Below are 49808 nucleotides of genomic sequence, written 5' to 3'. Positions count from 1 at the left end.
ATGGTGAGTGAGTCGATATCGATCTACAACAGCGAGCGTCCGCACCAGTCTTTGAAATACAAAACGCCCGATGCAATGCATCGGGCGTTGGGGTGAAACAGGTGTAAACCTATTTCAGGACTAGACATCTACAGACTTGCGTGCAACTCTGTAGATCTTTATTTGGAGCGGGAAACGAGACTCGAACTCGCGACCCCGACCTTGGCAAGGTCGTGCTCTACCAACTGAGCTATTCCCGCGTCTTGGTGGTGCGCATTCTATAGAACTGAAAGTTTGCGTCAACCCTTTGATTCAAAAAGTTTTATTTATTTCGTCGAGGTCGTCTTCAAGTGAGGCCATGCCGCGCGCAAATACTGAAGCATCGACCACAAGGTCAGCCCCGCAGCCACAAGTAGCAATGCATACCCCACCAACACCCAAAAGCTGAAGTCAGAAGGATTGGCCAGCAAAATCACCAGCGCCAGCATTTGCGCGGCGGTTTTCCATTTACCCATGTTCGACACTGCGACCTGGGCACGAGCACCCAGCTCAGCCATCCATTCGCGCAAGGCTGAAATGACAATCTCCCGGCCTATGATCACTGCGGCTGGCAGGGTAAGCCATACGTTGTGATGCTCTTGCACCAGCAAAACCAGCGCGACAGCCACCATCAGTTTGTCGGCGACCGGGTCCAGAAAGGCACCGAACGGTGTGCTTTGCTCAAGCCGACGCGCAAGGTAACCATCAAGCCAGTCGGTCGCCGCCGCAAAGGCAAAGACTGAACTGGAGGCCACATAACTCCAGCTGTAAGGGAGATAGAACAGCAATATGAAAAAAGGAATCAGTAGAACGCGTAGTACGGTGATCAAATTAGGGATATTCATCGGCACAACTGGCTACGAGGTGAGAGGGGCATTCTACTCGCTGTGCAGATTTGCATAAATCAACTCTGCGAGCTTTTTACTGATCCCCGGTGCTTTGGCGATCTCTTCGATGCTTGCACGAGTCAGCTCTTGTAATCCACCAAAATGTTTCAAAAGATCACGCCGACGAGTGGGGCCTACGCCCGCAATGCCTTCCAGGGTTGAAGTACGTCGAGTTTTACCCCGTCGCGCCCGGTGCCCGGTAATAGCAAAACGGTGAGCCTCATCGCGAATCTGCTGAATCAGGTGCAAAGCCGGGGAATCGCCTTTCAATGTGAATTCGTGGGCTGCGTCATTCAAGTAAAGGGTTTCAAAACCCGCCTTGCGGGTCGCGCCCTTGGCCACGCCCAACAAAATGAGATCTGGAACAGCCAATTCATTGAGCACATCACGCGCCATCGAGAGCTGACCTTTGCCACCGTCTACCAGCAGGATGTCAGGCAGCTTGCCCTCCCCCTCTTTGAGCCGGCTAAAACGCCGCATCAAAGCCTGGTGCATGGCCGCGTAATCATCGCCCGGGGTCACGCCTTCGATATTAAACCGCCTGTAATCGGACTTGATCGGGCCTTCCGGGCCAAATACGACACAAGACGCGACCGTGGCTTCACCACTGGAATGACTGATGTCATAACACTCAAGACGCTGCGGGATCTCGTCGAGCTTCAGTACCTGAGCCAATGCCTCGAAGCGCGCAGCGACATGCAAGCGATTGGCCAGGCGCGCAGCCAGGGCCTGCTCCGCATTGGTGACGGCCAACTGCTGCCAGCGCGCTCGAGTGCCCCGTACACGGTAACTGATGGCCATTTCTCGCCCGCGCAAGGCTTCAAGCGCATCGATAATGGCGCCGAAGCTTTCATGCTCCACGTTGACGATCAATTCACTCGGCAGATCGCGCTCGGGGCTGCTGATGTAGTACTGCCCCAGGAAGGCGGCCATGACTTCGCCCACCTCCTCCTCGATCCCGACCTGCGGGAAGAAATTCTTGCTGCCCAGAACCCGTCCGCCCCGCACATTGATCAAATGCACACATGCGCCGCCCGGGTTCACAAAGGCCGCGATAACGTCGACATCGCCGGTTCCACCCTCCATGCTTTGCTGATCCTGAACCCGACGCAGCAAGGAAATCTGATCACGTATTTCAGCGGCACGTTCAAAATCAAGGGTGCTGGCTGCTTGCTCCATTGCGCTGTTCAATTCGTCGGTCAGAGCACTGCTGCGCCCCTCCAGAAACATTACCGAGTGACGCACGTCCTCGGCATAGACCTGAGGGTCAACCAGCCCGACGCAAGGTGCTTTGCAACGCTTGATCTGGTATTGCAAACAGGGACGCGTACGGTTCTTGAAGTAACTGTCCTCGCACTGACGCACCATAAAGGTCTTTTGCAAGATACTCAGGCTTTCGCGAATGGCTCCCGCACTTGGATAAGGTCCGAAATACCTGCCTTTGGCTTTTTTGGCGCCACGGTGAATGCTTAAGCGCGGGTATTCACCGTCCGAAAGGAACACATAGGGATAGGATTTATCGTCGCGCAGAAGAATATTGTAGGGCGGGCGCCACTCTTTGATCAGCGTCTGTTCAAGCAGCAGCGCTTCAGTTTCATTGGCCGTGATGGTGGTTTCGATGTACGCGATTCGCCCCACCAGCGCCGCCGTTTTCGGGGCCAGGCCGGTTTTACGAAAGTAGCTGGCCAAACGCTTTTTGAGGTTCTTGGCCTTGCCGACGTAAAGCAGGCGCGCATCGCTATCAAACATGCGATACACACCGGGGCGCCCGCTACAGGTCGAAAGAAAAGCACTTGCATCGAACACGTCAGTCATTTTCAACCAGCGTCTACCATGCCGTGACGCACAGCCAGTAATGCCAGCTCAACATCACTCTTGACCGAAAGTTTCTCAAAGATGCGATAGCGGTAGGTATTGACCGTTTTGGGTGACAAGCACAGCTTGTCAGAAATCACCTGAACCTTCTGACAGCCCACAATCATCAGTGCAATCTGGATTTCTCGCTCCGACAGTGCATCAAAAGGTGAGTCACTGGCAGGCTGGAATGACTTGAGAGCCAATTGCTGTGCGACTTGCGGGCTGATATAGCGCTGCCCGGAAAAAACAAGACGAATGGCCTGAACCATCTCAGCCAGACCCGCGCCTTTGGTCATGTAACCGGCAGCGCCCGCCTGCAATAAGCGTGTCGGGAAAGGGTCTTCTTCACACACAGTCACGGCGACCACCTTGATGTCAGGATGGCTGCGCATCATTTTGCGGGTAGCTTCCAGCCCACCAATGCCGGGCATTTTGACATCCATCAAGACCACATCAGGTTTCAGCTCGCGGGCCTTGATAAGGGACTCCTCACCGGACTCAGCCTGCCCAACCACTTGCAGGCCATCTATATCAGCCAGCATTCGTGTGATGCCTGTACGCACAAGATCGTGGTCATCGACCACTAGAACCCGAATCAAGCCGGCACCTCACCAATTGGACTAAGTAGATTGACGACACCTTAGCAAAAAACACGCGCTTCAACCTACCCATGATCAATCGACGATCCATAGCAAAACGTTAAAAATGCAGGCGGGGCCTGAACAAGGCTCAAGTATCGTTCGGATCCTGACGCCCTTTAGCCTGTATAGGCAGGTACAACTCCGCCAGGGAGACCGTAAGCCGACGAATGGCATCCTGGTCTTCTTTATGCAAAATGCGGTAACTAACCAATACTTTTTCTTCAACCTGACTAAGATTATCGAGCAGCGTGGGTGTTGGAGTGCCAGTCAAGATATAAAGCACATCCGCTCCTCGCTCTGCTACACGCGACAAATAATCCGCTTTAGGCGCTCGCTCACCACTTTCATATTTGCCTTGAGCATTAGGTTCCACCCCACCAATTTCACCAAAAGCTTTTTGCGACAAGCCAAGCCTTTCTCTTTCTTGCCGTAGCCTTGAACCGATTCCACTCATTTGGATGTAGGATCCCATTTTTAACACCCACAAGGATGGTATAATCAATGAATATTAAACAACTTTGAACGGTTTTGAACTATGACCGGAATCCGTACCGCTGCACAAGCCAAGGCTTGGCTGGATCACCAGGGGAAATCCGTGCAAGAGTTCGCTCGGGAAAATGGTGTTGACCCGGCGACTACTTATCAGGTGCTCGCCGGGCGCAAGAAAGGGAAAAGGGGCGAAGCCCATAAAGTGGCGGTACTTTTGGGCATGAAAGACGGCATCATTCCTTCACACATGCCTATTCTTGAAGAAAGTGAAGATGTGCTGGATTGAGTATGCGCCTAATCGGGCTTCATTCCAGAACTAGAACAGTTGGGCGGCTCACAAGGCTTATGTCCCCACTGAGCCGAAAAGGCCTGAACGATTCACAGCAGGTTATTTTCTGATTGAACCTGTGGTCATGCCTCAGGTAAGCTTTGGCTCATTCATCGGAGACCTTACATGTTGCATCGCACCCTCACAGTCACTTGTCAGCCACCTTGCGAATCTCGCACGGTCGGTTCTGTGTGTGCGAACAACAAGCCATCCGTTGCACGATTTTATTTTGGGTATTGGTTTAGCCACTGGCGCGCCTGATACCCAAAAGGCGCCCACTACTTAGGGGTCGCCTACCAGAGAATTCTCACCCCCGGTCGGCTCCCCGATCGGGGGTTTTGTTTTTTTAGCCCCTGAAAAATTACTTATTTAAGGAATCACACCATGAACTACGCCACTTATTACCGCTTCGACCTTTGCACTGCATGGCGATTTACCAACCGTCGTTCGGGACAGCCTGCCGCCTCCGAACGAAATCACATCGGTGGCACGCATGCACTCACAGCCAGTCAGGCTAATTGTCGAACACCCCAATAGGGCTGCGCGCGGGAAAACCCGCCGCTTGCCCAGGAATCACATCATGACCGCATCGATTACTGCTCTGCCTGCAAACAGCACCGCCTCTTCTGCAAGCTCCCAGCGCTTGCCCACCGCCGCGCAACTCAAGCACCAACTGCCGCTCAGCGATTCGCTTCGCCAACTGGTCAGTCGTCAGCGCCAGGCCATTCGTGCCATTTTGAACGGTGAAGACTCCCGTTTACTCGTCGTAGTCGGCCCCTGCTCCATCCACGACCCTGTTGCAGCCCTTGAATACGCCAGCCACCTCGCGACCCTTTCTCACGAACTGCGTGATGACATGTTGCTGGTAATGCGTGCCTACATCGAAAAACCGCGCACCACAGTGGGATGGAAAGGCCTGGCCTATGACCCGCACCTCGATGGCAGCGATGACATGGCCCACGGCCTAACGCTCTCGCGCGAGCTGATGCTGGAAATGCTGGGCATGGGCCTGCCAATCGCTACGGAGTTGTTGCAACCAATGGCCGCTGGTTACTTTGATGACCTGCTGGGCTGGGTCGCCATTGGTGCACGTACGACCGAATCGCAAATTCACCGCGAGATGGCCAGCGGCCTGGGTGTACCTGTCGGCTTCAAAAACGGCACTGATGGTGGCGTGGCCATCGCCTGCGATGCCATGCGCTCAGCCGCCCACTCTCATCGCCACTTCGGCGTCGACGCTGAAGGCCACCCGGCAATCATCCAGACGTCGGGCAATCCGGATACCCATCTGGTACTGCGCGGCGGCCACAGCGGGCCTAATTACGACCTCAGCAGCGTTGCCAAAGCACGCGCCGGACTTGAAAAAAATGCCATACCGGCTCGCTTGATGGTGGATTGCAGCCACGCCAACAGCGGTAAGGACCCGTTGCGCCAGCCTGAGGTGTTTAACGACGTATTGGCACAGCGCCTGCAGGGCGATCGTTCATTGATCGGCATGATGCTCGAAAGCCATATCTTTGAGGGCTGCCAACCCTTGAGCAGCAACCTGCGCTACGGCGTCTCCGTCACCGATGGTTGCCTGGGCTGGGATGCCACCGAGCAGTTGTTACGACGCGCCGCCGCCCTGATGCAAGCACAGCGACAAGCCGCGCAGGTAGTCGCTTGATTACCAAAGGAACTTTTGCCGGGAAAAAACTGACTGAATCCGGTAGGCTCACCACTTTCTTGAAAGGAGTACTCCCTCATGGCTAAAGCCACTGCCCGTCACATCCTCGTTGCCAGCGAAGACAAGTGCAACGAACTGAAAGCCCAAATTGAAGGCGGCGCTGATTTCGCCGAAGTCGCAAAAGCCAACTCTTCTTGCCCATCCAGCCGTCAAGGCGGTGATCTGGGTTCGTTCGGTCCAGGCCAAATGGTTAAAGAGTTCGACACGGTCGTCTTCAGCGCTCCGATCAACGTGGTTCAAGGCCCGGTGAAAACCCAGTTCGGCTACCACTTGCTGGAAGTCACCAGCCGTCAGGACTAATCCCCCGGCTTGAGTGAGAACGGCCCACCTTTTGGTGGGCCGTTTCGTATCCGCAAACACAAACCTCGTGCTACGTTTCTCATTCACGCCCCCCACGTGTCACTTGAGGAATAAGTCATGAGCCTTACAGGTAAAACTGCCCTGGTTACCGGTTCCACCAGTGGTATTGGTCTGGGTATTGCGCAAAGTCTGTCCAAAGCGGGTGCCAACCTGATACTTAACGGTTTTGGCGATGCGGGCAAAGTCATTGCCGACCTGGAACAGTTCGGTGGCAAGGTCGGTCATCACCCGGCGGACGTGAGCGACCCCGCACAAATAGCTGACATGATCGAATACGCCGAGCGTGAATTTGGCGGTGTCGACATCCTGGTCAACAATGCAGGCATTCAGCATGTCGCCAACGTTGAAGAGTTCCCGGTAGAACGCTGGGACGCCATCATCGCAATCAACCTCTCATCTGTATTCCACAGCACTCGCCTCACCCTGCCCGGCATGCGCAAACGCGGCTGGGGGCGCATCGTCAATATCGCCTCGGTCCACGGTCAGGTGGGTTCGGTCGGCAAGGCAGCTTATGTCGCGGCCAAACATGGCGTGATTGGATTGACCAAAGTGGTCGGCCTTGAGACCGCCACCAGCAATATCACCTGCAACGCCATCTGCCCTGGCTGGGTGCTGACTCCACTGGTACAAAAACAGATTGATCAGCGAATCAGTCAGGGGATTGACCCTTATCAGGCGCAGCATGATCTGCTCGCCGAGAAACAGCCCTCGCTGGAGTTTGTCCCCCCACCTCAACTCGGTGAGTTGGTGCTCTTCCTGTGCAGCGATGCCGGCAGCCAAGTTCGCGGGGCGGCCTGGAATGTCGACGGTGGCTGGTTGGCGCAGTAAAGATCAGCGCACACCCCTCAGGCAAAAATGCACACCAACCCTGCACTTATCAGGGTTGTACAAGGCAATTTTGCACTGTTAGCATCGGCCATCGTTCGCCCGCGAACACCCCTTAAAAATAATAGAAAGCAGGGAGTTAGCGATGACTGCTCAGGCTTCATCCTCAGTGACACTCGATGGCGACATCGCGCCAGACACCGTTCTCGCGCAGGTGCGCAATCAAATAGGCCATCTGACCCTTAACCGCCCGAGCGGCCTCAACGCCCTCAATCTTGAGATGGTACGCCGCCTCCAACAGCAGCTCGATACATGGGCCAAAGACCCGCATGTTGTGGCTGTGGTATTGCGCGGTGCAGGCGAAAAAGCCTTCTGTGCCGGGGGTGATATTCGTTCTTTGTATGACAGCTACAAAAACAACGACACCCTGCACACTGCGTTTTTTGAGGAGGAATACGCCCTCGACCTGACCCTGCATCACTACGCCAAACCCGTGCTTGCCGTGATGGACGGCTATGTTCTGGGCGGCGGCATGGGGTTGGCACAAGGGGCTGATTTTCGACTGGTCACAGAACGCAGCCGGTTGGCGATGCCAGAGGTCGCCATCGGCTATTTCCCGGACGTGGGCGCCAGCCATTTCCTGAGCAGAGTACCCGGCCAAGTGGGCACTTATCTGGGCGTGAGTGGCGTGCAAATCGGCGCCAGCGATGCCCTGTATTGCGGGCTGGCAAACTGGTACACCGACAGCACACGCCTGAGCGAACTTGATACGCAGCTCGACTCACTGACCTGGCAACAGTCACCGCGCGAAGACCTCCAGGCACTGCTGGCATCAATGGCTGTAAACACCTTGCCCGACGCCCCCCTCGCCACGCTTCGCCCGTTGATTGACGACGTCTTTGCCCATGACAACATGGAGGCCATCGTTGCCCGGTTGCATGAAGTGGACAACAGCGAGCATCGGCAATGGGCCACCGATACCGCCAACCTGCTGCAAACCCGGTCGCCACTGGGCATGGCCGTTACGCTTGAGATGCTGCGCCGCAGCCGTGCCCTTAACCTCAACCTTGAGCAGTGCTTTGCGCTGGAGCTGCACCTGGACCGTCAGTGGTTTGACCGTGGTGACTTGATCGAAGGGGTGCGCGCGTTGATTATCGACAAGGACAAAAATCCGCGTTGGAATCCGCCCACACTCAATGAACTGGATCCAGCCCGGGTTGCCAGCTTCTTCACCGACTTCAAGCCGAGCGGAGTCTGAACCATGCAAGACATCGAACTGACTGAAGAACAAGTGATGATCCGCGACATGGCTCGCGACTTTGCACGTCGTGAAATTGCACCTCATGCCCAGACGTGGGAAAAGGCTGGCTGGATCGACGATGCGCTGGTCGCCAAAATGGGCGAACTCGGCCTGCTTGGTATGGTGGTACCTGAGGAATGGGGCGGTTCTTACCTCGACTACGTAGCCTATGCCTTGGCTGTCGAAGAGATCTCGGCCGGGGATGGTGCGACCGGGGCGCTGATGAGCGTTCATAACTCCGTGGGCTGCGGCCCGATCCTTAACTATGGCAGCCAGGCGCAAAAAGAAGAGTGGCTGGCCGGGCTGGCCAGCGGCACCACCATCGGCTGTTTTTGCCTGACCGAACCTCAAGCAGGCTCTGAAGCGCACAACCTGCGCACACGGGCAGAGTTGCAGGACGGGAAATGGGTAATCAACGGCGCCAAACAATTTGTCACCAATGGCAAACGCGCCGGGCTGGCCATTGTGTTTGCCGTAACCGACCCGCAACTGGGCAAAAAAGGCATTTCGGCCTTTCTGGTGCCCACTGACACACCGGGATTTATTGTCGATCGCACCGAACACAAGTTGGGCATACGCGCCTCGGACACCTGCGCGGTGACCCTGAGCAATTGCACCGTACCGCAAGCGAATTTGCTGGGTGAACGGGGCAAAGGGCTGACGATCGCCCTGTCCAACCTCGAAGGTGGGCGTATTGGCATTGCTGCACAAGCGCTGGGTATTGCCCGTGCCGCCTTTGAAGCAGCGCTGGCCTATGCGCGTGATCGGGTACAGTTTGACAAAGCCATTATTGAGCATCAAAGCGTGGCTAACATGCTGGCTGACATGCAAACCCGCCTCAACGCGTCGCGCCTGCTGATTCTGCACGCCGCCCGCCTGCGTGGTGCGGGCAAACCGTGTTTATCAGAAGCCTCGCAAGCCAAGTTGTTCGCGTCGGAAATGGCTGAGTTTGTGTGTTCCAAAGCCATTCAGATTCACGGTGGCTATGGCTACCTTGAGGATTACCCGGTTGAGCGTTATTACCGGGACGCGCGAATCACCCAGATCTACGAAGGGTCGAGTGAAATTCAACGGATGGTGATTGCGCGAGAGCTGAAGAATTATCTGATTTAGCGGTGCCGGTAATACCCTCACCCTAACCCTCTCCCAGAGGGAGAGGGGACTAAAGGCAAAAGCCGTTATGCGCAACGCCACCTATCAGCACCCTCTCCCTCTGGGAGAGGGTTGGGGTGAGGGGCTTTTGCTCCAGCCTTAAAACCCGACACTCGCCTGCACGAAGAAGGTACGCGGCTCTCCCAAATAGAGACCGGAGTTGTTGTCACTGGAACGGGTGTAGTACTCCTGATTGAACAGGTTCTTGATCCCCGCACCCACCTTCAAGTTCGACGCCTCAGGCCCGAAGTCATACCCCACACGCGTACTCCAGGTCGCATACCCCGGAATATCACCGTACTGGCCGTCCGGTGTCGGATCAGTGATATACACACCACCGGTTCCCGGCGCGCGCTGCTGCGATTGGGCAAACATATCCAGGTTATAGGTCCAGCGATTCACGGCATATCGCGCGCCAAGGTTAAGCACCTGACGCGAATACAGTGGCAAGTCTCGCCCTTTGAAGTTGGCAATATCACCCTCTGACGTCGCCTTGGTATAGGTGAACGCAGCGTTCACTGACAAACCGTCAAGACGCGCATTCAGGCTCGATAAATCGTAGTGAACCGAAGTCTCAATCCCCTGATGCTTGGTGGCCCCCAAATTGGTCCAGCCCACATCATTGCTGACGTATTGCAGCTCATCGGCAAAGTCGATGTAGAACAGCGTCACTTCACCGCCCCACACACCGTTGTCATAACGCGTGCCCAGCTCATAGGTCTTGGCTTTTTCAGGCCTCAAACCCGCGGCCGTCTGGTCGCCAATGCCGCCTTGCCCCAGTTGAAAGTACTGCAAGCTGCCAAATGAAGTTTCATAGTTGGCAAACAGCTTCCACTCGTCCGAGAGGTGATACATCACGCTCAAGGCCGGCAGCGCCTCATTGCTGTCGATGCTGCGTTTTTTCTCGGTAACCGGCACACCGCTATTGCCCAGCACCGGTCGATCGTGCCAATTGGTGCTAATGCGCTCAAAGCGAATGCCCGGCGTCACGGTCCAGTTACCCACATCAATCTTGTCATCGATATAGAACGCGTTGGCTTCAGTCCCGCCGGTGCGATCCTGGTACACGTGACCGTCAGCACCCGGCATGGGCACCGGCACGTTGTTGACCAGTTGCAGCTGACTGGCCTCTTCGTGCATTCCCTCCTTGAGGTAGCGATAACCCAAACCGACTTCCTGGGTCACCGGCCCCAGAGTAAACACATGGGACACCCGCGGTTCCACACCAAAGGTGTAATAAGAACGCGGATAAATGCCCAGCGTTTGCAGGTTGCGTGAAGCGATATTGCTGCCCCGGAAACTGTCGGTGTAATAGGTCAGCACTTCAAACTGGGTCTGGTCGTCAATCTGACGCAGGTACTTGAAGGACACATCCTTGCGCCGCCCGGTGAAGTTGTCCCAGTCACGCACAGACTGATACGGATTGGCATCGAACTGTTTCTGCGTCAAACCGCCAGGCATGTCGGCGGTGGCATCGTAATAATGAAAATTGAGGCTGAAATCATCCTCGTCGGTCGGCGCCCAATGGGTCTTGAGCAACACATCATTGATGTCGTTGTTATTGTTGCTGGTGCGATAACCATTGCCCTTGACCCCGGAATACAACAGCGCAGCACCGATACCGTTGTCCGCCGTGCCGCCAACAAAGGCCGACTCCATGTGCTTCCAGCCGCCGTGCTCGGAGGTTTCCAGCGTGGTGCCGACCTCCCCCTGAAAGGTTTCGGGAATCGCTCGCGTCACAAAGTTGATGACACCCCCAACGTTTTGCGGCCCATAGCGTACCGAACCCGCGCCGCGTACCACGTCGATGCTGTCCAGATTCCCGGCCGAGATGGGTGCCATCGACAACTGCGGCTGGCCATAGGGGGCGAACGCTGCCGGAATGCCGTCAATCAATACGGTCGAACGTGGCGACAGGCGCGAGGTCAAGCCACGCACACCCACGTTCAGGGAAATATCGCTGCCGCCGGTGCCATTGGACTCTTGCACCTGAACCCCGGGAATACGCTTGAGCACGTCACTGACGTTCATCGCGCCCTGCTCCACCATCGCTTCGCGACGCACCACAGTGCGCGCACCGGGATGGTTCTGCACAACCGCTTCATTGGCGTCGCCCAGCCAGTCGCCGACCACTTTGACATCCACCGGTCCTAGCTCCAGTGGCCCTGAAGCCGTTGAAGCGCTGACCACCGGCGCGGCAAGCAGCGTCACCGCGTCACCGTTCAATTCATAGCTCAGGCCACTGCCTTGCAGCAATTGGCGCAATGCCTGCTCGGGCGACAAGCTGCCATCAACGGCCGGCGCCTGTTTACCGGCCACCAGCTGAGGGCTGAAAAACACTTGCAAGGAAGTCTGTTGAGCCAACTGGCTCAAGGCCGCACCCAAAGGCTGGGCCTGGATATGGAGGGTGCTCGGTGCCAGCTCGCCAGCCACCGCACCCGGCATCGCTGCACTCACTGCCAGCGCCAGGGCCAAAGGCATCCAGCACGTACGCGGTGCAGAAAAAAGCGTGCTCGAAGGCGGGTTAAGCACTGAAACCGGCCCACAAGAATTATTGTTTTTCACGTCGAGTCTTGCCCTATTGATCACACTTGAGTGCGACTGTTAATGCAAACCAGTTGCAGTTGATCAAGAAGACGAAGAACTCGAAAAAAACCTGAATTTATCGTGAAATTATTTCCTGACTGCCATCGGCACGGGTCTTTACCGACACCGGCAAAATACGCGGCAAGGCGTTGATCAGCGCATCGGTGTCATCGGTTTTGAACACACTCGACAGCCGCAGTTGCGCCAATGCAACCGTGCTGACATGCAGCGGCCGCTCACGGTAGCGCGACACTTCGGCAGCCACCTCGCCCAGGCTGGCGTCGTTGAATATCAACTGCCCCTTGCGCCAGGCCGTCAACGCTTGAGTGTTCACCGGTTGTGGCGCAGCCACGAGCCCCTGCTCATCGACCCGCGTGCCCAACCCGGCCGTCAGGTTGACCGCCTCTTCACGATTACGACCCTGTACCCGCACGTGGCCCGACTCGACCACCACCCGTGCTTGCTCGCCATCTCGACGCACATCAAAACGTGTCCCCGTGACCGTTACCTGCCCGAGCCCGGCTTGCACCACAAAGGGACGATCAGTGTCATGGGCGACACTGAACATCACCTCGCCCTCGAGTAAATCAACCCTGCGCTGATGGTCGGCAAAGTCAACGCGGATCCGGCTGCGGCTGTCCAGTTCAAGGGTTGAACCATCGGGCAAATTAACCGTACGGCGCTCACCCGCCAGGGTAGCGAATTGCTCGTGATAACCGACAGAGGCCTTCAACTGCGTCCAAACCCCAGCCCCTACCGCAACCGCCAGCACACTCGCAGCCATCGCCATGCCAAGCGCCGAGCGACGCTTGACCCTGGGTGCAGGTGCTTCGCATAACGCTTGCAGGCGGGCCTTGGGCAATAGCTCGACAGCACCGTACAACGTGGCGAGCCAACGGTATTCCGCTTCATGGCTGGGGTGGCCGCTGTACCAGGCGTCAAAATCGGCCTGCTCATCGGCACTCAGGCCCCGGCCTTGCACACGTGCAAACCAGGTTGCAGCCGCCTCGCGCACGTTCGCAGGGGCATGCGTGCAATCAGGCATCTCCATCAGGCAATCCTTAACTGATCTCATCACGGCGCGTCCACACGCTCGCGCAGATGCCGCAACGTGCGGATCATGTATTTCTCCACCATGTTTCTGGACAGTCCCAGGCGCTCGGCAATCTCGGCCTGGGTCAGCCCCTCTATTTTTTGCCAGACAAAAACCTTGCGGCAATTCAACGGTAACTCAAGCAAGGCCCTTTCGACCGATTCAGCCAACTGAAAAGCGCGCATATACACTTCCGGATCGGCTGATTGCGACGAACAAGGGGCCACGGCTGCCTGTTCTTTGGAATCACGCAGTTCTTCTCGACGAAAACCATCCACGGCGATATTGCGGGCCGTTTGATGCAGGTACGCACGCGGCTGTTCAACGGCATCCGAGCCGGATTCGAGCACGCGTACAAAGGTGTCATGGGCCAGATCCTGCGCCTGCTGGCGATTGCGCAGGCGCCGAGTCCAAGTGCCGACCAACTCATCGTAGTAGTCTAAAAAGCCCGTTCTGCGGGGTGCTTTATGAGTCATCGCACTGGACTGAGAAAGAGAGGTCGCGAATAGTAATCCGTCCTATTCGCACAAGCAAACCTTCCTACACTTCGACATTGGCCAGCAGTCGTCTCTGCACTTCGCGCCCCCGATCAAACCCATACGCGCGCGCCGTCAGCACCCCGACCACCCCCATCACGGCGCAAAACACCACGCACACCCACGGGCTCCACGGCATCAAGGCAATCAGCATCAGCGGTGTGGTACTTGCCCACAATGCGTAGGCGATGTTGTAGGTGAACGAAATTCCCGAGACGCGGATCGGTGCCGGGAACAAACCCACCATGACCGAAGGCACTACACCCACTATTCCGCAGGTCAGGCCGGCGAATGCGTACGCCAGCCCCGGCAAGCCCCACTGCCCGACCAGACTGGCGTACAGCAGGCCAATGCCCAATGGCAATAACAGGCTGTAGAGCACAATGCTGCGCCAGACGCCGATACGGTCAACGATCAACCCGGCCAGCACGCAGCCAATATTCAAAAACACAATACCGACGCTGCTTAGAGCAAAGGTATGGCTGGCGGTCATGCCAAAGCGTTGCTGCATCACCGTCGGGGTGATGACCACAAACACCACCACGGCACTGGTCAATACACAGGTCAGCAGCGCGGCCGGCAATAACGAGCGGCGGTGCTCGCGTAATACCGTGCGCAAAGGGAACTCGGCGCGACCCTCACGGCGCTCGCGCAACGCCAGAAACACCGGTGTCTCGCTGAGCCAGCGGCGCAACCACACACCTATCACGCCAAACACGCCGCCCAGCAAGAATGGGTAACGCCAGGCGTAATCGAGGATTTCTGCAGGGGTGAACAGCTGTGCGAGCAACGTCGCGGTCAAGGCGCCTATCAGATAACCGAATGTCAGCCCGGCCTGCAAAAAGCCCAATGCATAGCCACGGCGCCCGGCGGGCGCGTGCTCGGCGACAAACACCCAGGCACTGGGCACCTCGCCCCCGACCGCAGCACCTTGCAGGATACGCAGCGCCAGCAGGATCAACGGGGCGAAATAACCAATGTCGGCGTAAGTGGGCATGATCCCGATCAGCAGACAGGGCAGCGCCATCATCAGGATGCTCAGGCTGAAGACCCGTTTGCGACCCAGATGGTCGGCAAAGTGCGCCATCAGAATCCCGCCCAAAGGACGTGCCAGATAACCCGTCACAAAAATCCCGAAGCTCTGCAGCAGACGCAACCACTCGGGCATATCGGGTGGGAAAAACAGTTGACTGAGGGTCAGGGCAAAGAACACGAAAATGATGAAATCGTAGATTTCCAGTGCCCCGCCCAGCGCTGCCAGACCAAGGGTCCGGTAATCGGAACGAGAAAAGCGCACGGCAGTGGCTTGAGTATCAGCAGGCATAAATAGGCTCAAATGGACGAGGCACGCCTATATTGGCGCTTGAAGTCGAGGCACCGAGCATATCAAGCACAAGCCCTGAATCGCACCCTTTAATCCGTAGCATCTGCCGAAGGCTGCCTGCGGCAGATGCCACGAAGAGACAAAACACTAGCCCTGCCACCCGCCGCCCACTGCGCCAAACACCTGCACCAGCGACAGCGACACCTGCGCCGTGCTCTCAACCAGCGCCGCCTGGTTGTTCAGCAACGTGTTTTGCACGGTCAGCACGTTCAAGAAGTCCACCGTGCCTTGTGCATATTGTTGATGAACACTGTCCAGCGCATGCTGGCTGTGCATCACCGCCTGCTGCAAGCTGTCGCGGCGGCGCTGGTTGGCCTGATACGCCACCAGTGCATCATCCACCTCATGCCAGGCACTGAGCACGGTCTTTTGGTAGGTAATGCCCGCTTCTTGCTGACGGCCTTCTTGCAGCTGCAATGCGCCTTGCAAACGACCGCCCTCGAATATCGGCACGCTCAAGCCGGGGCCAAAGGCAAAACTGCGCGATCCCCAACTGCCCAAATCCGACAATTGCAGGGCCTGAAAGCCGAGGTTGCCCGACAAGGTAATGCGCGGGTAAAAATCCGCCTCCGCCATGCCCACTGATGCCGTTGCCGCATGCAATTGCGCTTCGGCGCGGCGGATGTCCGGGCGCCGTTGCGCCAGCTCGCTGGGCAAGCCGATCGGCACATCGGCGCGATAGGCTGGCACATCGGCCAATACGTTCAATTGTTGCTGCAATGCCCGAGGCTCACGCGCCAATAACAGACTCAAGGCGTTGATCAATTGTGCAATGCGCTGCTGCAAGGGTGCCGTGCGGGCCTCGATCTCGGACACCTGTGCGGCGGCCTCCGACACTTCCAAGTCAGTGGCGACGCCCTCTTTGACCTGCAAACGGGTCAATTCAAGACTGCGCCGGGCGATCTCCAGGTTTTGCTGCACCACCGCCAGCGCTTGCTGGGTGCCGCGCAACTGAATGTAATCCTGTGCGGTCTGCACGATGACCAGCAATTGCACGCCATGACGGTCTTCTTGCGCCATTTGCACGGAAGCATCTGCGGCCTCCACCGAGCGTTTGACCCGCCCCCACAAGTCGGCCTCCCAACTGATCGCCAGACCGCCATGCCACAGGTTAAATGCCTGTTTACCGCCGTTGCCCGAGGGGTCAGTCAAGCCACGCTGACTGTTACGACTTCGGCTGTAGCCCGCATCGCCCTCTACCGAAGGCACTGTATCGGCCGCAATTTGACGGCGCAGCGCCCTGCTTTGCTCCAGTCGGCTGGCCGCCAGTTGAACGTCAAAACTGCTGTCCAGCGCCTCGCGCACCAAGGCCGACAGTTGCGTATCGGCAAAACGGTCCCACCAGCGCGGGTCGACCGCAGACTCAACCGAAGCACTATGCCCCGCTTCACTGGCCACCGACGCCCAGCGCTCGGGTAGGTGTGGCTTGGGTGAGGTAAACTCCGGACCCAGCACACACCCACTCAAATTCAGCGCACTGCAACAGGCCACAGCACAGGCCAAAAGAGATCGTTTCATCGTGTGCTGACCTGCTCGCCATTCGCCGATTCGGTATCGATGGAGGCATCCACCGACATGCCCAAGCGCAATTGACGGGCCAAAGGCTGGCCCTGATCCAGAGTGATTTTGACCGGAATACGCTGCACGACTTTGGTGAAGTTACCCGTCGCATTATCCGGCGCAATCGACGCAAACGTCACGCCGGTGGCAGGTGCAATGCTGTCGACCGTGCCTTGCAAGGTCTCGCCGGGAAAGGTGTCAACCTTGATCGAAACCCGTTGCCCGGCACGCATATGGGTCAATTGATGTTCCAGAAAGTTGGCCACAACAAAAGCCTTGGCCAGCGGCACCACCGCCAGCACCGGATCACCCGGTTTGACATAAGCACCCTGACGCACACTGCGCCGCCCCACCACGCCGTCAAAAGGTGCGACCAGTTGCGTGTACGACAAGTCCAGTTCTGCACGCGCCTGCAACGCCTGAGCGTGCTGCACTGACGCTTGAGCCGCGTTGGTCTGGGCCGCCAGCACCCTTGTTTGCTGACGCGCGGCCTCAAGCGCGGCCTTGTGCTGAACCAGCTCGGCGCGGGCAATCTGCGAACGGTTTTTCGCCTGCTGGGAGTTCTGCAAGGTACCAGCACCCTGCCCGGCCAAATGTTGATAACGGGTCAACTCGTGCTCGGCGAACTCGACCTGCGCCAAGTCGGCATCCACCGTGGCCTGGGCCTGAGCGATCACCGAACGCTGTCGCTCCAGCATCGCCTGAGCATTGGCCAACTGCGCCTGCGCTGTGGCCACGCTGGCCTCGGCCGCCTGCACATTGGTTTTAAAGTCCTGCGGATCGATGCGCGCCACGACTTGCCCGGCCTTGACCGGCTGGTTGTCTTGCACCAGCACCTCATCAATAAAACCCGCCACCTTTGGCGCAATCAAGGTGAAATCGGCGCTGACAAAGGCGTCATTGGTGCTTTGTACCGCACTGGTGGCGAACACCAGTCGCCACAGGGCGTAGACCACAACCACCGCCAGCACACCCGCACCCAGTTTAATCAAGGGCTTACGCCCGCTTGTCGTACTCATTTCACTGCTCCAACCACGGAGCCCGGCGGGTATATCCGCGTCGGGCCAAAAGGAATTAACACCACCAAAAAAAGCGCCAGGCCGGCCATGTACAGATAGAGGTCAGAAGACGCCAACACCATCGCCTGCTCGTGGATGCGCTGCGCCAGGTCAGGCGCTGTGGCCATCCACGGCGTGTTACCCACACGATCCACCAGCATCATTGAGTGAAAGTGCTCGCGATTGAGCGTCAGCACCTGCAAAACACTGCCAGCGGCAACCGACGAAAAACCTTTGACCGTATTGAACCAGGCCGAGGCAAATGGCCCGTCCGCAGGGTTCAAGCTGCCAGTGGCGAGCATCAACAGAGGAATCACCGCCATCGGCTGGGCGATGATCTGAATGGCTTGCAAGCCGTAGAAATTCTCCCGACTCCACACCGAAGTCACCTGCGAACCGATACCGCACGCCAGCGCCAGCAAGCCCAGGCCGATGGCCAGCACCCAACGACAATCGACCCAACGCAGGTTGCACAGTGCAACCACCAGCGGCAGCGCGAGCAACTGCGGCAATGCCACCAACAGCATCAGCGGCGCGGTTTCCTGCGGGCGATAGCCCTGAATCTGAGCCAGATAGGCGGACGGAATCTTGATCACCGCCATCAGCACAAACAACACGCCGCCCAAGGTCAGCAAGGCGTGCGTCAGGTTGCGGATTTTCAACAACTGGAGTTTGAAAAACGGCAGCGGGTGCGACCACTCATTGATGAAAAACAGCACCAGTAACCCCAGCCCGCCGACGATAAAAACGCGAATCATCGGCGACGCAAACCAGTTCTGCCATTGACCGAGTTCCAGCCCCAGCACCAGCAGGATCAAACCGGGCAAACCCAACAGCAACCCGCGCCAGTCGAATTGTTTGAAACGTTCCAAGCGCAGCGGGTCTTGCGGCAACCCCCACGCCACGCAGGCAATGGCTAAAAGACTAAACGGGATAATCTGCCAGAACGCCCACTGCCAACCGGCGTAGTCCACCCACCAGGCCGCCAGGGGCGTGCCGAAACTGGGGCCAAAGGTCGCGGTTAGCGCGTAACTGCCCAACCCGTACAAACGAATGCCGGGCGGCAGAAAACGTAACGCCACCGACATCAACATGGGCGGTAACGCACCGGCTGCAAAGCCTTGAAGGGTGCGCAGCAGCATCAGCACGTTGACGTTCGGGGCCAAGGGACAAAGGATCCCCAGCAACAGAAAGGCTGCGATGGCGCATAAAGTGAAACGCCGAATTGAGAACGTCGCTGCGAACCAGGGTGAAAAGGCCATTGCGCTGATCGACGTAGCGGAATAGACCGCCAGCAGCCAGGTACCCTGATCCACACTGAGGCCCATTGCCCCTCGAATATCGGGCATTGCCACTTTGGTCACGTTCTCGTTGAACCCCGAGACCAGAACGGCCAGCAGCACCCCCACCAGCCCGGTAAAAATACGCAGGCCAAAGGCCGTACTGATGGGCGGCACAGGCACAGAACCCCCCGCCCCCTTAAACAGCCAATACATGGCCAACTCCGTCTTCACTCTTGATGACAGAAAGTGTAATCACACGGCATTGTTATAAAAATTGATAAATAGCTAACTGTGGATTGCGCTAAACGCAATCCGCTTTTGTAGCCGCTGCCGCAGGCTGCGATGGGCTGCGCAGCTGCCCCATTTAAAAAGCGAAGGTCATGCGCCCCTTATCGCAGCCTTCGGCAGCGGCTACGAAGAGATGCCGCAGGGTTTCAGAGCGGCGGTATCGCAGAACGTTTTGAGGGTACGGCGCAACCAGCGATGGGCAGGGTCGTTATCCAGTCGCGGATGCCAGGCTTGAATAATGTCCACCGCCTGCAACGCTATCGGCAACTCAAACGCGCGCAGCCTCAGGCCCATAGGCTCCAGGGTTTTGAGCAGCAATTGAGGCATCAACGGCAGAATCAGATCGGCATCGGCCAAGGCAAAAATCGCTGAGTAAAACGTCGGGGTGGTGAATGACACCCGACGCTCAAGCCCCAACTCAGCCAGCTTCGCATCAATCGGCCCACGGGCATGGCCCCGGCGTGACACGCTGATGTGGTCATAATCGATAAAGCGTTGCACCGTTATCGATTGATCGAAAATCGGGTGGCCTTCACGGGCCAGCCCCACAAAGGGACAGGTAAACAACCGCTGGACCTTGATGTCCGAACTGAAGGTGTTGTTGGCACTGATCGCCAGATCGATTCGCCCCTCGCTCAAGGCTTCGTCATCGGTAAAGCCTTCAGGCACCACGCGCAAGGTGGCTTTAGGCATTTCCCGCGCTATCTGAGAGCGCAATGCGCTGCCGTACACCCCAAAAAACACGTCATTGGCGCGAATACTGAACGTACGCTCCAGCTGGCCAAGATCACTGTGCTGACTTTGGGTGAACACGCCGTGAGCCAGTTCGACCACGCCGCGCACTTGCTCGCGCAACTCCAGTGCACGCGGTGTAGGCACCAGGCCACGCCCGGAACGCACCAGAATGGGATCATTCAAGGCCTCACGAATGCGCGTCAACGTGCGGCTCATGGCCGGTGCACTGAGGTTCATGCGTCGGGCAGCGCCCACCACTGACCCCTCTTCCAGCAGGACATTCAAGGCAACCAGTAGGTTCAAGTCAGGTATTTGCATGGCCCGAAGGGTAGCGTTTAACGCGATAAGAGGCCAGACGCCCGGCATGCACCATTATTGCGCATCATGTAAAACTGTATCGCTTCTGCTTAGGTAGCTAGCTAAGTTAAAGGTTGATACATTGTTGCCCGTCAGGTTGATGCCTGACGCTCTCTTTGGTTGAGATTTTTAGCCATTACCGGATCCCCATGAAGGTAATGGCTTTTTTTATTCTCCACGCTACGCCCCCTTCGCATTTTCTGGCTCTGCACCTGGTTCATCACCTTGCACCCGACCATTGATCACAATCGTTCAACTTTGTTTAACTGACGACGGTCAGGCCGGTAAAAAGTCCTACACTCGATATTAACTCTACGACATGTCGCAGGTTATCGGATGTAGTCATGACCAAATGTTCCGAACACACCCGTGACTCGACTGAATCATCTGACAGGCCAGTTACCAGCCCGCCATTGCTCATCGAACCCTGCCGCCCTGAAACCGATAACGGCCCCTCAGCAGGGGCGATTCCCCTCTATCATCTGTTCAATCTGACTAGCCCCCACCTGCCCTCACAGCAACACGATAGCGAAGCTTTGCTCGTTAGCCCCATGCCGCAAAACGTTGTGCCAGCCAGCGACCTACCGACTGTTGCAAACGCCGTCGATTCAGCAAATCAGAATCTGATCGGCAAAAAGGTACTGCTCACAACCGTTCAACGCATCAGCACCCAGGTGTATCAACGCTTCCTTGCTCAGGCGGTAGGCAAAATGCTGCGTGGCACCGTCTACGAAGGGTTCACGCCGGAGCATCTGCCGACCCTGCTACAGGCCAGTAAGGACTTTTATGAGTCCGAGGCAGATTTACCCCTGCGTCTGGCACGATTACTTAACGCAGTAAGTGAGCTGCCAGATGAGTCCTTCTTTGAAGCTGGCCACCATTTAAAAGATGCTCTGCAACTGTGCGTGGCAATAACCCAATCGCTGGGGGCCCTTGCCAGCAGCGATTCTGTACTGGAAAAAGCCGTTTCAGGGCATCGGCATCTCAGGAATCTGCTGGAAACCCTGCTCGATAATTCGCTGCTCAAGACCTGGAGCACCCTTAGCGGAGGGCGCGACATTATTGAAAAATCGCTCCAGTTGCTCACTGAAACAGCGCCACTCATGACCCCGGATATATCGTTTGAACAGGTCATGAACTGGGCAAGCCAAAGCCCATTGCTCAAACATTTGCTTACCGAGCATTACCAAGGCATTGCCGGGATTTTTTATGAGCTGGGGATTCTGGCCAATCTGCTGCGTTTGCGTCAGGCCGCGCAGCCCGAAGCCTCGACGCTAAGCCATGGCGCATGGCTACTCGAAACACTCGACAGTAACCAGTTAGGCCCGCTGATTACCGAGCATTTAAGCAGTTACCTGGCCCCTTTCTTTACTTCGCTGCACAACATGGCAAAAGCGTTCGCAAGCCCCAGCCGTTTCCCCGCAGACACGTCAGGCCTTGCCCCCTTCAAATGGCTGAGCGATTCAAATGTTCTTGAAGTGTTGCCTGCCCCGCTCAAAGCCCTGGTGTACCGGTTTATAGAAGCTTTGGGCAACACCGACAGCTTGCGCACCGCGGTGGGGGATGTACCCGCAAACGGAAAAATATCCGATCTGTGCCGCTGGTTGGCACGCGCATTGGAGCAGCCCAAATTCGAGTTAATCGCCAAGGCGGTAATGGACGTTGAGTTGTTTGACACGCTCAGCCGCTGGAGCAATGAAGCCGTGCTCTTGCACCAGCAGTGCGCCGCGTTTTCAGGTGTTGAAGGGGGGCCTGCTGCACTCAAGTGGTCGCTAACGCTGCTTGAACGTGTGGATCTGAGCCTGCTCGAACACATGCTGCCCGCTGTGCTGCATGAACGCTTGGCAAACTGGCTAATGCCCCTGCTGCATGGGTTGAAATTGGCGCCGCTGTTGGAGCAATACCCGCACAATGAATCGCAAATGGCGCAACTGATCTGGGGCGCACACTTAGTGGTCTCGGAGCAGGCGACACCGTTTCTAAACAGTTTTTTACCCCAATCACTGGCCCAACAGTTGGTCAAACCGTTTGACTTCATTCGTCAGACCACAACGTTTCCCAGTGATGACTCCTATACCGCACAACTGCAATGGTCCATAAACCTTCTGGCCAGCCCCGCAGGCCAAGCCACGCTGCAGCAGTTTGCCCCCGAGGGGTATGACTACGTCTTCACGCATCTACACAGCGTGAACACGATGATGCGCAACACCGATGAATTGCGCGCAATACTGATGGACAACGCTCCCTGGCAAAGCAAAGCCCAGCAGTTATATGCCGTGCTCAGTCCGCCGCTGATTGAGGCCCTGAAAAGCCATCCCGAACTGCTGATCAACGCGGCCAGCTGGGCGTCAGGTGGCAACAAAACGGCCATTGGCCTGTCGCTGACGACATTGCGTTTTTACATGACGATGCCTTCGCAACTCAGCACCAGAGAGCGGCTTATATGGATTCTGAAAAACTCCGCGTATGAGGCCATAAACGAATACAGCACAGTGCTGGCCTGGCTGGTCACCCACGACAGTACGGCGTCGACTGTGTTGAGCCATGCCCAGCAAGCGCAGCGTATCTACAGCACCTGGTCACAACCGGAAAAGCTGGAAGCTGAGCTCGACGAATTGGTCAAGATGCTCAATCGCGACATGCCGCTGCCGCACTACCTGCAGCCGTTGCTCAATACGCTACCCGCGTTGCCAGCCCTGATACGGGCGCATCAACACTACACAACCTTGCCAGACGGCATGCCTGTAGAAGAGCAAACACTGCACATGGCAGCGTACCTGTCGCAAACCGACAGCGCCGCACTGGCACGCCTATATGACTCTATAGAGGCCTATGCAGTAGGAGGCATTAGCCATGCGCTGCATACGATCGCAGAAGGTGTGCAGGACCCTTTAAAATTCCCGACGGCCAGCGCGGCCCCCGTCGACCACCCGATAAAAAGAGTGCCCAGAGGGAAGATCGATGAGTGGAGCACACAGACAAAAATGGAATTGGTCGGCGGGGCCGCGGGTCTGGCGATCTCAGTCCTAGCTGGGGCCTGGGCCTGGAAGCATTGGGGGAAATCAGATACTCAAGCCTACTCGCTGGCTAATAGCATACCGATGCAGAACCGAAGCCAAAGTCTGCTGGACTCAGATGCAGAAGAGGAGGACGGACAGCCCTTCAACACCGTTTATAAAGGGACGACTGCTCAACGTCCTTCAAAACATGACCCGGCTAAAGCTGCCTTGGCACTTTCAGTGCTCGGATTTGTTGTGTCGTCGGGGCTAGTTATTAAAGGCGTGTACAACGCCGTGACCCCCTCAGCGATAGACATTACCACCCTGATTACCACACTCCAGGCGCTCGAAGAACAAACCCAAGACGATTTGGAAACAGGTCATCAGGAAAGACTGATGGACGATATTGACCATTACGTCGAAGAACTTTCGGGCTGGCTTGATCAGCAAATTTATGAGGATCAGGGCGAGACGCAAGCGTCTGCCGTAAACCTGACCGATGATGTTGAAGAGCAAGGGGTTTTCGAAGATAGCTTAATGAGCGGGGACGAAACCGGATCGGTGCGGGTGCGCAGAAGTATTCGTAGAGTTTCCGTCTCAGATTTACAAAGCGTCTTTGATGGATTAAAAATCGGCGTCACGCCTAAACCTGTATCCAGCAAGACGGAGGACTTCCAGTCACGCTCAGACGAAATACTCACTCTGATGCGCTGGGGTGTTAGAAGTCTCAATATTGAGCTAGTGATTAGCCAAGACAACAAGAGCGAAATTAATCATAAGGTACTTACAAGACGGCTCGCCCAGATCAAATCTAAACTGGTGGCACTTAGACAAAACCTTGCAACAGTCAACATGGACATTCCCGGCCGGGACTTTCTGTCAAGAGAAATCAAAGCCTATTCTTTACTGAATGAAATGCGAGCCTTCTACGCACACTCAAATGAATTGCGCCTATGGAACAACTTCGATCCCGACACTGTATATAGCTATGAATACACACTCCACCAGGAAAGTACTTTTGGTATAGCACATTTGATCGCTTTAGTGTCTGGCGCCGTGACTGAGCACATTAAGGAGGCCGGCGCTACGGGCTCATTCAATCTCGATGAACGTTACAATGACTCAGAAGTCACCCCTCTGATTAAAACGGGCATAAGCCTTTATATACCGGGTCAATGGACCAAAGAAAGAGCTTTAATTAAAGCGGGTATCGAGGCAAGTCAAGGGGGTAGAGAGGTCATACCGAAAATGACTGACGCCGTGAGAGTGGGACTAACGGATAGCCAAGGACGCTTTAGATTTATTACCCTTCAAAGCCTTGACCAATACTTGATCGAGAAAAGAGACAACGTTTATCATCTGCCCTATAGCTCATCTTATACGTATCAGTGGCTTCCACAGTATTCAGCCGCCCTGATAGAAACGCTAACCTCTGAGCCTTTTTTAACGACCTATTTTTCAGGTGACACACTCATTGCACAGAGTGAAGATCGGCAGCAACACATTCGCACCATTCTTCCTTACACAATCGATGATGCTCTTTTTCATACCCACCTGATCATTCAGAACAGTTTTAAGGCTTTGGTATCACCGACCCGTGGCACGCCAATAGGCTTTACGGAAGAGTCAGTGCTTGCTCATGCCATACGCTACACCAAAGACCAATTAGACTTAAACAACAACACCATCAACACGCCTGCAACCTCTGAAACCATGATCAATATAACAAACAACTCCCTTGCTAACTTGCACAGCGTCTTGAGAGTTCTTTATCGACTTCCGAGCGAACACTTACGACTGCAAAAATCTCAAACTTCAACAGATTTAATTATGCTGGCCTTCGTTGAAACTTTGTGGACAGATCCGGAGCTCGCCTTACCGATCAAATACCACCCCCAACTGAAGAATCTCAAGCCCCAATCACCATTGATAGTGAGGCAGTTGAAAGACAAGAACCCTGACACCCGATTCACGATGACGTTTGCGCAATTACTCTGCCGACAGAATGAAGATATGGCTCCACCCGCCACCGTTATCTGGCCTAGCGGGCTCTCGCAAAATGATCCACTTTTGCACACCTTAATCGACAAATGCACAGTCTATAGAGCGCTGATACCTAGCCTCCAGAGAGATGCAAATGCTCGTGAATCACTGATCATTCCCAGTACCATGGCCTATCTCCAGGAAGGTCTAGACCGCGTTATCCGTGAAAAGGCTCCAGCCGGGGCTAAGCACTTACGCCAGCGACTCAACGATACCTTAGAGGTCAAATTTCAGCCCGTGCCTCAGGGATTTTACAATCCCGACGCGAGCCAGAGACCGAAGGAAAAAGTACTACATTTCTCGATAGCAAAAATTATGGCTAAAGCACATAAAAGGAAGCTCAAACAGTTACCGGGTTACATGAGTTATACCTTTACGGCCTCCTCCCGGTTCCCTATTGAGGTGCTCAGAGAGTTGGAAACATTAGACTGGCAAGAGGAGGTACACCGAAAGATACGAGATGTGGATTCCGATATACGCTTTATGCGCCGATGGAAAGACGTGTTTAGGCCTCTTGTTACTGAAAAAATGACAAAGGCCGGTGTCGAAGGTGGCTCTACCCTAAATCTGGATGGCACCCCCATTCCTGGGGTCTATATACTGACAACCGCTCAGGGTGTCGAGTTGCACTCCGTATTCAATAAAATAGAGTTCAAAGCTCCAAACCTGCAACATTTCAATACGATATTACTCCCCGTAGAGGAATTCCACGGCGGTCATTTGCATCTTTCTCCAGAAGATGTAAGCCCCGAAGGCAAGAGACTCTACAACTGGCTGAATGAGCACCGTCCGGATTCTGAAAGAACGAGAAATAGCATCCGCAACACCCTTACCTTGAAAGAACCGAGATACCCCAGCAGTGAGAATAGCTCAATGATTGCCTCGTCGATCTTGCACGACTATCTGGACGGCATGAAAAAAGATGCAGATGCTTACTTGAAATCCAATGCCGAGCTCTTTGTTCATAACCTGTTCCACTTCTTTAACAATATAATCGCGCCTTTTCTCGCCGCTTTGACAATCCCCATCAGCGGCCCACTGGCCTACCTGATTGCTTCAGGTCTTGTCATTTTGCCTTTTGCTGAACTGGCCGCAGCCGACACCGAGGAAGAGTTCAATGACCTGTTCTACAGCGCCGCTCTCAACGTAGCGTTTGATATTCTGCCCGGCCACACGTTGAAGTTGTTGTCGAAAATACCGGCCCACCAGATAGCCAAGTCAATTTCTAATAACGCAATCTCTGCATTCAATGCACTGAAGGGGCCGAAACAGATAAAGACAGCCAGCACCAACATAGCGATGCCTATCAAAAAAATAGGGCCGCAAAATGCCATACGGGATGCTGTCAGAGCTAACATGCTTGCCAAAGCACCCAATACTGCCTATTCGGACTACGTCAGTGATATTCTGCAAAACGGCAATATTCTGACTAAAGTGCACGCCGATGAGTTTGCCAACGGCTTGAAAATGGCAGCCAACTATAAGTACCTGAGGAACACAGGAAGCGTGGACCACTTGTTCACGAATGTACGCACGCTCACAAGCTTCGATCAATTGTTGCACGTCAAGCAAGGTGAAGTTCTTGTATTCATGCGAGTTGATCCCAGTTCTCCTCTAAAACAACTTCACCCTGTCCATTCGATGCCTGCCCTCGGCAATTGATCTTGCCCAGCACGAGTGGACACCCCGTTAAGCGATAAACTGCAACGAGGTGAACCATGGCAAGAACCGCTACCCCGATGAAACAGAACCGTACCCGTCACTCCCAAGCCTTCAAGAATGAAGCGTTGGCGCTGGCCGAGCGAATTGGCGTTAGTAAAGCGGCCGAACAGCTTGGTCTTCATGCGTCTCAGCTCTATGGCTGGCGCAGTAAGCAGCAGCAGACCCTGAGCAGCAGTGAGCGCGAACAGTCACTGGCCGACGAAAACGCCCGCCTCAAGCGGCTCCTGGCCGAGCAAGCCGAAGAACTGGCCATCGTAAAAAAGGCCGCGGCGTACTTTGCGAAGAGCCTCAAGTGAAGTACGCCTTCATGAGGACACATGCCCCAGCGTTTCCGGTGAAAGCCATGTGCCGTGTTCTGGGTGTCGCCCGCAGTGGTTTCTACGCCTGGTGCTCACGCGAGCCATCCACACGCCACCAGCAACGGGCCGAGCTGGATCAGCGGGTCGCGCAAGCGTATAACGCCCGTAAGGGCCGCAGTGGCGCCCCGCGGCTGTGCCATGACCTGTGGGAAGCCGGGCTGCGCTGTAATCGCAAGACGGTTGCAGCCTCGATGCAGCGACAAGGCTTACGCGCCAAGGCGGCCAAGAAGTTCAAGGCCACAACCAACTCCCGACACTCGCTCCCGGTGGCAGAGAACCTGCTCAAGCAAGACTTCACAGCATCAGCACCCAATCAGAAATGGGTGGGCGACATCACCTACCTGCACACGGACGAGGGCTGGCTGTATCTCGCCGTAATCATTGATCTGTACTCGCGCATGGTGGTCGGCTGGGCCATGAGCGAACGCATGACGGCTGACCTGGCCTGCGATGCTCTGCACATGGCGCTGTGGCGGCGAAAGCAGCCAAAGGGAGTGATCGTACACAGCGACCGCGGCAGTCAGTACTGCTCAACGGCTTATCAGGGTCTAATCCGCGCTCATCAGCTGCGATGCAGTATGAGCGCGAAAGGCAACTGCTACGATAATGCGTGTGCGGAGAGCTTCTTCCACAGCCTGAAGGTCGAATGCATCCATGGCGAGCGCTTCATGAGCCGCGCCCAGATGCGTGAAACCGTGTTTGAATACATCGAAACCGACTATAACCGCCAGCGGCGACATAGCACGCTGGGGCACATCAGCCCGCAAGCCTACGAGGCCCGGATGAGTGCTTGAAACTGTGTCCACGGTTGCTGGGCAAGATCAATCCGCTTACCCCAGAATAATAGGGAGTGCATATAAATGCATTTTTTGAATTTGCAGGTCACACAGGCAGAGCTCCTATCCGGCCTTATTTCCGTTTCCCAAACAGTTGCACAGATTGTGCTCGTCATGACCGTGGCGTGGCTCGTGTCCGCAGTGCTTTCGCGGGCCATCACACGCATCAGCAAAAGAACCCGCACTTCCAAGAGATCTGCAGATGAGGTCAAACGCATTGAAACATCTCTTCGTCTGATCCGTTTCGTCAGTCGGCTGGTCGTGTGGGCCTTGGCCGTGACCATTTCCCTCTCAATCCTTGGCATTTCTGTGGCACCGATCCTGACGACTGCGGGGGTAAGCGGCATCGCAGTGGGGTTTGCTGCGCAGAGCCTGATAAAAGACTATTTTTCGGGTTTGGTCTTGTTGCTGGAAGGGCAACTCCGCATCGGGGATATCGTGGATATTGGCGGTGTGGCAGGCCAAGTCGAAGAGATGACGTTGCGCTATGTGCGCCTGCGTCAACTCAATGGTGACGTGGTCTATGTGCCCAACGGAGCCATCACCAATCTGACAAATAAGACAACGGACTATTCGATGGCCGTAATCGATGTCGGTGTCGCCTATCGCGAAAACCTTCAGGAGGCATTGAACGTTATGGAGAGTGTCGCCCGTGAGCTAGCTTCGGAAACAACCTGGTCAACGAGAATATTAGCCGAGCCAGAGGTCTTTGGGGTCGAAACGTTGGGTGACTCTTCGGTTATCCTGCGTCTTCGCCTCAAGGTCTTGCCAGGTGAGCAATGGTCAATCCGGCGCGAATATCTGCACAGGATAAAACAGCGCTTCGACGAACTTGGCATCGAAATCCCTTATCCGCATCTGACGCTTTATGCCGGCCAGGACAAGGATGGAAAAGCCCCTGCCTTTCGGATCGAAGCTCCGGCTGGTGCCCAATGACACGGCCAAAATATACATATGAAGTGGAAAGAGATTTCTCGAACTGGGATGAAACGATTTTCGAGCGCTGTCTGCGGGATGGGTTCAATGTATTTGGCTCTGGACCAACCCCTATTCTCTTGCGGCCCGAAAAGGAGACCGAACCTGCCCCTGACACCCGTTCGCTAGGCAACGACAGCCATGATTAAGAAAGGCCAACCCATGAAGCCACCGGTAAAGACGAGCTTTCGCGGCAGGGACGTCGCCTACCTGGTAATTTCCATTGTTTTAGTGGGCGTAGGTTACGCAGCCTACCGCGGCTTATACTTTGTTGGTGAAAACTTTCCTTTTGCCCAAGAGATGATCCTAGTGTTCCTGGGTGCAGCTGCCACTATCTATCTGACAGCTGTGCTCCTCAATCGCCAGACTGAGCTTGAGTTAAGAAAAGAAGGGCAAGTTCTTCTTTTTCAACAAAAGCATGACACATATATGCGCGTCATCGAAAAGGTTGCTGAAATCGTGGAGCGTGAACGTCATGATTTTGCGCTCATTGATGAACTCAGGGTCATCAGCCACAAGCTTGCCGTTGTCGGCAGCGCGCCAGTTGTCGAAGCGTTCCGACGCGTTCTTGATCTGCTTGTTGATGGACTTGAGGATGGCCAGTTGAACGGCAATGACGCAGAACAGGTGATGCATGCCGTAGCTGAAGTCACGATTGCGATGCGTTCGGACATCAGCAGCGACAACGACCCTGAAGCGCTTCGGTCGGCTGCAGAAACGATCATGGCGAACTCACGCAAGATCGAGCGGCTGGACGACATTGAATAGCCCCGGATTCCCTAGAGACCTCCAAGCCTCATAATGAGGCCTACTAGGAGGTGCCATGAGCAACCAGCGTTTCCCCGAAGAATTCAAGATCGAAGCGGTCCGGCAAGTGACTGAGCGCGGCCTGCCTGTTGCCGATGTAGCGGCCCGTTTGGGCATGTCTGCGCACAGCCTGTATGCGTGGATCAAGCGCTACAGCAAGCCAGAAGCCCAGCGTAAGCAAGAAGATGATCAGCAGGCGGAGCTTCGTCGTCTGCGTGCTGAACTCAAGCGGGTGACCGAAGAGCGAGACATTCTAAAAAAGGCCGCCGCGTACTTTGCCAAGGAGTCAGGCTGAAGTACGCCTTCATCAGCAAACTGTCGGTGGGGTACCCGGTGCGGCGTCTCTGCCAGACCCTCAAGGTGCATCCCAGCGGTTACTACGCCTGGCTGGTCGAGCCGGAATCGGTACGCGCCAAGGAAGATCAACGCCTGCTCGGATTGATCAAGCATGCCTGGTTGGAAAGCGGCGGGGTCTACGGCTACCGCAAGATCCACGACGACCTGCGTGAGCTGGGCGAGCCCTGTGGCCGGCACCGTGTGGCTCGCCTGATGAGGAGAGAGGGGCTGCGCTCGCAGACCGGTTATCGCCGGCGCCCCGGGTACTACGGTGGCAAGCCGCCAGTGGCCTCGCCCAACCGTCTAGAGCGGCAGTTCAATGTCAGTGAACCGAACAAGGTCTGGGTCACCGACATCACTTACATCCGCACGTATGAGGGCTGGTTGTACTTGGCAGTGGTTCTGGATCTGTTTTCTCGCCAAGTGATCGGCTGGTCGATGAAGCCTCGGATGTGCAGCGACCTGGCCATTGATGCGTTGCTGATGGCTGTGTGGCGGCGCAAGCCCAAGCAGGAAGTGATGATCCATTCCGACCAGGGCAGCCAGTTCAGCAGCTCGGACTGGCAGAGTTTCCTCAAGGCCAACAACCTGATCAGCAGCATGAGTCGACGCGGTAACTGTCACGACAACGCGGTCGCGGAAAGCTTTTTCCAGTTGCTGAAGCGGGAACGCATCCGACGGAAAACCTACGGAACCCGCGAAGAAGCCCGCAGTGATGTGTTCGATTACATCGAGATGTTCTATAACCCCAAGCGCCGGCACAGCAGCGCTATGCAGCTATCGCCAGTGGAGTTTGAAAAGCGCTATTTCCAGAGCTTGGAGAGTGTCTAGGAAAGCTGGGGCGATTCAGGAAGTACAAAAAGGCAAAGGTACAAAAAGACAGAATCCCAGAGCATTCGCGCTACGCGCTCACCCAGCTCGACCCCCTGAGGGGGGCCCCACTCCCTGGAATCAGATCCAGAGCGAATGCTTGCACAGACAAGATTAATAGCAACATCACTTTATCAGGACGACACTGAAATCCGGCTCGCTGTTATCCCCTGATTACTCGCCTTTGTCGTCTGTGAGCCCGCAGCAGGCGTTTGGATGATCCTTGCTAGCAGAGGCGTCACAGCGCTCCTTGGAGCGCATAAACAAAGTCTCCAGCCGGCAGGCTGGGCATTATTACCGGAGGGGGAGCCACGAAGTGGGGGAACCCCGTAGGGGTGCCCCGGCAGAGCCGCGCTTTTTACTTTTCCCTTTTTAAACCTTTGAGGTCGTCTAGACGCCTTATGTTATGTGGCCTGTAGTGTTCATAAAGGGAGGGATTTGTTGTCATATACGCGCCACGAAGATCTCTTTGCTTCGAGAAAAGAGGTCAGTGATAGTGATAAATCCTGCGTCGCTGCCTGCCTTAAAGTGTCCGAATAGTCATGAAATCCGCAAGCTCGGCGCTTATTCATTCCTTGTTCGTTATGTGAGGGAAAAATGGCTGTGGGTAACTCGGACTAATGCTTTTAATGCTTTTAATGCTTTTAAAAGCTTTTAGTCGGGCTGTATGCCACGTATTACGTGGCATACAGCCTCCATAAAGGGACAGATTTGCGGTCATAAAGGGACAGATTTGCGGTCATAAAGGGACAGATTTGCGGTCATAAAGGGACAGATTTGCGGTATTAAGGGACTTGTATTAAATAGTCCTTTTTATGCTATGGTGGATCTCCCCACGAGGACTACTGATGGCTGAGAAAAGCGAAGTTGTTGTCAAATCTAACCGGCTTGTCGAAGCTAGCTACCGGCTCAACCTGGTCGAACAACAAATCATCCTGTTTGCCATCAGTCGTAGTCGCGACGAACAGCTGGGCCTTTCGCCAGATAAGCCAGTCACGATTGCAGCGAGCGATTTCGCTCAGGCATTCGGGACCAACGAAACCAAGGTTTACGGACAACTTAAAGAAGCTATGGGCGACCTGTTCGACCGCTCGGTGACGATCTATGACACCGATCCGGACACCGGTAAGGACCGTACTGTCACAACCCGATGGATCAGCGACAAGGCTTACATCGACGGAACAGGCCGAATTCAGTTGACGTTCGCCCCTCGGGTGATCCCCTACATCACACGTCTCGAGTCCGAGTTCACGTCATACCGTTTGGAGAAAATCAGTGGCATGTCGAGCGTTCACGCTGTACGGCTCTACGAGCTACTGGTGCAGTACCTCACAATCGGAAAACGCGAGTTGGCACTCGCTAATCTGCGCGAAAGTCTCGGCCTTACCAACGAATACAAGGCAATTAAGGACTTTAAAAAGCGAGTCCTAGATACAGCCGTGGCACAAATCAACGAATACAGCGATATTCGTGTGAGCTACACACAGCGCAAGACCGGACGCACCGTCACCCATCTGATCTTTGCCATCAAACCAGAACCAACATCCGTGCCGGTGAAGCAAAAGCTTGGCAAGCTGACAGACGCTGAGGTTGCCAAACGCGCTCGTCCTGGTGAGAGCTGGGAAGCAGCACATGCCAGACTCAACCAGATCACCTTGGCACTGGCTGAATGACTGGATTGATGTACGTGGGTCGGACTGGGTTTAGATCGTCACCGTCGAGACTAATCGGCCAGTCCGGCCAGTAGATCGGAAAAAGACTTGGCAGGCCCGGGTAATTTTGGCTTTCCCGGGGTTGGCGCTTTTTCAGGTTGAGGCTCAGGGTTGTGCTCAATAAGGCGTTGCTCAGCATTATCAAGGCGTAGCTTCTCGATCTCTTGCCGCAATGGCTCCACCGCTTCAGCGACGGCCTTTGCCACCGCCCTGGCGATGATCTCCCCGAGGTCGCCAGTCACTGTGACGCCGTGTGACATTTCCACTGTGACGCTCTGTGACGCTGGCTCGAAAGCACCGTACACACGCAGTAACTCCGCGGTGTCGATATAGCGACGTCCATCGGACTCTAAGCCATATGATATACGGCCTTCGGTCATTGCCCGGTATATGGACCGGCGCGTTCTGCCGATCAGTGACGCGGCTTCATCTATGGTGTGACGCATGGTGCTCTACCGTCATATGACGCGTCACACTCTTTAGCCTGGCTGGTCATAGGCTCAGCTCGCTGTGTGATCCGAGTCGCACAAGCTGCAAGCGCTCATCGTCGGGCTTGCAGTAGATCAGCAGCCAATCCGGTTTGATATGGCAATCCCGATGGTCTTTCCAGTTACCAGTCAGAGCATGATCCCGATGTTTTTCCGGCAGCGGTTTGTCATTCATCAGGGCAGTGACAATCTTGATGAACAGGCCGCCCGGCTCCAAGTCAGCTCGATGCGGCCCCTTGGCCTCTCGCTTAAAATCTCGCTTGAACTGACTGGTTCTCTCAATCGTCCGCATGCAAATCCGCCATCAGATCATCAATGGTGGCGAACTTTTGCAGCTTTCCGCGCCGCGCTTCTTTCATCGCGGCAACGGTTTTGGCGTTGGGCACCAACGGCTCGAATGGCAGCGCCTTTTCCTGCGCTATACGGGTCATCATCATGCGGAAAGCATCGCTAACCGTTAAGCCCATTGTCGCAAGTACTGCAGCGGCTTCTTCTTTGATGTGCTCATCGATACGAGCACGAACGACAGCATTTGTGGACATGGGTAGTCCTCCTATATTGGGCCACAGTGTAGCTCAATATAAGGGTCGCGCATGGTTTTGTGCCGTCACGTGACGCGTCACTGCGTTCTTGCAGTCACGGATAAACTGACCCCCAGCACGTGTAGCACTTTCATCAAGCGATAAAGGTCCGGATCGCCATGGGTACCAAAGAGCTGCTCCAGATCTGCCACGGTGATCCCGGTCAGACTCGCCATTTTGGCCGCCCCAAATGCGCTGATAGCCACACCTATGGAGGCCACAATATGAGCGGCATGGCCGGTCGCTAAAGCATCCGCAATAAACACGGCCCTGGTTTCTGGATTGGTTAACGCCGCCCCTGGATCGTAGATCGATGGCTTTTTTTGCACCCTTTCCGCCTCTCTTTACACCAGCTCTATACCCGTTTTGCACCTGGTCTGCACCCACCCTGCACCCACCCTGCACCTCTTTTGCACCTTACCTGCCATCGACTGGCCACGGTCTTCGACCTGAATGATTTTTACGCCCTTTGAAGAGCCAGATTTTCCCCCTTAACAGGGTCAAAATCTCAATACACATCACGCACCTCAGGCGATGGAAAAAACCTTTATTTTTCAAAAATTTATTAAAAACTAATAATTCTTTGACGCTATACAGTTGTGATACAAAACAAATGATTTAGCCCACAAAACCTGGAGAATTTTGTATAGCACTTGTTATACAACTGGTGCCCAAATGGCCAAGTAACCATTTCGCGCCCGCGAAACTTTCCATTGAGCCGCAGGCGAATGGACAAGCTGTGAAGTGGGCCGGTAGGCCTACTTCACCTATCTTGCCCGCCTATTCAGCCGACTTAATCCGTTGCGCCTGCTGTTCTTTTTCCGTTCTCGTGCCTTTTTCTACCGTTCTTTTGGGGTTGTTTTGCATACGCTCAGCCGTTGTTTAAGGCGTCGGTCCTCTGCTACTGCAGTACAGCAGCCGCCAACAGCCGCTTGCGCGCCTCCTGAGCGCGCCGGGTCTCGTCATCGACTTGGCGGGTGACGTAGAGCGGCAGCGCCAGGCACTCGTCCTGGTCGTCGCCCGGCTCAATAAATCGCGGTACCGAATCCGTGCTGTTCATCCTGTCTCTCCCGTTCTACCTATTGAGGCAGTGCGCGGTATAGCGTGGCTCGATGAACGCCTAGGAGCCGTGCAACTTCGGAAACCGATTGCCCCCCGTCGATCAGCTGTCGTGCATGGGCGATCTGTTCTGGGGTTAAAACAGGTTTTGGGCCGAATCGAACGCCTTTAGCTTTGGCAGCAGCACGGCCAGCACTGGTGCGCTCACCAATGAGGGATCGCTCAAAGTCAGCAATGCCGGCGAAGATCGTTAACACCATACGCCCAGCTGGAGACGTCGTATCGGCCCAAGGCTCAGCAAGCGAACGCAGACCTGCACCTAAGGTTTTGAGTCGTTCTGCAATGTGGAGCAGGTCGGTGGTTGACCTGGCCAAGCGATCCAACCGCGTCACAGTCAGTACATCACCAGGGCGAAGGTGATCGAGCAGCCGACTAAGTTCGGGGCGGTCTTGCTTGGCCCCACTGACCTTCTCTTCAAAAATCCGCTGACAACCGTTTTGCCCTAAAGCGATCCGTTGCTGCTCCAGCTCCTGACCTTGCGTCGAAACCCGAGCGTAGCCAATCTGCTGTCCTGCATTTTCCATGGGGACACCTGTCGCATTAGTCGTTGCAGGTAATCTAGCACCTGCGACTGACTTATGCGACAGACGAAAGCCCTCAGAACCTGACGATGCGCGTGTGTCGCATAACTTAGGATTAGTGCGGCAATGGAAGCGGCAGCAACAGCCTTCTTCCTACGTCCCGAAGTTGTTATGCCCGACGCCAGTCGGTTGTAGTGCTTCAGGACTTAATGGTGTGCACCGTTATTTTGGAGGCTCCACGGTCTGATAGCTGTATTTCTTGCATCCGTTTGGTTGAACCAAATGACCTTGAGGAGTCCGACACGGATACCCGCGAGGACTACAAGAACTTGCTGCATACACTGACCACTTGATGAACACCATGGTGGCCATGGCCCAGTCCAAAGAGCTGACCAACCATAGCCTGCCGGGAGTCGGTTATGTGTTTGGCGGTCGCGACCACACCACTGTCTTTCGCGCATGAGACAAGATTACTCAGTCTCAAAAAATATGGTGAGCCTTATTAATTTGCACGATAAAAAATATTGACAAATTAAGATAATTATGGGTTGTGGTATAATCAAGCCTTTATAAACGAGGAAATACACGATGGCGATTACAGAGCAATTTAGTTTCGATTTTTCCGCCCCACTCATTGACGACCATTCGATTACTCAACCTTCTCCAGGTCGAGTTTTGGCTGTGCTCGAAACGCCCACCCTGTCCGCAGAGCAACCCCAGTATGGAGTTTTTCTGCCAAAGCGAATGCGGGATGAGATCAGCCGAAATAATGGTGGTCGAATTTCACAAGGACGTTCGCTATGACGGGCCATTCAGAATTCAACTCCATGCTGTCCACGCTCCTGACGATGCATGAGCAGGGAAAGCGTCCAGATAGCGCTTTTATCGAAGCAAATGCTGATGTTTTCGAGCAGCTTTGGGCCAAGGGGTTTGGTTGCTTTCGTATTACTCGAATGGTCGCGGGCAATATCATGTCCAGACCAATGTATTCGGGAGTGCTGACCCCTAGTGGCATCGCGGCGGCCAAGGCGCTTCAGCGGTAAGAGTCCACCAAGCTCAGGCTCAGGGTTGCTGATTTTAAATTGCCCTGGTGCCGCTGATAGACAACCAAGCCCGCTTAGACCGGGCTTTTTTATTTGTGACGATTGAACATAAGCGGCGTTATTCGAACTACTTACAGATTGTTGGCTCGGGCCATATCTGCCGCTGTCGGATGCTTTGATCTTGCCCAGCACGAGTGGACACCCCGTTAAGCGATAAACTGCAACGAGGTGAACCATGGCAAGAACCGCTACCCCGATGAAACAGAACCGTACCCGTCACTCCCAAGCCTTCAAGAATGAAGCGTTGGCGCTGGCCGAGCGAATTGGCGTTAGTAAAGCGGCCGAACAGCTTGGTCTTCATGCGTCTCAGCTCTATGGCTGGCGCAGTAAGCAGCAGCAGACCCTGAGCAGCAGTGAGCGCGAACAGTCACTGGCCGACGAAAACGCCCGCCTCAAGCGGCTCCTGGCCGAGCAAGCCGAAGAACTGGCCATCGTAAAAAAGGCCGCGGCGTACTTTGCGAAGAGCCTCAAGTGAAGTACGCCTTCATGAGGACACATGCCCCAGCGTTTCCGGTGAAAGCCATGTGCCGTGTTCTGGGTGTCGCCCGCAGTGGTTTCTACGCCTGGTGCTCACGCGAGCCATCCACACGCCACCAGCAACGGGCCGAGCTGGATCAGCGGGTCGCGCAAGCGTATAACGCCCGTAAGGGCCGCAGTGGCGCCCCGCGGCTGTGCCATGACCTGTGGGAAGCCGGGCTGCGCTGTAATCGCAAGACGGTTGCAGCCTCGATGCAGCGACAAGGCTTACGCGCCAAGGCGGCCAAGAAGTTCAAGGCCACAACCAACTCCCGACACTCGCTCCCGGTGGCAGAGAACCTGCTCAAGCAAGACTTCACAGCATCAGCACCCAATCAGAAATGGGTGGGCGACATCACCTACCTGCACACGGACGAGGGCTGGCTGTATCTCGCCGTAATCATTGATCTGTACTCGCGCATGGTGGTCGGCTGGGCCATGAGCGAACGCATGACGGCTGACCTGGCCTGCGATGCTCTGCACATGGCGCTGTGGCGGCGAAAGCAGCCAAAGGGAGTGATCGTACACAGCGACCGCGGCAGTCAGTACTGCTCAACGGCTTATCAGGGTCTAATCCGCGCTCATCAGCTGCGATGCAGTATGAGCGCGAAAGGCAACTGCTACGATAATGCGTGTGCGGAGAGCTTCTTCCACAGCCTGAAGGTCGAATGCATCCATGGCGAGCGCTTCATGAGCCGCGCCCAGATGCGTGAAACCGTGTTTGAATACATCGAAACCGACTATAACCGCCAGCGGCGACATAGCACGCTGGGGCACATCAGCCCGCAAGCCTACGAGGCCCGGATGAGTGCTTGAAACTGTGTCCACGGTTGCTGGGCAAGATCAAGGTGCTGACCAAGAACGACGTGATGGACGGCGTATGGGATCTGGTGCCCAACGTTCAGGTCGAAGCGATTTTCACCGATGGCAGCCGCCTGGTCACGGTCCATGACCCGATCAAATAGCGCTGCATTGGAACCGATTAACGCAAACAGCACCGTTTTGAGGAATCAGTCATGAGCACCAAAAAAACCGCTGCACCCGAAAAAAACGCCAGCCCGCATCAGGACACTCACCCCGCCCACCATATCCCCCATGCCAAAAACCCCGGCGGTGTCCAGTCCGGTGACGAAGCCAACGTGCCCCTGGGTGGCACCATCTACGCCAGCGCGCCGATCACCTTCAACGAAGACCGCCCCTCGATCAAAGTCAAAGTGCGCAATACCGGTGACCGTCCGATTCAGGTCGGCTCGCACTTCCACTTTTTCGAAGCCAACCGCGCCCTGGCCTTCGATCGCGAAGCGGCCTTTGGCAAGCGCCTGAACATCACGGCCACCACCGCCATCCGTTTTGAGCCGGGTGACGAGATTGAAGTGTCACTGGTGGCCTTCGGCGGTAAGCAGACGCTTTACGGCTTCAACAATCTGGTGGACGGCTGGGCCCCACAAAGCAGCGTCAGCGGCAAAGAGCGCCCGGAAAAACTGCAAGCAATCCAACGTGCCATAGCCGGTGGTTTCAAATTCAACACACCGCCAGGCAAGTAACCCATTCGCAGACTTTGCACACGCGCCGTTGATTCATTGACGCTCGCGCGGCATTAGAAAAGGAGCCACCAATGCCAACTATTTCACGCAAAGAATACGCAGGATTATTTGGGCCGACCGTGGGCGACAAAATTCGCCTGGGCGACACCAACCTGTTTGTCCAAATCGAAAAAGACTTGCGCGGTTATGGCGAGGAATCTGTCTATGGCGGCGGCAAGTCCCTGCGCGACGGCATGGGCGCCAACAACCACCTGACCCGCGATAACGGCGTGCTCGATCTGGTGATCACCAACGTGACCATCATCGACCCGATTCTGGGTGTCATCAAAGCGGACGTGGGCATTCGCGATGGCAAAATTGCCGGCATCGGAAAAAGCGGCAACCCCGGCACCATGAGCGGCGTCACCACCGGGATGGTGGTCGGCGTGAGCACCGACGCCATTTCTGGTGAGCACTTGATCCTCACCGCTGCCGGGATCGACACCCATATTCACTTGATCTCACCGCAACAGGCCTACCACGCACTGTCCAACGGCGTAACCACCTTCTTCGGTGGCGGTATCGGCCCTACGGACGGCTCCAACGGCACCACCGTGACGGCAGGCCCATACAACATCCGCCAAATGCTGCGTTCGATTGAAGGTTTGCCGATCAACGTCGGGATTCTGGGCAAAGGCAACTCGTTCAGCCGCGACCCGCTGGCCGAACAAATCATTGCCGGTGTTGCCGGTCTCAAGGTTCACGAGGACTGGGGCGCAACCTCCAACGCACTGCGTCATTCGCTGCGTACTGCCGATGAGTTTGACGTTCAAGTGTCGGTTCACACCGACAGCTTGAACGAATGTGGCTATGTCGAAGACACCATCGACGCGTTCGAAGGTCGCACCATTCACACCTTCCACACTGAAGGCGCCGGTGGCGGTCACGCCCCTGACATCATCAAAGTGGCGAGCCAGCCCAACGTCCTGCCCAGCTCCACCAACCCGACCCTGCCCTACGGTGTCAACAGCCAGGCTGAGCTGTTCGACATGATCATGGTCTGTCACAACCTCAACCCTAACGTACCGGCTGACGTGTCGTTTGCCGAAAGCCGGGTGCGCCCGGAAACCATCGCCGCCGAAAACGTGCTGCAAGACATGGGCGTGATTTCCATGTTTTCCAGTGACTCCCAGGCGATGGGCCGGGTCGGTGAGAACTGGCTGCGGGTGATCCAGACCGCCCACGCGATGAAAGTCTCGCGCGGCAAACTGCCGGAAGACAGTGGTGACAACGACAACTTCCGAGTGCTGCGTTACGTGGCCAAAATCACCCTCAACCCGGCGATCGCCCAAGGCATCAGCCACGTGCTGGGCTCGGTCGAAGTCGGCAAGATGGCTGACCTGGTGCTGTGGGACCCACGTTTCTTCGGCGCCAAGCCGAAACTGGTGATCAAGGGCGGGATGATTAACTGGGCCGCCATGGGTGATCCAAACGCCTCCCTGCCAACCCCGCAACCTGTGTTCTACCGTCCGATGTTTGGTGCGTTTGGCAAAACCTTGCAAGACACCTGCGTGACCTTTGTGTCTCAGGCCGCGATGGATGACGACGTCAAGGAAAAAGCCGGGCTGGATCGTCAGGTCATGGCCATTCGCAACTGCCGCTCCATCTCCAAAAAGGACCTGGTGCGTAATGACCAGACGCCGAAAATCGAAGTCAACCCAGAGACCTTCGAAGTGAAAGTCGATGGCGTGCACGCCACGTGCAAACCTATCGACGTCGCTACGATGAACCAGCGTTATTTCTTTGGCTAACGCCTGAACGGGAGCTCTACACAGCAGGAATGCACCTGCTGCGTAGGGCGGTCCTGGCACATAATCAAGGAAGGAGTTTGCAACGTGATTTTGATTGAACACATTCTGGGTAACGTCAAGAAAGACCCGGCCTGGCAACACAAGCTTGAAGGTGCAACCGTCGATGTACTGGTGCTGGACCAGCGTGAAGCGCAAAAAAGCCGTTGCCGGCGTACCAGTCAAGGTGGCCGTGACCTCGGCATTTCACTGGAACGCAACGTCGTGCTGTCCGACGGCGACGTGCTGCTCTGGGACGACGCCACCCGCACCGCGGTGGTCGTGCAACTGAACCTGCGGGACGTGATGGTCATTGACCTCAAAGAACTCAAACAACAGCCTGTGGACGTGTTGATCAAGACCTGCTTCGAACTGGGTCACGCCCTGGGCAATCAACATTGGAAAGCCGTCACCAAGAACAACGAGGTGTACATCCCGCTGACCGTTGAAACCAAAATGATGGACTCGGTGATGCGCACACACGGTTTCGAGCATTTGCCCTACGCCTTTATCGGCGGCGCGCAAATCCTGCCTCTGCTCACCACCTCCGAAGCGCGCCTGCTGTTTGGCGGTGCCGAAGAGACCGACACCCACGTCCACGTGGCCAGCCCGCAAGACAAACTTGACGCTGCTGCCTTGAAAATCAAGGGCCTGCACAGCCACGGTGACGGCATTAGTCACAGCCATGGTCACGATCACGACCACGAACACGAACATGGTCACGACCACGGCCACACGCATCACGACCATAAGCACTGACTCCGGCATAAGGCGCGACCATGAAGGCAGCAGATCTCATCCGTATCATGCAGTTCGGCGACTCGGTATTGCCGGTGGGGGCGTTCTCGTTTTCCAACGGTGTTGAATCCGCAGTTCAAACCGGCATCGTGCACGACGTGGCAACTCTAAAAGGCTTTGTACTGACCGCTCTGAAACAGGCCGCCAGTTGCGATGGCATGGCCGTCGTCGCCGCGCACCGAGCTGCCGTAGCCGGTGACCGCGAGGGAATTTTACGGGCCGACTGGGCCGTGAATAATCGAAAGCTCAACGAAGAAAGCCGCGTGATGGCCACGCGCATGGGCAAAAAACTGGCGGAAATGTCGATCCATGTGGTCGAGACCCCGCTGGTGCGCTGGTGGCTGGAGCAAATCAAGGCAGGCAATGCGGCGGGCACCTACCCCGTGACGCAGGCAGTGGTGATGGCGACTCAAGGCATTGGCGCCCGCGAAGTCGCGGTCATGCATCAGTACGGTGTAGCCATGACCATTCTCAGTGCCGCCATGCGCCTGATGCGGGTCACTCACCTGGACACCCAACACATCCTCTTTGAGCTCAATCACGACATTGAATCATTCTGCGACATTGCCGAAATCGGTGACATCGAACAGATGTCTTCCTACGTGCCGATCGTCGATGTACTCGCCGCCGTTCACGTCAAAGCCCACGTACGACTGTTTATGAACTGACACCCGATGACCCGCGTTGACCCGTGTCGACGCTTAATCAGCTTCTATTTTTGTTAAGGAACGTCCTGTGAAAAAGATTACCCGTATTGGTATTGGCGGCCCGGTCGGTTCAGGCAAAACCGCGATCATCGAAGTGATCACACCGATTCTGATCAAGCGTGGCTACAAGCCACTGATCATCACTAACGACATCGTTACCACCGAAGACGCCAAACAGGTCAAACGTACCCTCAAAGGCATTCTCGACGAAGACAAGATTCTCGGTGTAGAAACGGGTGCCTGCCCGCACACTGCCGTGCGTGAAGACCCGAGCATGAATATTGCGGCGGTCGAGGAAATGGAAGAGAAGTTCCCTGACAGCGATCTGATCATGATTGAAAGCGGCGGCGATAACCTGACGCTGACCTTCAGCCCGGCGCTGGCCGACTTTTACGTCTACGTGATCGATGTCGCCGAAGGCGAGAAAATCCCGCGCAAAAATGGTCCGGGGCTGGTGCAGGCCGACATTCTGGTGATCAACAAAATCGACCTCGCCCCTTACGTCGGTGCCAGCCTGGACGTGATGGAAAGCGACACCAAAGTGGTGCGCGGCACCCGCCCTTACATCCTCACCAACTGCAAAACCGGTCAGGGCATCGAGGAACTGGTGGACATGATTGAGCACATGTTCCTGTTCGCGCAAAAACCGGCGGCCAAGAGCGAGGTCACTGCATGAATGCGCAGAGCCAGAACATCGTGAACACGCCTTCACGGATTCGCGCTCACGCCTTGGGGAATGAAGCGCCAGAGCTTGCCAACTATCAGAACGAACCGCCACAGATGGAAAGTGGCGCGGTCGGTAAAAGTGGTTACTTGCGCCTTGGCTTCGAAAAACGCGGCCATCGCAGCGAACTGACCGACATGGAGCGGCGCGTGCCGTCGCTGGTACAAAGGGCGTTGTATTGGGACGAGGAAATGCCCGAGCTGCCCTGCGTCACCATGATTTCCACCTCGGGCTGCATCCTGCAAGGCGACCGTCTGGCCACCGACGTTAACGTGGGGCCGGGCGCCTGCGGGCATGTCACCACCCAGTCAGCGACCAAAGTGCATTCGATGAATGCCAACTATGCGTCGCAGATCCAGCACTTTCGGGTTGAGGAAAACGGCTATCTGGAATTTATGCCTGACCCACTGATCCCGCACCGTGATTCACGGTTTATCACCGACACGCAGATCAAGATCCACCCCACTGCGACGGCGATTTACTGCGAAGTGCTGATGTCGGGGCGCAAGTATCACCATGTCGACGAGCGCTTTGGCTTTGACGTGTATTCCTCGCGGGTCAGAGCCGAAAACCTTGAAGGCAAGGAACTGTTTGTCGAGAAATACGTACTGGAACCCAAGCATGAAAGCCTGGATGCCATTGGCGTGATGCAAACCTTTGACGTGTTCGGCAACGTGGTGCTGCTCACCCCCCAAGAACATCACGACCGCATTGTCGAACGCATTCCGGCGCTGTTCGACATGCAAGCCGGACTGGCCAGCGGCGTCACTCGCTTGCCGAACCAGTGCGGGCTAATTTTCAAAGTACTGGGCAATGACAGTGGCGAAGTCAAAGCGCAAATCCGCGAGTTCTGGAAAGTGGCTCGCGAAGAAATTCTTGGACGCACGTTACAGCCGCAGTTTTTGTGGCGTTAGATAACATCGACGTAGTCGCTGACGAGTTTTACGAGGCTGCGAGCGAGGGCGCAGCCCTCGTGTAAACCCTCTACGCAGAAGTCACGGTGCAGAAGCATTCAATACCGCAGCTATGCCCTACACGGCGCAGGGTTACGTCAACTCAAGAGGAAATCACCATGGACGCTGCTTCAGCCTCAACATCAAAGTGGTCCCAACTGGCTAATCAAAACCCCGTCATTGAGTTTATCGATGTGACGTTGCGCGGGTGTGCCCAGGTCATGTTCCAGAACAACCCGCTGACGGGCCTGTTTTTCTTTGCCGCGATCTTTGTGGGCGGCTTTGGCGAAGGCAACCCGGCGATGGCCTTCGGCTGTTTACTGGGCACCATCGTCGCCACTTTGTTCGGTATGCACCTCAAGGACCGCGCCTCCTGGAAGTCCGGTCTTTACGGCTACAACGGCTGTCTGGTCGGCGCTGCGTTGCCGACATTTCTGGCCCCCACGCCGATGCTGTGGCTGTGCATCATTTTAGGCAGCATCGTTTCGGTTATCGTCATGATCTGCATTGCCGACATCCTCAAAACCTGGAAAGTCGCCGCCCTCACCGCCCCCTTTGTGCTGGTGACCTGGGCCATGCTGCTGGCCAGCTATGCCTTCACCGGTCTGGATGGCAGCGCACTGCCAACACCGGCCCTGGCTCATCCGCTGGTACAGGACAGCGAGCTGGCATATACAGCCTCGCAGTTTTTGCACAGCACCCTGTTTGGCATCTCTGAGGTCTTTCTGATCAGCAGCGTGATCGCCAGCGTGCTGTTTCTGATCGGCTTGGCTGTGGAATCGCTGTGGGCCGCTGTGTTCGCCATATGCGGCACCCTACTGGCAGTACTCACGGCGATGGTATTGGGCGCCGACCAAGCCAGTGTCAACAACGGCATGTACGCTTTCAGCGCCGTGCTCACCGCCATTGCCCTGGGCTCGACTTTCAACACGCCGAGTTGGCGCGTGCTGATTTATACGGTCGTCGGCGTGATTTTCACTGTCTTTGTGCAAGGCGCCATGAATACCGTGTTGACCCCTGCTGGCATTCCGACCCTGACCATGCCCTTTGTGCTCACCTCCTGGCTGTTCCTGGTGCCGAACAAAGACGTGATGCCAGCCCACCGCCAATAACATTTGCGACATTTTCAGGAATCACGTCATGACAGCCATCGCTCAGTTATCCGCCCCCTTCGAGCCCACCAGCACTACACGCCGGGCGATTTACTTGTTGATCGGCCTGGTAGCCGCCAACGTGCTCGCCTGGGCCTGGGCCTTTATCGAGTTCGGCAGCAACCCGGTACTGATGGGCACCGCCCTGCTGGCCTACAGCTTTGGCTTGCGCCATGCCGTGGATGCCGACCATATCGCGGCCATCGACAACGTGACCCGCAAGCTCATGCAACAGGGTAAAAAGCCGATTGCCGTGGGCACCTGGTTTTCGCTGGGGCATTCCACCATCGTGGTGCTGGCTTCCTTTGCGATTGCTGCCACGGCCATGGCGTTCAAGGATGACATGGAGTGGTTCCACGAAACCGGCGGCCTGATCGGCACGCTGGTTTCGTCCGTATTCCTGCTGCTGTTTGGCTTGCTCAACCTGGTGATCCTGATCTCGGTCTACAAGAAGTTCAAACAGGTCAAAGCAGGGCAGACTCTGGCCCCGGAAGAACTGGACATGCTGACGGCCAACAAAGGTGGCCTGATGGCGCGCATCTTTGGCCGACTGTTCAACCTGGTGAACAAGAGCTGGCACATGTACCCGGTCGGCTTTCTGTTCGGCCTGGGTTTTGACACCGCCACCGAAATCGGTTTGCTGGGCATCAGCGCCACCAGCGCCTCACACGGCATCAGCCTGTGGTCGATCATGGTGTTCCCGGTGCTGTTCGCCGTGGGCATGGCGTTGATCGACTCACTGGACAACTTTGTCATGATCGGCGCTTACGGCTGGGCGTTCTCCAAACCGATCCGCAAGCTCTACTACAACATCACCATCACCGCCGCCTCGGTAGTCGTCGCGTTGTTCATTGGCGGTATCGAAGCGCTGGGACTGATCGCAGACAAACTGCAACTCACCGGCGGCGTCTGGACACCGATCAATGCCATCACCGAAAACTTCGGTGAAATCGGTTACTGGATCATCGCCCTGTTTGTGCTGTGCTGGCTGGTGTCAGCGGCCAATTATTATCTGCGCGGCTACGACCGGTTGCCCGCCAATGCCGCGTGAGCTGACCTGCCAGTGGCAGGCCAATAAAGCTGACCTACACTCCCCTCACCCCTTCACAGACGCGTCGTAGGAATTATGACTTTAATACAGGACGTAAAAGCACGATTTTCGTTTGCCTACGGGGTCGCCTTTCTGGTGGCACTCAATGGCTTCCTACTCTTCCTGCCCGTATTGCAGCGTGGCGTAGCCCACTCCAATGCCGCGGGGGGTAATTTCAGTACCTGGAAAGAAGCGCTCAGCTTTCTGGCCTTGCTTGAGATCCCGGGCTTCGTGGTGGGCTTCGTGCTGCTGCTGATGTCGCTTGGGCTTTTAATCAAATCGCGGATCGCTTGGTTCTTCGCCCTGCTGCTGCTGATTGCCACCGTGTGCGTGGATATTTTCATTCTGAAAAAGCCCGATGGCGTGACTTTTTTCTCGATCTTCACCATTGCCGTACTGGGCTGGTTTTGACGCAGATTCGACCATTACAGCCTGGCGACAGGCAGCTTTTTTGCGATCGTCAGCATCGCCTCCCTGATCGTCTACAGCACGCTTGGCACCCTGTACCTTGGCGACCAGTTCGCGCCTGAGGTGACGGACCTGCCCTCAGCGTTCTACTTCGCCATTGTAGTGATGTCGACAGTAGGCTTCGGCGATATCGTGCCGCACACCACCGATGCCCGCTTTTTCACCCTTACCGTGATCATTCTGGGCATCACCATCTTCGCGATCTCGGTGGCGTCCATCGCCGGCCCGCTGATCAGCAACAACATCCAACGAATCGTAAAAGGCAGGATTACCCACATGGCCCGTAAAAATCACTACATCCTCGTCGGCGTTGGTTCACTGGCCCAAAACGTCTACAAAGGCCTGACTGATCGCGGTGAGCACGTCACCGTCGTAGCAGCCACCGGCAGCCAGCATGACCTGCCGGAGCACGCCGACCTTATCGAGGGCGACCCATCCGCAGCCTCCACCCTCAAACTGGCCGGTGCGGCGGATGCCAAATACATCGTGACCCTGGGTGATAGCGATGCTGAAAACGTCTTCACCATTCTGGCGGCCAAAGAAGTGGCTGGCGACGATACCCAAGTGATTGCCCTGGTCAACGAAACCCGCAACATGCCCAAGGTCAAACGCGTCAACCCGACCATGGTGCTGTCGTTGCCGCTGCTGGGCAGCGAACTGCTGGTGCGGACCTTGCACGGCGATCAAATCAACAACGACCTGATCACCGAAATGTTCTTTGGCAAGCGCACCTCACTCGCCTAAAGCCTTCGCGGCGACATAAAAAAACCCTCGACTGTCGAGGGTTTTTTTGTGCCTGTTACCTCAGTGCGAAGCATCGGCGTCGGGTAAAGGCGACACCTTGGCCCCCGCCAGAAGGCCCAGTTCGACCGCGGCAAACCCGATCAACAGGCTGATGACCAGATAGCAGATTGAAACAAACACACTGCCTGGATCTTTCATCATTTCAACGGCGCCGAACACAAAGCTTGAGAACGTCGACAAGCCGCCCATGATCCCGGTACCGACCATCACGTGCACGTACTGATTGATGCGATTGCTCTTGAACAGCGAAGTGGCGACACCCAGCAAAAAGGCCGCGACGATATTGGCGACAAAAATATCCATAGGAAAGCCATCGGCCAGACGCGGCACTGACAGCATCACAAACTCTCGGCACATGGCGCCAAACGCGCCGCCTACGAAGATCAGAATGATCAGATTCAACATAACGATAACTCCAGAGTCAGCGCGCCAGCCAGGCGCCGAATGCGGCGGCGGCCAGACCGACCAGCACCGAGATAATCAAATAACCGGCGGCCCATGCGCGGTCTTTGGCCTTGGCCAGTTTGGCGGCATCCAGTTGCATGCTGCTAAAGGTGGTGTAGCCGCCGAGGATGCCGGTGAGCACGGCGGCGTTCATGAAGTCGCCGTAGCGGTCCCGCCAATCGACCGTGAACAGAATGCTCAAATAGCCGATGACAAAGGCACCGCTCACGTTGATCAAAAACGTCCCCAGCGGAAATGGCCCCTTATAAAACTGCCCGACGCGCAGGCCGATCCACCAGCGCAACAGCGAGCCGAGGCCGCCTCCCAATCCGACCCAAAAAACGTCCAGTGCAGTCATGAAAATCCCTCTCGTGTCTGTGGATGAGTGGAGGGAACTCTAGTTGATAATCAGCACCTGCGAGCGCTCACTACCCGTAGCAGTTGCCGCAGGCGACGTCCGAGTGCGCAGCGCTCGTTTACTCGGGGCAAACACGTACGAAATTCCCGAATTCAAGTGAGGGAAAACCAGCTTTTAATTTTGAGTTTTTAACTCTCTCACTGCCGCCACTGAAACAGTGGGGACGACACTCAGGCCCATCACAGGATGGCTGAACGCAGGTGCTGTCATGGTGGTGCCGAGCCAGCCTAGGCGAGCTCGGCCTCCCGAAGGGGCGGCAGATCAAGATCAAAAGCCAAATCAAAAGCGCCCTTACGCTCTTGCTCTTGTAGCCGCTGTCGAGGAACGAAGGCTGCGATCGGTGGCGCTGACGTCATAAATCCATCGCCAATCACTCATTAATCCCATCCAATACTCGATTAATCCTACGCAACTCCCGCTCTTGGCCTTTGAATCACCAGAGGTGTCCTACATCCAGCGTGCATCTGTGGTTGTTACCTTCGCGCCCTACTGAGTTCTGACCCGATTCAGACCTCCCTCGCGCAAGGAATCTCTATGCCTCGCTCACTGTCCCGGCTTCCATTCATCCCGAAAGCTACATCCCCGCTCGAACAACCGCCTGCACAGCCCTTCGCCAACGAGGAGCCGGGTACATGAGCTATCCCTACTCCCCCGAATCGTTCCGGATCGATCCAAACTCCAACGAGCCCATCAACCTGACGATGGACTGGTTCGCCAACACCTCCTATTACCCGCCCCGCGCCGGAGTGCTCACCGAGCCGCTGGTCAACGGCCAAGCTGCCTTTGGCGCGGTTCATGACGCTATCGAAAACGCCCGGCACAGTGTCGACATCATCACCTGGGGCTTTGACCCGGCCATGCGCCTCAAGCGCCCCGGCGGCTTGCGAGTGGGTGACTTACTGGCAGCCAAAGGCAAGCAAGGCCTCACTGTGCGAGTCCTGGTGTGGCGTAATGTGCTGGCCGATTTCGTTGAAAAAACCCTGCCCGGCATCGGCCTCGGCGGCTCAGGCGGCACTGCCTTGGGCTCGGGAATCATGAACGGCAGCGCTGCCGACAACGAAGTGTTTCGCCTGGATAAACGCCGCACCCAAAATCTGCAAAAAATCGGCTTGCTCGGTCAAGACCTGCTGCTGGCTGAGTACCTGCGCAAAAACAAATCCCCCAGCTACGACCCGGTTTTCGTGGCAAAAGCCGCCCTGCGCCTCAAGGAATGGCAAGACGAAAACGCCGAAATAAACCGCCTGGCTGAAGAACAGGAAAGCGCACAGGGTTACAACAAAATCTCCGGTTCCGGCGGCACCCAGCACGACCCCTGGGGGCAGATCTACACACGAGACTGGTTCAAGAACGTCAATAGCTCGCGCATGAACAACGTCGAGTTCCGCACCCGCGACTTCGACAGCACCACCGAAACCGTCATGAATGACGAGC

At 55.9% G+C, this 49808-nt stretch carries 44 protein-coding genes, 1 tRNA gene and 4 pseudogenes; 28 read left to right on the top strand and 21 right to left on the bottom strand.

Going from position 1 to position 49808, the window contains the following annotated elements:
• Positions 1–124, top strand: a pseudogene (locus FJD38_RS23610) (integrase core domain-containing protein); the annotation flags it as partial.
• 39 nt (positions 125–163) lie between these two features.
• Here the strand turns inward: FJD38_RS23610 and FJD38_RS23605 are convergent.
• The 5 genes from FJD38_RS23605 to FJD38_RS23585 form a co-directional block, all read right to left on the bottom strand.
• Positions 164–239, bottom strand: a tRNA-Gly gene (locus FJD38_RS23605).
• Between the two features lie 66 nt (positions 240–305).
• Positions 306–863: a CDP-diacylglycerol--glycerol-3-phosphate 3-phosphatidyltransferase gene (gene pgsA, locus FJD38_RS23600; protein WP_122784402.1), complete on the bottom strand. Its 558-nt coding sequence runs from the start codon at positions 861–863 to the stop codon at positions 306–308.
• A 33-nt stretch (positions 864–896) separates the two neighbouring features.
• Positions 897–2720: an excinuclease ABC subunit UvrC gene (uvrC, locus tag FJD38_RS23595; protein ID WP_146387906.1), complete on the bottom strand. Its 1824-nt coding sequence runs from the start codon at positions 2718–2720 to the stop codon at positions 897–899.
• A gap of 2 nt (positions 2721–2722) precedes the next feature.
• Entirely contained in the window at positions 2723–3361 is a 639-nt protein-coding gene (gacA, locus tag FJD38_RS23590; protein WP_122784404.1) for a response regulator transcription factor GacA, read from the bottom strand.
• A gap of 130 nt (positions 3362–3491) precedes the next feature.
• A complete protein-coding gene (locus FJD38_RS23585; RefSeq protein WP_146387904.1) occupies positions 3492–3857 on the bottom strand; it encodes a helix-turn-helix domain-containing protein in 366 nt (121 codons plus the stop codon).
• Positions 3858–3938: 81 nt separating this feature from the next.
• Here FJD38_RS23585 and FJD38_RS23580 point away from each other — a divergent pair, with 81 nt between their 5' ends.
• The 6 genes from FJD38_RS23580 (at position 3939) to FJD38_RS23555 (ending at position 9544) form a co-directional block, all read left to right on the top strand.
• Positions 3939–4178 (top strand): DNA-binding protein, encoded by a 240-nt coding sequence (locus tag FJD38_RS23580; protein ID WP_122784405.1) that lies wholly within the window; start codon positions 3939–3941, stop codon positions 4176–4178.
• A 622-nt stretch (positions 4179–4800) separates the two neighbouring features.
• Entirely contained in the window at positions 4801–5886 is a 1086-nt protein-coding gene (locus tag FJD38_RS23575; RefSeq protein WP_146387902.1) for a 3-deoxy-7-phosphoheptulonate synthase, read from the top strand.
• A 78-nt stretch (positions 5887–5964) separates the two neighbouring features.
• Positions 5965–6246 (top strand): peptidylprolyl isomerase, encoded by a 282-nt coding sequence (locus FJD38_RS23570; protein ID WP_122784407.1) that lies wholly within the window; start codon positions 5965–5967, stop codon positions 6244–6246.
• Between the two features lie 117 nt (positions 6247–6363).
• A complete protein-coding gene (locus FJD38_RS23565; RefSeq protein ID WP_146387900.1) occupies positions 6364–7134 on the top strand; it encodes a 3-hydroxybutyrate dehydrogenase in 771 nt (256 codons plus the stop codon).
• Positions 7135–7276: 142 nt separating this feature from the next.
• Positions 7277–8389, top strand: coding sequence for an enoyl-CoA hydratase/isomerase family protein (locus tag FJD38_RS23560; RefSeq protein WP_146387898.1), 1113 nt, complete (start codon positions 7277–7279; stop codon positions 8387–8389).
• 3 nt (positions 8390–8392) lie between these two features.
• Entirely contained in the window at positions 8393–9544 is a 1152-nt protein-coding gene (locus tag FJD38_RS23555) for an acyl-CoA dehydrogenase family protein (RefSeq protein ID WP_146387896.1), read from the top strand.
• 138 nt (positions 9545–9682) lie between these two features.
• Here the strand turns inward: FJD38_RS23555 and FJD38_RS23550 are convergent, their stop codons facing one another.
• The 8 genes from FJD38_RS23550 to FJD38_RS23515 form a co-directional block, all read right to left on the bottom strand.
• A complete protein-coding gene (locus tag FJD38_RS23550; RefSeq protein WP_122784411.1) occupies positions 9683–12064 on the bottom strand; it encodes a TonB-dependent siderophore receptor in 2382 nt (793 codons plus the stop codon).
• Positions 12065–12245: 181 nt separating this feature from the next.
• Positions 12246–13220 (bottom strand): FecR family protein, encoded by a 975-nt coding sequence (locus FJD38_RS23545; RefSeq protein ID WP_146387894.1) that lies wholly within the window; start codon positions 13218–13220, stop codon positions 12246–12248.
• Positions 13221–13243: 23 nt separating this feature from the next.
• Positions 13244–13738: a sigma-70 family RNA polymerase sigma factor gene (locus tag FJD38_RS23540; protein WP_122784413.1), complete on the bottom strand. Its 495-nt coding sequence runs from the start codon at positions 13736–13738 to the stop codon at positions 13244–13246.
• A gap of 64 nt (positions 13739–13802) precedes the next feature.
• Positions 13803–15122 (bottom strand): MFS transporter, encoded by a 1320-nt coding sequence (locus tag FJD38_RS23535; protein ID WP_146387892.1) that lies wholly within the window; start codon positions 15120–15122, stop codon positions 13803–13805.
• Between the two features lie 147 nt (positions 15123–15269).
• Positions 15270–16700, bottom strand: a complete 1431-nt coding sequence (locus FJD38_RS23530) for an efflux transporter outer membrane subunit (protein ID WP_146387890.1) — start codon at positions 16698–16700, stop codon at positions 15270–15272.
• A complete protein-coding gene (locus FJD38_RS23525) occupies positions 16697–17761 on the bottom strand; it encodes an HlyD family secretion protein (protein ID WP_146387888.1) in 1065 nt (354 codons plus the stop codon). The genes FJD38_RS23530 and FJD38_RS23525 overlap by 4 nt, the downstream gene beginning before the upstream one ends.
• Positions 17758–19296 carry an MFS transporter gene (locus FJD38_RS23520; protein WP_146387886.1) on the bottom strand — a complete coding sequence of 513 codons (1539 nt, stop codon included), beginning with the start codon at positions 19294–19296 and terminating at the stop codon, positions 17758–17760. The genes FJD38_RS23525 and FJD38_RS23520 overlap by 4 nt, the downstream gene beginning before the upstream one ends.
• Positions 19297–19494: 198 nt before the next feature.
• Positions 19495–20424, bottom strand: coding sequence for a LysR family transcriptional regulator (locus FJD38_RS23515; protein WP_146387884.1), 930 nt, complete (start codon positions 20422–20424; stop codon positions 19495–19497).
• Between the two features lie 383 nt (positions 20425–20807).
• On the opposite strand from FJD38_RS23515, the gene FJD38_RS23510 reads away from it, so the two are divergent.
• The 6 genes from FJD38_RS23510 (at position 20808) to repM (ending at position 33083) form a co-directional block, all read left to right on the top strand.
• Positions 20808–27167 carry a hypothetical protein gene (locus FJD38_RS23510; RefSeq protein WP_146387882.1) on the top strand — a complete coding sequence of 2120 codons (6360 nt, stop codon included), beginning with the start codon at positions 20808–20810 and terminating at the stop codon, positions 27165–27167.
• Positions 27168–27223: 56 nt separating this feature from the next.
• Positions 27224–28380 (top strand): IS3-like element ISPa20 family transposase gene (locus tag FJD38_RS23505; protein ID WP_088500313.1). Its coding sequence is split into 2 segments (ribosomal slippage): positions 27224–27482 and positions 27482–28380, totalling 1158 coding nucleotides; the frame shifts between segments, so codons are not numbered across the junction.
• A 66-nt stretch (positions 28381–28446) separates the two neighbouring features.
• Positions 28447–29358, top strand: coding sequence for a mechanosensitive ion channel family protein (locus FJD38_RS23500; RefSeq protein ID WP_000545589.1), 912 nt, complete (start codon positions 28447–28449; stop codon positions 29356–29358).
• A gap of 201 nt (positions 29359–29559) precedes the next feature.
• Positions 29560–30165 carry a hypothetical protein gene (locus tag FJD38_RS23490; RefSeq protein WP_244302802.1) on the top strand — a complete coding sequence of 202 codons (606 nt, stop codon included), beginning with the start codon at positions 29560–29562 and terminating at the stop codon, positions 30163–30165.
• Between the two features lie 55 nt (positions 30166–30220).
• A protein-coding gene (locus FJD38_RS23485) for an IS3 family transposase (RefSeq protein WP_094995315.1) occupies positions 30221–31371 on the top strand; the annotation gives its coding sequence in 2 pieces (ribosomal slippage) (positions 30221–30458 and positions 30458–31371; 1152 coding nt in all).
• A gap of 887 nt (positions 31372–32258) precedes the next feature.
• Complete coding sequence (gene repM, locus FJD38_RS23480) at positions 32259–33083, top strand: replication initiation protein RepM (RefSeq protein WP_024265234.1); 825 nt, start codon at positions 32259–32261, stop codon at positions 33081–33083.
• A 50-nt stretch (positions 33084–33133) separates the two neighbouring features.
• Here repM and FJD38_RS23475 read toward each other — a convergent pair whose 3' ends face one another.
• The 6 genes from FJD38_RS23475 to FJD38_RS23455 form a co-directional block, all read right to left on the bottom strand.
• Entirely contained in the window at positions 33134–33568 is a 435-nt protein-coding gene (locus FJD38_RS23475) for a hypothetical protein (protein WP_024265235.1), read from the bottom strand.
• Positions 33569–33614: 46 nt separating this feature from the next.
• Positions 33615–33902: a type II toxin-antitoxin system YafQ family toxin gene (locus tag FJD38_RS23470; protein WP_024265236.1), complete on the bottom strand. Its 288-nt coding sequence runs from the start codon at positions 33900–33902 to the stop codon at positions 33615–33617.
• Positions 33889–34152, bottom strand: a complete 264-nt coding sequence (locus FJD38_RS23465; RefSeq protein WP_024265237.1) for a type II toxin-antitoxin system RelB/DinJ family antitoxin — start codon at positions 34150–34152, stop codon at positions 33889–33891. Before FJD38_RS23465 ends, FJD38_RS23470 begins: the two co-directional genes overlap by 14 nt.
• A gap of 77 nt (positions 34153–34229) precedes the next feature.
• Positions 34230–34520 (bottom strand): helix-turn-helix domain-containing transcriptional regulator, encoded by a 291-nt coding sequence (locus FJD38_RS23460; RefSeq protein WP_024265238.1) that lies wholly within the window; start codon positions 34518–34520, stop codon positions 34230–34232.
• Between the two features lie 572 nt (positions 34521–35092).
• Entirely contained in the window at positions 35093–35251 is a 159-nt protein-coding gene (locus tag FJD38_RS24490) for a hypothetical protein (RefSeq protein ID WP_024265239.1), read from the bottom strand.
• Between the two features lie 19 nt (positions 35252–35270).
• Entirely contained in the window at positions 35271–35834 is a 564-nt protein-coding gene (locus tag FJD38_RS23455; protein WP_024265240.1) for a recombinase family protein, read from the bottom strand.
• A 361-nt stretch (positions 35835–36195) separates the two neighbouring features.
• Between FJD38_RS23455 and FJD38_RS23450 the strand changes: the two are divergent.
• The 14 genes and pseudogenes from FJD38_RS23450 to FJD38_RS24930 form a co-directional block, all read left to right on the top strand.
• Positions 36196–36291: pseudogene (locus tag FJD38_RS23450) on the top strand (helix-turn-helix domain-containing protein); the annotation flags it as partial.
• 340 nt (positions 36292–36631) lie between these two features.
• On the top strand, positions 36632–36874 hold the full coding sequence (locus FJD38_RS23445) for a hypothetical protein (protein WP_095008861.1): 243 nt from the start codon (positions 36632–36634) through the stop codon (positions 36872–36874).
• A gap of 235 nt (positions 36875–37109) precedes the next feature.
• A protein-coding gene (locus FJD38_RS23440; protein ID WP_088500313.1) for an IS3-like element ISPa20 family transposase occupies positions 37110–38266 on the top strand; the annotation gives its coding sequence in 2 pieces (ribosomal slippage) (positions 37110–37368 and positions 37368–38266; 1158 coding nt in all).
• Positions 38267–38295: 29 nt separating this feature from the next.
• Positions 38296–38415: pseudogene (locus FJD38_RS23435) on the top strand (urease subunit gamma); the annotation flags it as partial.
• 51 nt (positions 38416–38466) lie between these two features.
• Positions 38467–38886 (top strand): annotated as a pseudogene (locus FJD38_RS23430) (urease subunit beta); the annotation flags it as partial.
• A 179-nt stretch (positions 38887–39065) separates the two neighbouring features.
• Positions 39066–40784 (top strand): urease subunit alpha, encoded by a 1719-nt coding sequence (locus tag FJD38_RS23425; protein WP_146387880.1) that lies wholly within the window; start codon positions 39066–39068, stop codon positions 40782–40784.
• An 84-nt stretch (positions 40785–40868) separates the two neighbouring features.
• Positions 40869–41579: an urease accessory protein UreE gene (locus FJD38_RS23420; RefSeq protein ID WP_146387878.1), complete on the top strand. Its 711-nt coding sequence runs from the start codon at positions 40869–40871 to the stop codon at positions 41577–41579.
• A gap of 20 nt (positions 41580–41599) precedes the next feature.
• Positions 41600–42286 (top strand): urease accessory protein UreF, encoded by a 687-nt coding sequence (locus FJD38_RS23415; protein WP_122784424.1) that lies wholly within the window; start codon positions 41600–41602, stop codon positions 42284–42286.
• Positions 42287–42353: 67 nt separating this feature from the next.
• A complete protein-coding gene (gene ureG / locus FJD38_RS23410; RefSeq protein WP_146387876.1) occupies positions 42354–43001 on the top strand; it encodes an urease accessory protein UreG in 648 nt (215 codons plus the stop codon).
• A complete protein-coding gene (locus FJD38_RS23405) occupies positions 42998–43963 on the top strand; it encodes an urease accessory protein UreD (protein WP_146387873.1) in 966 nt (321 codons plus the stop codon). Before ureG ends, FJD38_RS23405 begins: the two co-directional genes overlap by 4 nt.
• A gap of 158 nt (positions 43964–44121) precedes the next feature.
• Complete coding sequence (gene yut / locus FJD38_RS23400) at positions 44122–45114, top strand: urea transporter (RefSeq protein ID WP_146387871.1); 993 nt, start codon at positions 44122–44124, stop codon at positions 45112–45114.
• A 28-nt stretch (positions 45115–45142) separates the two neighbouring features.
• On the top strand, positions 45143–46204 hold the full coding sequence (locus FJD38_RS23395; RefSeq protein WP_122784428.1) for a HoxN/HupN/NixA family nickel/cobalt transporter: 1062 nt from the start codon (positions 45143–45145) through the stop codon (positions 46202–46204).
• Between the two features lie 75 nt (positions 46205–46279).
• A complete protein-coding gene (locus FJD38_RS24935; protein WP_244302801.1) occupies positions 46280–46654 on the top strand; it encodes a potassium channel family protein in 375 nt (124 codons plus the stop codon).
• Positions 46655–46675: 21 nt separating this feature from the next.
• Positions 46676–47455, top strand: a complete 780-nt coding sequence (locus tag FJD38_RS24930; protein WP_341874148.1) for an ion channel — start codon at positions 46676–46678, stop codon at positions 47453–47455.
• 60 nt (positions 47456–47515) lie between these two features.
• On the opposite strand, the gene crcB (FJD38_RS23385) is transcribed toward FJD38_RS24930, so the two are convergent.
• Positions 47516–47920, bottom strand: coding sequence for a fluoride efflux transporter CrcB (gene crcB / locus FJD38_RS23385; protein WP_122784430.1), 405 nt, complete (start codon positions 47918–47920; stop codon positions 47516–47518).
• Positions 47921–47936: 16 nt separating this feature from the next.
• Positions 47937–48317, bottom strand: coding sequence for a fluoride efflux transporter CrcB (gene crcB / locus FJD38_RS23380; protein WP_122784431.1), 381 nt, complete (start codon positions 48315–48317; stop codon positions 47937–47939).
• Between the two features lie 692 nt (positions 48318–49009).
• On the opposite strand from crcB (FJD38_RS23380), the gene FJD38_RS23375 reads away from it, so the two are divergent.
• The coding region (locus tag FJD38_RS23375; protein WP_482822460.1) for a phospholipase D-like domain-containing protein at positions 49010–49808 on the top strand (799 nt) is incomplete at its 3' end.

This window comes from Pseudomonas saxonica, from assembly GCF_007858365.1.
GTDB classification, from domain to species: Bacteria; Pseudomonadota; Gammaproteobacteria; order Pseudomonadales; family Pseudomonadaceae; genus Aquipseudomonas; species Aquipseudomonas saxonica.
The sequence above is the reverse complement of the archived record's forward strand: the minus strand, read 5'-3'. Positions and strand labels throughout refer to the sequence as shown.

Coding starts and splice junctions, on each gene's coding strand:
- pgsA (WP_122784402.1), bottom strand. CDS start 863: ATGAATATCCCTAATTTGATCACCGTACTACGCGTTCTACTGATTCCT.
- uvrC (WP_146387906.1), bottom strand. CDS start 2,720: ATGACTGACGTGTTCGATGCAAGTGCTTTTCTTTCGACCTGTAGCGGG.
- FJD38_RS23585 (WP_146387904.1), bottom strand. CDS start 3,857: ATGAGTGGAATCGGTTCAAGGCTACGGCAAGAAAGAGAAAGGCTTGGC.
- FJD38_RS23580 (WP_122784405.1), top strand. CDS start 3,939: ATGACCGGAATCCGTACCGCTGCACAAGCCAAGGCTTGGCTGGATCAC.
- FJD38_RS23575 (WP_146387902.1), top strand. CDS start 4,801: ATGACCGCATCGATTACTGCTCTGCCTGCAAACAGCACCGCCTCTTCT.
- FJD38_RS23570 (WP_122784407.1), top strand. CDS start 5,965: ATGGCTAAAGCCACTGCCCGTCACATCCTCGTTGCCAGCGAAGACAAG.
- FJD38_RS23565 (WP_146387900.1), top strand. CDS start 6,364: ATGAGCCTTACAGGTAAAACTGCCCTGGTTACCGGTTCCACCAGTGGT.
- FJD38_RS23560 (WP_146387898.1), top strand. CDS start 7,277: ATGACTGCTCAGGCTTCATCCTCAGTGACACTCGATGGCGACATCGCG.
- FJD38_RS23555 (WP_146387896.1), top strand. CDS start 8,393: ATGCAAGACATCGAACTGACTGAAGAACAAGTGATGATCCGCGACATG.
- FJD38_RS23550 (WP_122784411.1), bottom strand. CDS start 12,064: ATGCCTTTGGCCCTGGCGCTGGCAGTGAGTGCAGCGATGCCGGGTGCG.
- FJD38_RS23545 (WP_146387894.1), bottom strand. CDS start 13,220: ATGGAGATGCCTGATTGCACGCATGCCCCTGCGAACGTGCGCGAGGCG.
- FJD38_RS23540 (WP_122784413.1), bottom strand. CDS start 13,738: ATGACTCATAAAGCACCCCGCAGAACGGGCTTTTTAGACTACTACGAT.
- FJD38_RS23535 (WP_146387892.1), bottom strand. CDS start 15,122: ATGCCTGCTGATACTCAAGCCACTGCCGTGCGCTTTTCTCGTTCCGAT.
- FJD38_RS23530 (WP_146387890.1), bottom strand. CDS start 16,700: ATGAAACGATCTCTTTTGGCCTGTGCTGTGGCCTGTTGCAGTGCGCTG.
- FJD38_RS23525 (WP_146387888.1), bottom strand. CDS start 17,761: ATGAGTACGACAAGCGGGCGTAAGCCCTTGATTAAACTGGGTGCGGGT.
- FJD38_RS23520 (WP_146387886.1), bottom strand. CDS start 19,296: ATGTATTGGCTGTTTAAGGGGGCGGGGGGTTCTGTGCCTGTGCCGCCC.
- FJD38_RS23515 (WP_146387884.1), bottom strand. CDS start 20,424: ATGCAAATACCTGACTTGAACCTACTGGTTGCCTTGAATGTCCTGCTG.
- FJD38_RS23510 (WP_146387882.1), top strand. CDS start 20,808: ATGACCAAATGTTCCGAACACACCCGTGACTCGACTGAATCATCTGAC.
- FJD38_RS23500 (WP_000545589.1), top strand. CDS start 28,447: ATGCATTTTTTGAATTTGCAGGTCACACAGGCAGAGCTCCTATCCGGC.
- FJD38_RS23490 (WP_244302802.1), top strand. CDS start 29,560: ATGAAGCCACCGGTAAAGACGAGCTTTCGCGGCAGGGACGTCGCCTAC.
- repM (WP_024265234.1), top strand. CDS start 32,259: ATGGCTGAGAAAAGCGAAGTTGTTGTCAAATCTAACCGGCTTGTCGAA.
- FJD38_RS23475 (WP_024265235.1), bottom strand. CDS start 33,568: ATGCGTCACACCATAGATGAAGCCGCGTCACTGATCGGCAGAACGCGC.
- FJD38_RS23470 (WP_024265236.1), bottom strand. CDS start 33,902: ATGCGGACGATTGAGAGAACCAGTCAGTTCAAGCGAGATTTTAAGCGA.
- FJD38_RS23465 (WP_024265237.1), bottom strand. CDS start 34,152: ATGTCCACAAATGCTGTCGTTCGTGCTCGTATCGATGAGCACATCAAA.
- FJD38_RS24490 (WP_024265239.1), bottom strand. CDS start 35,251: ATGAACAGCACGGATTCGGTACCGCGATTTATTGAGCCGGGCGACGAC.
- FJD38_RS23455 (WP_024265240.1), bottom strand. CDS start 35,834: ATGGAAAATGCAGGACAGCAGATTGGCTACGCTCGGGTTTCGACGCAA.
- FJD38_RS23445 (WP_095008861.1), top strand. CDS start 36,632: ATGACGGGCCATTCAGAATTCAACTCCATGCTGTCCACGCTCCTGACG.
- FJD38_RS23425 (WP_146387880.1), top strand. CDS start 39,066: ATGCCAACTATTTCACGCAAAGAATACGCAGGATTATTTGGGCCGACC.
- FJD38_RS23415 (WP_122784424.1), top strand. CDS start 41,600: ATGAAGGCAGCAGATCTCATCCGTATCATGCAGTTCGGCGACTCGGTA.
- FJD38_RS23405 (WP_146387873.1), top strand. CDS start 42,998: ATGAATGCGCAGAGCCAGAACATCGTGAACACGCCTTCACGGATTCGC.
- yut (WP_146387871.1), top strand. CDS start 44,122: ATGGACGCTGCTTCAGCCTCAACATCAAAGTGGTCCCAACTGGCTAAT.
- FJD38_RS23395 (WP_122784428.1), top strand. CDS start 45,143: ATGACAGCCATCGCTCAGTTATCCGCCCCCTTCGAGCCCACCAGCACT.
- FJD38_RS24935 (WP_244302801.1), top strand. CDS start 46,280: ATGACTTTAATACAGGACGTAAAAGCACGATTTTCGTTTGCCTACGGG.
- crcB (WP_122784430.1), bottom strand. CDS start 47,920: ATGTTGAATCTGATCATTCTGATCTTCGTAGGCGGCGCGTTTGGCGCC.
- crcB (WP_122784431.1), bottom strand. CDS start 48,317: ATGACTGCACTGGACGTTTTTTGGGTCGGATTGGGAGGCGGCCTCGGC.